Below are 45714 nucleotides of genomic sequence, written 5' to 3'. Positions count from 1 at the left end.
GGGTCGGGGGTCGGGGGTCGGGGGTCGCAGGTTCAGACTCTCATGCAGACCAAATAATAACTGAAAACCAGATCCTTACTACTGACTTTGTGTGACTTGATATACCTAGTTCATATTCGTGGCCTAGGACGATACTAATGACGCAGCACTACATACAAAAATCATCATAAGATGATGTTTTTATTAACCATTACTGACAACCAGCTTTTGGTTTTACGCCCAAATCATCATGCACAAACTTGCCGAAATCGCTATCGTTATTTCTAGTTTTGGGGAGAACATTTAGCCATTAATCCTATTTTTTACCTCAGTGTATTCAACATCCTATTGCTAGTGGAAAACCTCAATGGTAACTCTTTTGATACCGCTGAGGTCCGCTATGATCCAGGAGCAGACTTCGGCGTCAGCAGGATTACGTTAAGTTGGCAAAGCTATATGTTACATTTTTTCATAGTGGATAGATGGTTAAGTCGGTAGAGTAGTACTGAGTTTGCTTAATTAGTAAGAGTGAGACAGTAGATTGAAAACAAAACCATTAAAAATCCTTAAATCAATTTATAGGCCCATGCGTTGCGACGAGTTTGACCTCTGGGCAGACCTATCTTCAAATGACTATGTTGAAGACCTGATGACAAATCATCGGTACAGCCGTAAAAAAGCTCAAGTAGAGGCGTCGAAATCATTTAAAACAGCTTTGCCTGCGGGTATGCTTACTCCAAATAACCACTTTAGAACTTATGAACATGACAGTCAGGCTGTGGGATATCTGTGGTTCAGCCTGGAAGATAACTCAGCTTTTTTATCAGATATAATGCTTATTCCAGAATTTCAGGGGAAGGGAATGGGCAGGGATTTTATCCGTGCGTTCCTGAATGAGTTGGCTAGTCAGGGTGCGTTTGAGGTGGAGCTAAGAGTATCACCGGACAACCAAAGGGCTTTAAATTTATATAAAGAGTTTGGTTTTAGGATAACTGGTTTTGATATGAGTCTTTTGCTGGAGCCCGAGTTATCAGTAATCCGTTAATCATAATGTTCGGGAACAATGTTTTACTTCTGATTGCCTGCTCACATCGCCTGTTGGATTCAGGCAAAATGGCTATTAATACCGATTGCCTTACTGTGAATTTTTCTGCCGACTGATCATGGGTTGGTGCTAAAACGTTTGATGAAACACATATTGCCAAACCTCGCCTCCCACTTAATTTGACAATCCTTAAACGGCTATGGGACAAATTGTATACATCTATGCTAATGCCTGCAGAAAGCGCACATGGGTGAACAGGCGATGAACATCCTCATCCGTGGCGTGACAGCCGTCTATATGGCAGTAGCGCCTCACACTGATTAAATCGCCAGGTTATTCCCTCTCCCATTTATCTATACAATTTCAAAGCATAATAGACTGACGAGAAACCAGAATAGCGCCAGTAGCCATAACAACTAACAGGAAGTCACAGCCCATGAAAATAGGATATCTGTTCCCAGTTGCCATCATCGTTTCTGCTGTATTGCTACTGGCATGGTTTATCATCGGTGGTTATGCAATGCCGGTGCAGTGATACGCGCCCGCATGCAAGGCGTTAGAGTAAATAGAGGCCGCAGAAATGCGGCTTTTGTTAGCGAAGGGAAGAGACTCCAGTTCAATCAGTCAGTAATCCGATATGTAAGCGTCTCACATGCACTGTCTTGCGCTTAGTACTAACCGTCCGTGCCCCAAATCCCCTAACTCTGGCAGAGTGGCTGATGCCTGTTTCTGCTAATCGATCTCAGTGCTCCATTTATTTACTAAGATTAATCTAGGCGTGGATTAATCAACGGGGAGCAGGTCACCATACCCGGAGCTTTTGGTTGAGTAGAGTCTCCCTGAGCGCCTGGCTTTACTGGCCCATAGACATTTATGCAGCCACTTAGCAGCAGCACAACAGCAGGTATTAGCTTTCTCATAATGGTTATCGGTAATAAAGTGTCGTGCAGCCTGCCAGACTGATGCACAGGATAGCCAAAAGGAAAAATTTATATCTCATATGTAGGGCCATCAGGGGGCGCCATGAATAAGAAAACGTTCAACACCTGGTGGAATAAGGCAAAGAAAGCCGCAGCTTTAAAACTGGGCCACGCTGTGCCTGGAATATTCCACGACATTAAGGCCAAGGCTATTTCAGATTACGAAGGGAGCAGCAGAGACAAGCAACTCTTCTCAGGCCATAAAACGGAAAGTCAGGTTACGACGTATGACCGAAAAGTGAAAATTTCACCAACACTCGCAGCACCGGTACTGAGCAAAACAGAGAGAAAATGAGAGGGCTAAGAACAAGAATATACCAAGTGAATATACCAACACCCCAAAAACAAAAGGGGTCGCTTTTCGGCAACCCCTTCGAATGTTGGCGGAAGCGCAGAGATTCGAACTCTGGAACCCTTTCGGGTCGCCGGTTTTCAAGACCGGTGCCTTCAACCGCTCGGCCACACTTCCAACGAGGCGAACTATAAACATACCCATACTTCATGTAAAGCACGATTTTGTTCAATCGCCTGAAATTTCATCATATTTGTGTTATTTGCCTGAAACAGCAGCAACATGCTCAGTTTCAAGCCGCTTTTCTGCCCTCCGGAGAGGGCAGCGTCAGCATTAGTGCTTTTTGATGTAGAGATCCTGGGTTAAATATTTGCCCAGCGTGCTCGGTGCATAACCTCCTACGTAAGGTTTCACCAGTTGAACCTTCACATAGTGGTAGATAGGGATGGTCGGGACGTCTTTCGCAAGAATATCTTCGGCCTGCTGATAGTACTTCGCACGTTCTTCCTGGGTGGTGGCCTGTGAAGCCTTAGCGATGATCTCATCGTAGGCAGGATTGCTGTATTTGGAACTGTTCTGGCTATCGCCGGTACGGAAGTTATTCAGGTAGGTCGCCGCATCATCGTAGTCGGCAATCCAGCCGTAGCGCACCAGGTCATAATTGCCGGTACGTTTGGTATCCAGCATGGTTTTCCATTCCTGGTTTTGGAGCTTCGCCTCGACGCCGATGTTCTTCTTCCACATTGAACTGGCCGCAATGGCAATGCGCTGGTGAGATTCCGAGGTGTTATAAAGCAGGTTGAACTGCAGCGGATGAGAATCGTTAAAGCCCGCCTCTGCCAGCAATTTCTTCGCCTCAGCGACACGCTTATCGTGGCTCCAGCTACCGTACTCCGCAGGCTTAAGCGTTATCCCGCCAATTTTAGGTTGGCTCACCAGCCACGCAGGCTTTTGCCCCTGCCCTAACACCTTACCGGCGATGATATCTTTATCCAGCGCCAGGTTTAATGCCAGACGAACGCGTGGATCGTTAAACGGCGCTTTGGTGGTATTGAATTCATAATAGTAAGTGGACAGATAAGGCGTGATATGGACCTGGTCCGGAATCGATTTTTTCAGTGAGGCAAAGAGCGTTTCCGGCACGGTATAGGTGATGTCGATCTCACCCGCTTTATAGCGGTTTATATCTGCTGTACCGGAAGTCACAGGCAGATAAGTCACCTTATTAATCACCGTATGAGCATCGTCCCAGTACTGCTTATTACGCTCGCCGACGACTTTCTCGTTCACCACCCACTGCGACAGCTTATACGGACCGCTGCTCACGAAGTTGGCCGGCTGGGTCCATTTATCCCCAAATTTTTCTACCGCAGCTTCGCTCACCGGTACCATAGACGTATGGCCAAGCATCAGCAGGAAGGCCGACGTTGGCTGGTCCAGCGTCACCTGAACGGTGTTGGCATCCAGCGCCTTCACACCCAGGCTATCGACCGGCTTTTTGCCTTCGGCAATGTCATTGGCATTTTCGATATGCATCGTGCCGGGATAAGTTGCGTAAGGGGAGCCCGTTTTAGGATCGACTAAACGCTTCCAGCTCCAGACCACGTCCTGCGCAGTGATAGGTTCACCGTTGGACCACTTAATCCCCGGACGCAGATGGAATGTCCAGACTTTGTTGTCCTGGTTATCCCATTTTTCGGCGAGATGAGGTTCGATAGAACCATCGTTTTTGACGCGAATCAGGCCGTCAAAAAAGTCGCCGATAATATTACTTTCAACGTCGCTCTCCACTTTGTGGGGATCCAGCGACGCCGGTTCACTGCCGTTGTTACGTACCAGCTCCTGTTTGGCTGCAAGCTCGGTTCCTGGCGGAACGTCTGCTGCCCATGCGCTGGAAATAGCGCTGAGCAGACCCAGAGCAACCAATGATTTTGAGAATGTGTTGTTGTTTGCTTTCATGACCCACGCCTTATTAATGTTATTTAACGACGGTACGGCTAACACTCTTAGTCGGCTTTAGGAAATAAAGCAATATTTTTCAGCCACCTATAAGTGGGTGTTATGGCATTAATTTTTTACAATGTGATAAACTGCACGAGGTAAAGATGGGTAAAAAGGCTTTTGTCTAATAAAGGCGGGCATTATGCTCATGACCATAAAACACCTGTAAAAGAGAGAGTTTAGAATGGATCGCATTATTACCTCCTCGCGTGACCGTTCGTCACTGCTCAGCACCCACAAGGTGCTACGTAATACCTATTTCCTGCTGAGTTTAACGCTGGCATTTTCCGCGTTGACGGCAACCGCCAGCACCGTACTGATGCTGCCTTCTCCAGGGCTGATTCTGACGCTGGTCGGTATGTACGGCCTGATGTTCCTGACCTACAAAACTGCGGATAAACCAGTGGGCATTTTGTCTGCATTCGCCTTTACCGGCTTCCTGGGCTATATCCTGGGGCCAATGCTGAATGCGTATCTGTCCGCAGGCATGGGTGATGTTATTGGCCTGGCGCTGGGTGGTACCGCACTGGTCTTCTTTAGCTGCTCTGCTTATGTGCTGTCAACCCGTAAAGACATGTCCTTCCTCGGCGGCATGCTGATGGCGGGCGTGGTGGTTGTGCTGATTGGTATGGTGGCAAACATCTTCCTGCAGCTCCCGGCTCTGCACCTGGCGATTAGCGCGGTGTTTATCCTGATCTCTTCTGGCGCCATCCTGTTTGAGACCAGCAACATTATCCGCGGCGGTGAAACAAACTACATCCGCGCGACCGTAAGCCTGTATGTTTCTCTTTACAACATCTTCGTTAGCCTGCTGAGCATCCTTGGTTTTGCCAGCCGCGACTAACTGATGCCGTAATCCCTAAAAGAGAATGCCTTGTGCATTCTCTTTTTTTTGCCCTCAATCCTGCCGCATTCCGCCCTTAAGCCCACAGAGAAAATTTGCTACACTTCGCCCGATTTGACGTAAATAGCGGATAACTATGTTGACCTTTGAAGGCAGAGAAATAGAGACAGATGCCGATGGCTACCTGAAAAATAGCCAGGAGTGGAGCGAGCCGCTGGCGGAAGAGATTGCCGCCAAAGAAGGCATTACCCTGGCGGTAGAGCACTGGGAAGTGGTTCGCTTCGTACGCGAGTTTTATCTGGAGTTTAATACCTCCCCGGCCATTCGCATGCTGGTTAAGGCTATGGCGAACAAGTTCGGCGAAGAGAAAGGCAACAGCCGTTATCTTTATCGCCTGTTCCCGAAAGGCCCCGCCAAACAGGCCACAAAAATCGCTGGCCTGCCAAAACCGGTGAAGTGTATCTAGTAGCGGATACCAAAGTTGATCCATTCGCGTTCGGGTTGATACGGTTCAGTCAGAACTTTATCAACCCTGGCGCTACGTGGCCCGCCGGCTTTTAGCCACGCCAGCAGCTTTTCAACCTGCTCCGCCTCTCCGCAGGCCACCACCTCCACGCTGCCATCATCCAGGTTACGGGCATAGCCGGTTAAGCCAAGCTTTTCCCCCTCACGCTGAGTGCTGTAACGAAAGCCCACGCCCTGAACCATGCCGTGTACCCAACACTTCACGCACTGCTTGTCTGAACTCATCATTGCCTCCGCCTGAACGCTCAAAACAGTTCTAAGTCTAACAAACTCCGTGTTTTTTTCTTTGGCAGTAACCCACTCTGTGAGGCTTTCACGTGAATAAATTGCAATTAGCGGCCCTAAACCGGAAAATGGCGCCCATTTCTTAGCGAAGCAGCAAATAAATTATGAGCGTACGTTTAGTGTTAGCCAAAGGGCGTGAGAAGTCATTATTGCGCCGTCATCCATGGGTTTTCTCTGGGGCTGTTGCACGCCTGGAAGGCAAGGCCAGTCTCGGTGAAACGGTTGATGTGGTGGACAGCCAGGGCAAATGGCTAGCCCGAGCGGCATATTCCCCTGAATCGCAAATCCGCGCCCGCGTCTGGACCTTTGATCAGGCTGAAAGTATCGATATCGCCTTCTTTACTCGCCGCCTGCAGCAGGCCCAGCAGTGGAGAGACTGGCTGGCTAAGCGTGATGGGCTGGACAGCTACCGACTGATCGCCGGTGAATCTGACGGTTTACCGGGCGTGACTATCGATCGTTTTGGCAACTTCCTGGTGCTGCAGCTGTTGTCTGCCGGCGCAGAATATCAGCGCCCGGCCCTCGTTGCCGCCCTGCAGTCTCTCTACCCTGAATGCTCTGTTTACGATCGCTCCGATGTGACCGTACGTAAGAAAGAAGGCATGGCTTTGACTCAGGGGCCGGTCAGCGGTGAACTGCCTCCTGCCCTGCTGCCTATCGAAGAACACGGTATGAAGCTGCTGGTAGACATTCAGGGCGGGCATAAAACGGGCTATTACCTCGATCAGCGCGACAGCCGTTTCGCCACTCGCCGCTACGTTGATAATAAACGCGTCCTGAACTGCTTCTCCTACACCGGTGGTTTTGCCGTTTCCGCGTTGATGGGTAACTGCAGCCAGGTGGTAAGCGTGGATACCTCTCAGGACGCGCTGGATATCGCCAGAAAAAACGTAGAGCTGAACAAGCTTGATCTCAGCAAAGCCGAGTTTCTTCGTGACGATGTGTTCAAACTGCTGCGCAAATATCGCGACCAGGGCGAGAAATTCGACGTCATCGTCATGGACCCGCCTAAATTTGTTGAAAACAAAAACCAGTTGGCGGGCGCCTGCCGGGGCTATAAAGACATCAATATGTTAGCGATTCAGTTACTGAACCCTGGCGGCATTCTGATGACTTTCTCCTGCTCCGGGCTGATGACCACAGATTTATTCCAGAAAATCATCGCCGATGCCGCCGTAGATGCCGGGCGTGATGTACAATTTATAGAACAGTTCCGCCAGGCGGCCGATCACCCGGTGATCGCAACCTACCCGGAAGGGCTGTATCTGAAAGGGTTTGCCTGTCGAGTCATGTAGCTTGAAAAGGCGGAAATTGCCCGCATATTCGTATGCAGAGTAATGTTCCCGGGAGGTGACTATGATTGCCAGCAAATTCGGTATTGGCCAGCAGGTTCGCCATTCTTTACTGGGCTATCTGGGCGTAGTGGTCGACATTGACCCCGAGTATTCGCTCGATGAGCCGCAGGAAGACGATCTGGCCGACAATAGCGCACTCCGCGCGGCGCCGTGGTACCACGTTGTCATGGAAGATGAGGATGGCCAGGCGATTCATACCTATCTCGCCGAAGCTCAGCTCAGTTCTGAAGATGACGACGAGCACCCTGAACAGCCGTCAATGGACGAACTGGCTGCCTCGATACGCCAACAGCTTCAGGCCCCACGCCTGCGTAACTGATTAAAAACCCCGCCGATGCGGGGTTTTTCTTATTTCGCCAGCCCAAGGCGAGGGATTTCAATCGCCGGGCATTTATCCATCACAACGCTTAATCCCGCATTCTGTGCCAGCACCGCAGCCTGCTCATTAATCACGCCAAGCTGCATCCATAGCGTTTTCGCTCCCACGGCGATGGCATCCTGCGCTACGCCCCAGGCGGCCTCAGAATTACGGAACACATCGACCATATCAATTTTCTTCGGTACGTCCGCAAGCGTGGCATAGCCCTGCTGCCCTAACAGCGTTTTACCCGCGACCTTCGGCGACACAGGAATAACCTCATAACCTTGTTTGAGCAGGTAATCCATCACCCGATAACTCGGACGATCGGGCTTGTCGCTGGCCCCCACCAGCGCAATGGTACGGGTGGTTTTCAGGATATTTTCGATATCACTTTGTTTCATAGCGCCCCCTAAGATGTTGTCTGAAGTGTATGCCAAACCCCGTCACCCAGCCATCTTTCTACTGGATACTCAGGCGCGCAATTTCTGAAAATATGTCTATATGTTAATAAACAGGTCTCAGGAAAAACTTTGAAATATCCACTCAGCATGTTCACCAGGGAGAGTGAAATGAGAGCAGGTCTGCCACTTGCAGGGCTAATATTGATGCTGCCAACCCTGGTATGGGGAACCACGCTGCGCCTTTCCGCCGATGTGGATTTACTGGTTCTGGATGGTAAAAGAGTTTCCAGCTCGCTCCTTAAAGGGGCGGACAGCATCGAAATAGATAATGGGCCTCATCAGTTGGTTCTGCGCGTTGAAAAAAAAATAAACAACGCACGCAGCCGATCTTCTGGGGTTTCCCCCCCGACGGTGATCAGTTTTGACACCAAAGAGATAGATCAGGTCAATATTGTTCTACCGCTAAAAGATCCCAATCATTCTGGAGCCGTCTTTCAAATTAAGCTGCAGGACGGACAGGGGCATTCCATTCCCATCCGAACCGATATTTTGGAGATCAAATCCGATCCAACCGGAACGGATTATGAAGAAGAGACACAGCGCTATAACAAATCAGAAAAAAAAGCGTCAATGCCCGGATTCGCAAACCGCATGGCCAACGAAGGTATTCTGCAATTTGCCCAGGCTAATCCAGATCTTCCACCGGCGCAGTCTGAAGTGCTAACAGAGCAACGGCTGAGATACTGGTTCAGTCAGGCCGATAATCCGACACGGGCGCGTTTTCTACGCTGGGCAAATGAGACCCACAACCCATAGCAATGCCTCGAGATACCTCGCTTTTTTGACGTTCTGCTCTTGCAGCCCCGGGCGCTTTTAGTAATCTGTTAGCAGCCTAAAACTACCCAGGAAAAGAGAATGGAACTAACAACCCGCACCCTTGCGGTAAAAAAACATATCGCACTGGTTGCCCACGATCACTGTAAGGACGCGCTTTTGAAGTGGGTACAGCGCCATAAAGCAACGCTTGCCAACCACACTCTCTATGCCACCGGGACAACGGGTAATTTAATTCAGCGAGCAACAGGGCTTGAAGTCAACGCCATGCTCAGTGGCCCAATGGGGGGCGACCAACAGGTAGGCGCGTTAATTTCCGAAGGTAAAATTGATGTCCTGATTTTCTTCTGGGACCCGCTCAATGCCGTTCCTCACGATCCCGACGTTAAAGCCCTGCTGCGCCTGGCGACCGTCTGGAATATCCCGGTCGCCACCAACCTTTCTACCGCAGACTTTATTATTCACTCTCCGGGCTTCAATGAGAGCGTGGATATTCTTATTCCGGATTACCAACGCTATCTGAATGAACGCCTGAAATAATCACGGGCGATTAGCCGCGGGCACGCCCAGCCGCTTAAGTGCCTCAACAAAGACAGAAGGTTCCTGCTTGTTGAACATAAGCCAGACCCGATGACGTGCTCGCGTCAGCGCGACATAAAGTAAACGCCGCTCCTCTGCGTCCGGAAAATCCTCCGGCTGTGGCAGGAGCGCCTGCTCCATGATTGACTCCCGCGCGGGTGCCGGAAAACCTTCTTTTCCTTCCTGCAAACCAAGAATGATCACATAGTCCGCCTGCTGCCCTTTGCTGGCGTGGATAGTCATAAAATCGATGTTGAGCTTAGGCCATCGCGTGGAGGCTTTTTCCAGACTTTCCGGACGCAAATAGTGATACCGCGCGAGCACCAAAATTCGCTGTTCGGGCAAGGCGTACCCACTAAGCTTGTCCAGCAAATCATCGAGCCTGTCATCGGCAAGCAGAGTTACCGCTTTTTTGTCCCCTTTAGAGAGGCTATTGAGCGGCTTACGCAGTTGATACGGATTTTGCTGTACAAAACCGTTAGCAATCTCGCCGATTCGGTCGTTAAAACGATACGTAGTATCCAGAGCGCAGCTGTCACCCTCCCCAAAATGGTGGCTAAATGCCGTGGTGAGCGTCATTTCTGCTCCGCTAAATCGATAGATTGCCTGCCAGTCATCTCCCACGGCATAAAGCGAAGTATGGGAATTCTGCCGTCTTAAAGCAGCGAGTAAGGCGGCCCGCTGGGGGGAAATGTCCTGAAACTCGTCGACAAGGATATGCTTCCACGGGCTGATAAAACGCCCCTTTTCGAGCACATTAATTGCCTGATGAATCAGCCCGGAGAAATCTACCGCCTCTTCGGCTTTCAGGGCGGCTTTCCAGCTTTTTAACAATGGCGCCATCAGCTTAATACGTTTAGTGAAGAGTTCTCTGACCTCTTCTGGCGCGCTGTCTATCATTTCAGCCTGTGAACCTCCGTGCATCCGCATCAGGCCGAGCCAGCGGTCGAGCCGGCTGGCAAGCCGCTTCGCCAGGCGTTTGTCCTGCCAGTATTCACCTTCTGGAACATCCCACTCAAGCTCTTCGCTAAGCCATTGCCGCCAGCCTTTGGCCATCGCCTTCTTTTCCCGGCATTGCTGCTGCCAGCTGTCGATCAGCAACTGATGGCGAGCCGCTGTGTCGCTCTCAAGTTCACTGACTCGAGGGGCTTTTTTGCTCCCCTGTTGAATAATGTGTAGCGCCAGTGAATGGAAAGTTCTGGCAGAAATCGCTTCGGTATTAAGGCGGCTGGCTATACGCTCATCCATTTCCTGCGCGGCCTGACGGCCAAAGGCTAACAGCAGGATTTGCTCCTCTGTTGCTTCACCGCGCTGTAACAACCATCCGGCACGCGCCACAAGAACGGAGGTTTTGCCGCTACCGGCCCCAGCCAGCACCAGGAGCGAATCTTCTCCATTCACTACGGCCCTGGCCTGAGACGGATTCAGCGGCGAACTTTCAACCTGCTCAAAGAAAGCGGCATATTTTTCCAGCATCCGTTCGGTATAAGCGCTATTACGCTGGTGTCGGCGCTCTTCACCCTGTTCAAGCCAGGCTTTACATATGGCCCACGTTTCCCGGCAATTTTCGAACTCACCAAGTCGGGCATGCGGTAGCGGGAGGGCTGAAATAGCTGCGCGGAGGTTATCCTGTAACGCCTGCATATCACTTCTCCGGAACCACACCTCCTTGCGAGTGCGCTGCGCAATCTCCTCTCGCTGAGCGGTTAATACTTCGGCAGCAACTTCACTCATCTCCGTGCTCCAGTTGAGCCAGAGCGAACTCAGATGATGGAAAAAGCGCTGGGTCTCCGCCCATTCGGTACCGTGCAGGCGAACCACTTTGTCATCTGGAAGAACGAATTCAAGCTCTCCCCAAACCAGGCCACGCTTACAGTTAATCGCGATTAACTGATTGAATGGAATAAGATATTCGTGGCGATCGCCTTTAACCTCAACGCCGGCAGGCAGCAGTTTGACCCGGTTATAAGGGTGCTGAGCCAAATGCTTGCCAAGAGAAGTTGCTTTGAGTTCCATTACGTTGCCCGATCCAATGTAAGAGTTATGGCTCAAGTTTAACTGCCGATGGAATGACGCTCCAGAGTAAAAACGCGTTATAATTTCTGCGGTTAATCACTCTTTATTTTTCTGTCAGGGAAGCGTCACTATGCGTACCGTACTTAATGTTCTGAACTTCGTGCTGGGTGGCTTCTTGACCACCCTCTCCTGGCTATTTGCCACGCTGGTGAGTATTGTGCTGATTTTCACCCTGCCACTGACTCGCTCCTGCTGGGAAATCACCAAGCTTTCCTTTGTGCCCTACGGCAATGAAGCCATTCATGTGGATGAGCTTAATCCACAGGGTAAAAATACGCTGCTAAATACGGGGGGGACCCTGTTGAATGTTCTCTGGCTGATCTTCTTCGGCTGGTGGCTGTGCATTATGCATATCATGGCGGGCATTGCGCAGTGTATTACCGTAATTGGGATCCCTGTAGGAATTGCGAACTTCAAGATTGCTGCCATTGCGTTATGGCCCGTTGGCCGCCGGGTTGTTCCAGTCGAAGTGGCAAGAGCAGCACGCGAATCCAATGCACGTCGCCGTTTCCAGTAAGGAGCCGTTGTGCTGACCCTAAGTCCACTGGTACGTCGTTACACCTGGAACAGCGCCTGGCTTTACAACTTGCGCATATTTATTGCCCTTGCAGGCACTGCGGCACTGCCGTGGTGGCTCGGTGAAGTCAAGCTGACGATCCCCCTCACGCTTGGCGTTGTGGCTGCCGCCCTGGCCGATCTCGACGACCGGGTAAGTGGTAGGCTACGAAATTTACTGATCACTTTAGTCAGCTTTTTCATTGCTTCAGCGTCTGTTGAGCTGCTGTTTCCCTGGCCGTGGCTGTTTGCAGTGGGCTTAACGGTCTCCACCAGCGGATTTATCCTCCTTGGAGGGCTGGGCCAACGCTATGCCACCATTGCCTTTGGTGCATTGCTGATTGCTATCTACACGATGCTCGGTATTTCCCTCTACGAGCACTGGTATCAGCAACCACTGTTCCTTTTAGCCGGCGCCGTCTGGTATAACCTGCTGACCTTAGCAGGCCATTTAATTTTCCCGATTCGGCCCCTGCAGGACAACCTGGCACGCTGTTATGAAAGCCTCGCTAGCTTTCTGGAAATTAAAGCCGCACTGTTTGATCCTGATATCGAAGAAGAAAGCCAGGCTCCAATGCTCCAGTTGGCCATGGCTAACAGCCAGTTAGTCACCACGCTAAACCAGACGAAAAGCTCATTACTGACTCGCCTCCGCGGCGATCGGGGGCAGAGAGGGACTCGTCGAACACTTCACTATTATTTCGTAGCCCAGGATATTCACGAGCGGGCGAGCTCGTCTCATATTCAGTACCAGGCCTTACGCGATAAGTTTCGCTATAGCGACGTGATGTTCCGCTTTCAGCGTCTGCTAACGATGCAATCTCATGCCTGCCAGCAGCTCTCTCGATCAATCCTGCTGCGAGTCCCTTATCAGCACGACCCACGGTTTGAACGCGCATTTACTCATCTGGACTCCGCTCTGGACCGAATTCGTGCCAGCCATGCAACCACGTCTGAGATAAAAGCGTTGGGCTTTCTGATTACAAACTTGAGGGCAATTGATGCGCAACTGGCAAACATTGAATCAGAACAGGCGATTGCTGAGCCGCAGAACGATCCCGAGAATCGTCTGGCCGACGACAAGCTGACCGGCTTCGATGATATCTGGCAGCGGTTGAAGCTTAACCTCACGCCTGAATCCGCACTCTTTCGTCACGCGGTGCGGATGTCCCTGGTGCTTTGTGTGGGCTATGCGTTTATTCAGTTTACGGGTTTGCAGCATGGTTACTGGATACTTCTGACCAGCTTGTTTGTCTGCCAGCCCAACTACAGTGCAACCCGGCGACGCTTAGCGCTGCGTATCATCGGCACGCTGGTTGGGGTGGCCGTTGGCCTGCCTTTACTTTGGCTTGTCCCGTCTCTCGAAGGCCAGTTGATACTGATCGTCATTACTGGCGTGCTGTTCTTCGCTTTCCGCAATGTGCAATACGCCCATGCCACCATGTTTATTACTCTGCTGGTATTACTGTGTTTTAATCTGCTAGGAGAAGGTTTTGAAGTCGCTCTCCCGCGCGTGATTGATACCCTCTTAGGCTGCGCAATAGCCTGGGCGGCGGTGAGTTTCATCTGGCCTGACTGGCGATTCCGCCGGCTTTCACGGGTCGTTGAACGTGCGTTCAACGCCAATTGTCGCTATCTGGATGCGATTCTTGAGCAGTACCATCAGGGACGTGATAACCGCCTGGAATATCGCATTGCCCGGCGGGATGCCCATAACAGAGACGCCGAGCTGGCCTCCGTGGTTTCAAATATGTCTTCCGAGCCTCGAGTCTCCGCTGAGATGCGGGAAGCGGCGTTCCGTCTGCTTTGCCTGAACCACTCGTTTAACAGCTATATCTCTGCATTAGGTGCGCACAGGGAAAAACTCAACCACGGCGATACGTTAATGTTGCTTGATGACGCCGTCTGCTACGTTGATGACGCACTGCATCACTTGCCTGTCGATGAAGGACGCGTTCAGGCTGCCCTTACAGGGCTCTCCGCCCGCATCTCGCAGCTTGAGACTCGGGCAGACACAAAAGAACCCCTGGTGCTGCAACAAATTGGGTTATTAATTGCGCTTCTGCCAGAGATCTCTCGTCTTCAGCAACAAATCTCTCAGTGCTCAGAATAAGGCTGGCGCCGCTGCTCATAGCGGCGCCACCAGTCCGTCAATTCTTTGCGAACATCAGCAGGCAGTACAGCCTCATGAACACCACGAATAGCGCCTGCAAGCGCGAGCAGTACTTTAATACCTACCGTTTTCCGGGTACTGCGTAATTTTAGCCATGACCGTTTTGCCCCAAAGAGTTGAAGCGTTTGTGGATCATTAATGCCCACCTCACGAAGCATAACTTCAATATTCAGGGAAAGATTGGGGAGATCCTTAAGGCGGCGAGAACGTATCTTAATTTGTGTCTTCTCCCGTTGGGCGCTTCGTAAAGCCAGGGAAGAGAGCTGGACGAGTTTATCGGGATTTTCCCAAAGCTCTTCATCGACACGATAGTAATTCAGTGCGACTGGGAGCCCCCGTTTACTGTACATCAGCGGTGGGGCCGATTTTTGGATGAAATATTCCGCGCACTGTTCACAAGCTCGCAGGTAAAGCTCACCTTCCGCCACCATAGCAAAAACCACACCGTCGACGGTCAGACTATAGCCGCCAAATAACGGTCTGTAGCCGATTTTACCCAGTGACGAAAGATATTTCCGTGATTTATGAATTCTAAGAAATGTCACCTTTTTCATAATATGTCCTTATATATCAACTGGTAAATAGCTTCTTTAGTTACTCATCCTCTTAATCCCTGAAAATAAGTAAGGTTAAAGCTAATGGCAACGACAATTTCATCGGTGTCGCTTTTGCGTACGGAAAATGCGAGACACTTTCCGAAATTCCGGTTGATCTTTGTTCGCACAGACATTACTGTATATGTATACAGTAACCCATTAGGCGGGACTCACTATGCACTCACATAACGCTCAAACTCACTTTCGTCATGTTGCAGTTACTGCGCACACCCCGGCGCAGTCTCTCTCTGATAACAGCGTACAGGGGTTAATCAGTGAAGTGGTCTACAGCGAAGAGAGCCCATGGGTTACGCAGTTTATTCTGCTACCTTTATTACAGCAGTTGGGACAACAATCCCGCTGGCAGCTATGGCTAACGCCGCAGCAAAAACTCAGCCGTACATGGCTGCAGGCGGCTGGGCTGCCGCTGGCAAAAGTGATGCAGGCAAATCAGTTAGATCCTCTCTGCACCGTTGATGCCATGGTGAAAGCTTTGCAGACGGGAAATTACAGCGTAGTCATCGGCTGGCTTACGGAAGAATTAACAGATGAAGAACATTTACGGCTAACAATAGCAGCCGAAGCTGGCAATGCGATGGGCTTTATTATGCGTCCAACCAGCACAGGAACATCCGGTTCAAGACCACGAAATGGCCTAAAAATTCATTCTAGTTTGTATCATTAAGTAAATTTAGGAGAAATCCTGGAATTTTTTACGTATGCCATATAATCCGCTGTCATGATTCAAAAAGTCCCGTCATATGGCGGTTTGACGGGGTTTATTGGATAGGTGCGCCGCTCAAAAAATAGTCCATTCTGTAAAAAAATATGTATGCAAGTCGTTTTTTTTCATATGCCTGACGGACTTCACACTTGTAACTTTCCAACTACGTTGTAGACTTTACCTCGCCAGGGTTGCTCTTCATAACACCGATATATCGGTAGAGTAACAATTGAGCGTAAACCCGGGCGAAGGATTTAACCCTGGGCTTTAAATTGGTTTAGAGCTCATGGCCTTTTGGATGATAATGAGGCGCAAAAAATGAAAAAGACAGCTATCGCGATTGCAGTGGCACTGGCTGGCTTCGCTACCGTAGCGCAGGCCGCACCGAAAGATAACACCTGGTATGCAGGTGGTAAACTGGGCTGGTCTCAGTTCCACGATACCGGCTGGTATAACAAGGACCTGCAAAACAACGGTAACACCCACGAAAGCCAGCTGGGCGCTGGTGCCTTCGGTGGTTATCAGGTTAACCCGTACGTTGGTTTTGAAATGGGTTACGACTGGCTTGGCCGTATGCCTTACAAAGGCAGCGTAACTAGCGGTGCCTTCAAAGCTCAGGGCGTACAGCTGACCACTAAACTGGGTTACCCAATCACTGACGACCTGGACATCTACACCCGTCTGGGCGGCATGGTATGGCGTGCAGACTCTACAAACACCATCGCTGGTAAAAACCACGACACCGGTGTTTCCCCAGTATTCGCTGGTGGTGTTGAGTGGGCAGTTACCCGTGACATCGCTACCCGTCTGGAATACCAGTGGGTTAACAACATCGGTGATGCACAGACCGTTGGCGTTCGTCCTGACAACGGCATGCTGAGCGTAGGTGTTTCCTACCGCTTTGGCCAGCAGGAAGAAGCTGCACCAGTTGTAGCTCCGGCTCCAGCTCCAGCTCCTGAAGTACAGACCAAACACTTCACTCTGAAGTCTGACGTCCTGTTCAACTTCAACAAAGCAACCCTGAAACCAGAAGGTCAGCAGGCACTGGATCAGCTGTACACCCAGCTGAGCAACCTGGATCCTAAAGATGGTTCCGTTGTTGTTCTGGGCTACACCGACCGTATCGGTTCCGAGCAGTACAACCTGAAACTGTCTGAAAAACGTGCACAGAGCGTTGTTGATTACCTGATCTCTAAAGGTATCCCAGCGAACAAAATCTCTCCACGTGGCATGGGCAAAGCTAACCCAGTTACCGGCAACACCTGTGACAAAGTAGCGCCTAAAGCTAAACTGATCGACTGCCTGGCTCCAGATCGTCGCGTTGAGATCGAAGTTAAAGGTATCAAAGAAGTTGTAACTCAGCCTGCGGCATAAGTTACCCTTCCTTGAACAAAAACCCCGCCATGGCGGGGTTTTTTATTGTCTGAGACTTCGCGATGGCGAGGTCGTGCACGCTTTCAGTGCTTTATTTTTTACCGAGCATAGCCTGCAGATCCTGCTTAAGCGTCGACATCTTGCTTTCCACCTTCTCTTTGCGCTCCGCATCTTCAATCAGCTGAACAACCGTTTCCGAAAGCGTATTGCCGCGACGTTGAGCAAGCCCGGCCAGACGTTGCCAGACAAGATATTCCAGATCGATGGATTTCTTGCGGGTATGCTGGTGCTCAGCGTTAAAATGCCTTTTACGCCGTGCACGAATCGTTTGCTTCATGCGGTTATGCAGCGCCGGGTTCATATGCTGATCAATCCAGCTCTGAACCAGAACCGGCACATTCTCCAGCGTCAGGAGCTGCTCTACCGCCTCTTGGGCTGCACTGGCCTCAATGTATCGCGTGATTAATTCCCCTTCGCGATGCTTCTTAACCAGATACTTCCACTTCCAGCCGCTCTCGAGATTTTCCAACTGTTGATATTTCATTGTGATCTCAGTGTGACCGTGTAACTTAGTTCAGAATAACAGTTTTTCCGCCATTCGCTGAACTGAAAATCAAAGCTGTGAGAGGGATAAAACTGTGTTACTGCTTTATCCGTGTGCTACCCGAGCGATTCTTGTATAATCGCGCCTTTGACATCTCATTAAAAAATATAGCGACTTTGACGACTAATCGACTTGACTGGCGTGCCCTGGTGCCTGATACCGAAAGCTATCAGGAAATTTTTGCACAGCCTTATGATACCGACTCCGCCCCTCTTTCTGCGGTTCAACCTCGTTTAGTTTACGGGATTGAGCAACTTAACCTTTCCGTTTCTTCCGTCGATCTAATGCTGATAAAAGCCCCGGAAGAACAAGAGTATCTGGATCTTATCGCCGCGGCCGTTGAAGCATCCCATGATGAAGCCGAAGAAATCATCGGCGGACATTATCTCATTGAAGGTAATCGGGTCACCCTGAGCCCGGCCGGGAACGCTGACGATAACTTTGCGTCCAGCGGAGAAGTTATTGCCGCTGACTGGGTTGAACCGGAGCAACTGTTCGGCTGCGTGCGGCAGTTTGCGGGCGAGGTGTCGTTGGAGCCCGGCCTGATCCATCGCGTGAACGGCGGCGTCCTGGTGCTGTCGATGCGTAGCGTCCTTGCCCAGCCGCTGCTGTGGCTACGCCTGAAACAAATCATGACCCAGGGGCGTTTCGACTGGATTTCACCTGACGAAACTCGTCCGCTGCCGGTAAAAATTCCGTCATTAGCGTTGGATTTCAAACTGGTCCTGGTTGGCGAGCGCGACTCGCTGGCCGATTTCCAGGAAATGGAGATGGATCTGGCTGCAGCCGCTATCTACAGTGAATTTGAAGACAATCTGCAAATTGCTTCTGCCGATGAAATGGCGCTTTGGTGTCAGTGGATCTATGCCATCGCCGCTGAGAAGTCATTGCCAGCACCTGCAGCCGATGCCTGGCAACCGCTGATTCGTGAGGCCGTCCGCTACACGGGCGATCAGGAAATGCTGCCACTCTGCCCTTCCTGGATTTCACGCCAGCTGCGTGAAGTCGCGCCGTTTACCGAAGCAGACAGCTTTAACGCCGAACAACTCCAACAAATGCTCGAACAGCGTGAATGGCGCGAAGGTTTCCTGGCCGAGCGCATGCAGGATGAAATCCTGATGGAGCAAATCCTGATTGAAACCGAAGGCGAAATGATCGGCCAGATTAACGCGCTGTCGGTCATTGAATTCCCGGGTCATCCACGGGCGTTTGGTGAACCTTCCCGTATCAGTTGCGTGGTTCACGTCGGTGATGGGGAGTTTACGGACGTAGAGCGCAAGGCAGAACTCGGCGGTAACATTCACGCCAAAGGGATGATGATCATGCAGGCATTTCTGATGTCAGAGCTGCAGCTTGACCAGCAAATCCCGTTTTCGGCGTCCCTTACCTTCGAGCAATCCTACAGCGAAGTTGACGGCGACAGCGCCTCCATGGCTGAGCTTTGCGCCCTGATAAGTGCCCTGGCTAACGTCCCTATTTATCAGCACATTGCGATCACCGGCTCTGTGGATCAGTTCGGCCGTGTACAGCCCGTTGGCGGGCTGAATGAAAAAGTGGAAGGTTTCTTCCGCATTTGTCAGCAGCGTGAGTTTAGCGGTGCCCAGGGTGTTATTATTCCTCTGGCGAACGTACGTCACCTGTCGCTGCATAAAGATGTACTGGAGGCCGTCGAGCAAAATAAATTCTCGATTTGGGCAATTGACGACGTGGCTGATGCCCTGCCGTTATTGACCAATCTCCCGTGGGATGGCGAAGGGCAAAACACCCTGATGCGTGCGGTGCAGGAGCGTATTGCTCAGGCCTCGGCGCCGGATGTTCGCCAGCGCTTTCCGTGGCCGCTACGCTGGCTCAACTGGTTCAACCACAACTGATCGGACTTGTTGAGCGTACACGTGTTAGCTAACCTGCGTGCTTCATTATAAAAAGGCTTACTGTAGACATGGTAGATAAACGCGAATCCTATACGAAAGAAGATCTTCTTGCCTCAGGGCGTGGCGAACTGTTTGGGGCTGAAGGCCCGCAGCTGCCTGCACCTTCCATGCTGATGATGGACCGCGTAGTCAAGATGACCGAGGACGGCGGTAACTTTGATAAAGGTTACGTGGAAGCCGAGCTGGATATTAACCCTGACCTGTGGTTCTTTGGTTGCCACTTTATTGGTGACCCGGTGATGCCTGGCTGTCTGGGGCTTGATGCCATGTGGCAGCTGGTTGGTTTCTACCTCGGCTGGCTCGGTGGCGAAGGCAAAGGCCGCGCGCTGGGCGTGGGCGAAGTGAAATTTACCGGTCAGGTTCTCCCTACCGCGAAGAAAGTTACCTACCGCATTCACTTCAAACGCGTTGTGAATCGCCGCCTGATCATGGGCCTGGCTGACGGTGAAGTACTGGTTGATGGCCGTGTGATCTACACCGCAACCGACCTGAAAGTGGGTCTTTTCAAAGACACGTCTGCTTTCTAATACCGTTTCATCTGGCTTTACCTCGAAAGCATCCATTGCTCGCAGTGGGTGCTTTTTTGTTTCTATCGCCCGCCTGAATGACGCTTTCTTGCCGTGGTTTTTATGGCGTTAATTGCTTAAACAACGTTCGAAATCACAAATCGTGAAGATAAAAAACGCCCCCTCTTGCCTGGAAAACGTTATGCGTTATGTTGATTTTTAGTTTCTCAAATGTAACTAGAGGTTAACAATAATGTCGAATAAGTTACGTATATCTTGCCTTGCTTCTGCCGTGCTGCTCTCTACCTCTGCATTTTCTGCTGTGCCTCAGGGCTATCCGGCGGATTATCAAAAAATCATCGATGCCGCGACCAAAGAAGGCAAAGTGGTGCTCTATTCCACCACCGACACTAAAACCGCGGCCCCGCTTATTCAGGGCTTTGAGGCCGCATATCCGGGCATCAAAGTAGAATATAACGACATGAACAGCACCGAGCTGTACAACCGTTATATCAGCGAACAGGCCGCCGGCGGTACCAGCGGTGACGTGGTCTGGAGTTCTTCTATGGACACGGCATTAAAGCTCGCCACCGACTATGCCCAGGAATACAAATCCCCGGAGCAAGGCCAGTTGCCGAAGTGGGCAGTCTGGAAAGACAAGGCCTACGGTACCACCTATGAGCCGGTCATTTTTATCTATAACAAACGCCTGATCCCAGCCAATGAAGTGCCTGACAGCCATGCAGCGTTGGCCAAACTTATCGCCAGCCAGCCCGAAAAATTCAGCAAAAAAGTCACCACTTACGATATTGAAAAATCCGGTCTCGGTTTTATGCTTTCGATACAGGATCACAAGGCCGATCCAAATTACTTCCAAACGCTCGCCGATGTAGCCAAAGGCGGCCTTTCGGTTCAGTCCTCAACCGGCACCATGATGGAGCGAGTCTCCTCGGGTGAAAACCTGATTGGCTTCAACATTCTGGGCTCTTACGCCGAAGCCCGTGCCAAAACGGACACCTCCCTCGGTATCGCTTATCCGAAGGACTACACCCTGGTGCTGTCACGCGTCTCCTTTATCAGCAATGAAGCGAAAAACAGCAACGCGGCGAAGCTGTGGATTGACTACGTGCTGTCTGAAAAAGGGCAAAACATCCTCGCTAATCAGGCGGATATTCCTTCCATCCGCAATGATATCGACGGTGACAACGACATCGACGGCATGACCAAAAAACTCGGCAACGCCCTGAAGCCGATTCCGGTGGATGAAACCCTGCTGGAATACCTGCAGCAGAAAAAACGCCTGGAATACATCAAGCAGTGGCGCGAAGCCGCCGCGAAATAATCCTCTGATGAGGCGTGCCGTCCGGCTGCGCCTCGCTTAACCCGAACACATTAGGCTATTCAGGCTAACTGACCTGAGGGATCGTTACATGGATGCATTACGCAGAAAGTGGCAAAGCCTGCCGCGCGGCATTGTGGTGCTGATAACTGCGCTGGTTATCTATATTCCGCTGTCGTTTATCGTTATACAGAGTTTTCTCTCGGCCCCCTTCTTCTCCCCGTCGAAAGAGTGGAGCCTCGAATCTTTTGAATTTATCTTCACCGACTCCGATTTTTACCTGGCGCTGAAGAGCGGCTTTATTCTGGCCTTTGGCCTGGTGGTGATTGCCATCCCGCTGGGCGGCATTCTGGCTTTCCTGATGGTGCGTACTGACCTGCCGGGCAGACGCATCATCGAGCCGCTGATTCTGGTGCCAATTTTTGTGTCGCCGATGGTATTGGGATTTGGCTATGTGGTGGCCGCAGGCCCGGTTGGCTTCTTCTCCCTGTGGGCGCAGTCGCTGCTTGGTTTCGTGCCGTGGAATATCTACGACATGTCGAGCATCGTGGTGATCGCAGGCCTGACGCATGTGCCCCACGCCTATCTCTACATCTCCTCAGCCCTGCGCAGCGTAGGTTCCGACGTAGAGGAAGCGGCTCGCACCGCAGGTGCAACGCCGCTTCAGGTGATGACAGCCGTCAGCCTGCCGATGGTGCGTCCGGCAATGCTATATGCCACCGTGCTGCTGTTCTTCCTCGGGCTGGAAGTTTTCGGTCTGATGCTCGTCCTGGGCGACCCGGAAGGCAACATGGTGCTGGCAACGTATCTCTACAAGCTCACCAATAAGCTCGGGACGCCGTCCTATCATCTGATGGCTGCCGTCGCTGTCGTGCTGATTTGTATCACTATCCCGCTGGTCATGCTGCAGCGCCGACTGATGCGCACGGCAAACCGCTTTGTCACCGTCAAAGGCAAAGCCTCTCAGGCGCGAGCCCTGCCGCTGGGTAAATGGCGCTGGGTCGCAGGCGCCGTCGTGGCGTTCTGGCTGACCGTTACCATCGGGGTGCCGCTGATTGGCGTTATCCTGCGATCCTTTATCTCCAACTGGGGCGTGGGCGTTTCACTGTGGGATGAACTGTCGCTTAATACCTTCCGCACTATCTGGGAACAGCCCAACCTGCTGCGGGCCATTGTCAACTCAATGGCGATAGGGGTCATCGGCGGCGCGCTGGCGGTGGTTTGCTACCTGTTTATCGGCATCGCCATGCACAGAAAACCAGACAACGTGACCCGCTTCCTGGACTACAGCGTGCTGGTACCTCGTGCCGTGCCTGGCCTGCTGGCCGGTCTGGCCTTCCTGTGGGTGTTTTTATTCCTGCCGATGTGGCTGGATAACGCGCTGAAGTCCGGCTGGCTTTCCGGTATGCCGTGGTCCCAGTGGCTGCGGGATAACCTTATCGTCTGGCTACGCTCGCTGCGCAGCACAATATTCAGCGTCTGGCTGGCCTATACCGTCGTGTGGATGGCCTATGGCCTGCGCCTTATCTCGTCTACCCTGCTGCAGGTTGGGCCGGAACTGGAAGAGGCCGCCCGCAGCACCGGGGCAAGCCGTGGGCAAATTACCCGCCACGTCACCATCCCGCTGTCGCGCTACGGCCTGATTGGCTCCTGGCTGCTGATGTTCCTGATCTTTGAGCGTGAATATTCTACCGGCGTCTACCTGCTTTCCCCCGGTACGGAAACCATCGGTTCCATGCTGGTTTCGCTGTGGGCCGCGGGCGCCATCGATATTGTCGCCGCACTTTCCTTTATTAATATTCTGTTCGTGGTGTTAGGGCTCGGCATTGCCCTTCGTTTTGGAGTGAAATTACATGATTGAGTTATCGGTCGAGAACCTGCACTTAACCTACTGCGACAACCCCGTGCTGAAAGGCGTTTCCATGGAGCTGAAGCGCGGCGAAGTCGTGTCTTTGCTTGGCCCTTCCGGCAGCGGCAAAACAACGCTGCTGCGCGCCGTCGCCGGGCTGGAAAAACCCACCCAGGGCACAATTGTTATCGGCAAAAGCAACGTTTACGACGGCGCATCCCGCAAAGAGATCCCGGCCGAAGAACGTAATCTTGGCCTGGTCTTCCAGTCTTATGCCCTGTGGCCGCATAAAACCGTCTTTGAAAACGTCGCTTACCCGCTCAAGCTGCGTAAAGTGGCGACGGCGGAAATCAACCAGCGTGTACAGGCCGTTTTGGATCAGTTGGGGCTTGGGCACCTCGGCCAGCGCCACCCTTATCAGCTATCCGGTGGGCAGCAGCAGCGCGTCGCGATTGGCCGGGCGCTGGTTTATAACCCGCCGGTGATTTTACTTGATGAACCGCTTTCCAACCTGGATGCGAAGCTGCGCGAAGAAGCCCGCGTCTTCCTGAGAGAACTGATTATCAAACTAGGGCTGTCGGCGTTAATGGTTACCCACGATCAGAACGAAGCGATGGCCATTTCTGACCGTATTCTGCTGCTGAATAACGGCAAAATTGAGCAACAGGGCACCCCGCAAGAGATGTATGGCTCACCGCAAACGCTGTTCACCGCCGAGTTTATGGGCAGCAATAACCGCCTGAACGGTAAAGTGACTGAGGTTCGCGACGGTAAAGCACGCATTGAGGGCAGCGGCTGGGCGCTCTGGGGCAAAGCTGGGGCTGGCGTCGTGGCCGGGCAGGAAGGGACGGCGGTGATTCGCGTGGAGCGCGTACGGATTGCCGATCTGCCGGGGGAAAACGGCATGACGCTGCCGCTGTTAACCAGCATGTACCTTGGCGATCGCTGGGAATATCTCTTCCGAACCTCTGGAGATGATTTCGTGATTCGCGCCTACGGCAATGATATGCGTGATGCTCAGCCGCATCATCTCCAGTTGCCAGAGCAGCACGTCTGGATTTTCCCTAAACCCTGATCGATGTTACACACGTCCAAAAAGGCGAAACCTCCGCGATGCGGAGGTTTCTTTTTCTAAAGAGACAGTGATTACGCAGTAACCGCCCTGTCTTCCATGGCTTCTCGCCAGCCTCCCATCCAGTAGGACCTCTGATTCAGAGTCTGATATGGACAAATCTCTTTTGAGCGTCCGGCGATACCTGCCTGATAACCACGTTGATGTGCCCGTTCCAGGCGATCTCGTTTTTGTCTCTTCATGCCTCGTTTCCCTCATTACATTGTCTGGTGGAAAAGAAAACAGTGATTACAAAATGTGCAACCACGGATAAGCAATAACGCGAAATTCAGTGAGCGTCAATGCGCAAAATTCACGCCAATGTCACATTTCCGCGATATTATGGTTATCTTTTCGACAAAAACTGAGGCGCGCCTGTCGCTAACCGGTTCAGCAAAAAAGAAAAGCTGCGACCACCCGAAGGTGAAAATCGCAGCTTTTTTGTACCAATCATTTTACCTATCAATTAAGGCGTGTGAGCGCCGAAGCAATACTCTTCGCTTCCTGCTGCCAGCCCTGAGCCAGGGTTTTCACCATGGCATCGTAGCCGTCATCCTGTTGCTTCAGTTCGATATGGAACGGGCGCTTAATAATTTCGCCCTGACGCTTCAGGAGCCACTCTCCGCTGACAATGACCTTGCCATCATAGCGGCCGTGAAAACCGGTCACATTCACGCTGAGCGCATCCTGATCGTGGCCTAGCGGCTGGGAGGCAACCACCCAGCCAGGCAATGCGCTGCTGAGATTGCTGACCAGCGCATTGCGCAGCTGCTGGTCAAGCGGGCTGGCCCAAAGGTTGCTGGTGGCGATGACATACTGCACATCGGTCGTCTGGTAAACCACCCCTGTGCCGGCGAGGAAATCAGGCACGGTGACCTGATCGACCCACAGCAAGTGGCTTCCAGGCTGGCTCACGGCCTGCATAGCAGGCTGTGAAGTTTGCGGCAGCTGATAGTACGTTTTGCCATTGTCGCTCCCGCTACAGGCGGAAAGCGCTAAGACGGCGGCTAGCGTGAGCCACTTTTTCATGGTTGTGCCCTCTTCGGCTGCGGATCCTTTTTATCCTTCGCTTCAAATATCAGCGAGTTGCTCTTGTCGTTCAGCGTACGCAATACCGGCTGCAGCTCGCGCAGCACCTGATCAAGACGCTGCATATCCGCCACCATCTTGTTATAGGCCGCCGAGCCCGGCTGGAAGCCCTGCATACTGCGGTTCAGCTCGCGAAGCGTTTTCTGCATATCTTCCGGTAGCTGCTGCATCGACTGACTGGAAGTAATCTTGTTCAGATTGTCCAGCGTCTGCTGCAGGTGGCGCATGGTTTTCTGGCTTTCAGCCAGCGTATTCGTGGCCTGTTCCAGCATCGGGTTAATCGGCAGGTTGTTGATTTTATCCAGCGTCTCCAGCAGTTTTTGCTGAATTTGCGCCAGGCCACCGCTCACCGTTGGAATAAGCGGGTAGCCCGCGATTTGAGGCAGATCGCCCAGCGCTTTCTCTTTCGGATAGAAATCGAGATCGATAAACAGCGCTCCGGTCACCAGGCTCCCGGTTTTCATCGAGGCACGCAGTCCGCGCTTGATCAATACCTGCAGGTTGGTCGAGATATCCGCGCCATCTTCGAGCATATTTTTCAAACGTTCTGGCTCGATGCGGATCAGCACCGGAATGCGGAAATCGTCATTCAGGCTTTGGCGCATTTTTTCGTTGAAGAACGGAACCTGTGCCACCGTCCCCAGGCGAATGCCGCGGAATTCCACCGGCGCACCTGGCTGCAGACCACGAACAGAATCTTTGAAGAACATCAGGTAATCGATATGGTTGGTATACAGCGAATCCTGAATGCTTTTCTGATCGTCAAACAGCTGGAAGTCAGCGCCCGTTTCAACCGGCTTGCCCCACTCCCAGCCTTCAGGCACGTCGAAGCTGACGCCCCCACTAAACAGCGTGGTTAACGACCCCATCTCCACGCGCATCCCCTGGGCGGACATATCCACGGCGATGCCGCTGTCTTTCCAGAAACGGACGTTGCTGGTAATCAGCCTGTCGTTTGGCGCCGCAATAAACAGCTGGTAGCTAATCGCTCGCTTATTGGTATCAAAGGTGCTGGTTTCCACCGAGCCTACGCGGTAGCCGCGGAACAGCACCGGATCCCCAGGGGTAAGCTGGCCCGCTTTTTTGCTGTCGAGCGTAATGCGAATGCCTTTGGCATCAGGTGGCGCCAGCGGCGGCGCATCCAGCAGAGCATAGTTCTCGGGCTGCTCGCCTTTGGTCCCCGGCTGCAGCTCAATATAGGCGCCGGACAGCAGCGTGCCGAGCCCGGAGATCCCTTCGCGCCCCACCTGCGGTTTTACCACCCAGAACACGGAATCTTTGTGCAGCAGCTTCTCCATCCCGGAATTTAGCCGCGCCTTAATTTCTACATGGTGTAGATCGTCCGTTAGCTGTGCACTCTCCACTACCCCAACGTCTACGCTGCGGCTTTTGATGGTGGTTTTACCGCCCTCAATCCCTTCTGCGTTGGCAGTGATCAGGGTCACTTCCGGCCCCTGATGGCTGTAGTGATAAAACAGGATCCAGGCGCCAATCAGCGCCGTTACGATGGGAAAGATCCAAACCGGCGACCAGTTTTTTACCTTCTGCACTTTCGCCTCGCCGTGCTTATTTTCCATGTTCGGAAGACTCCTCATCAGTTACATCGTCAGCGCGATCCCATGACAAGCGAGGGTCAAAGGTCATCGCAGCAAACATCGTCAAAATCACTACACAGGCAAACATTAACGCCCCCATAGCCGGGTAGATATTCATCAGCCCGCCCATGCGCACCAGCGCGGAGAGAACGGCAATCACAAATACGTCGATCATCGACCAGCGGCCGACAAACTCAACAACTTCATAAATCAGGTGCATTCGCTCGCTGTCACGCCTGCCGTGCCCTTTTGCATCCCAGCACAGCCAGGCGATGGCGATCATTTTTAGCGTAGGCACCATGATACTGGCGATAAAAATCACCATTGCCACCGGATAAGATCCCTCACTCCAGAGCAGGATCACCCCGGCCAAAATGGTGGAAGGATATTTGCTGCCCAGCATTTCGGTGACCATGATCGGCAAAATGTTTGCCGGCAGATAAAGCATAATGGAGGTGATCAGCAGCGCCAGCGTCCACTGCAGGCTGTGCCTGCGGCGAACGTGGCCGTGTGTCCCGCAGCGTGGGCAGACCAGCGTATCCGCCTCAACGATAGCCGTGCAGCAGGAACAGGAGCGCAGCCCCTGCTTAATCCCCGACACACCAACTTTTAACGGATGGTGCACTGGCGGCATGGGCGCAATATCATCCCAAAGCCAGCGCCGGTCCACGCACTGGAAGGCTCGAAGCTGCAAAATGCAGAACAGGCACCAGGGAATAAAGCTGCTGCCCACGCCAATGTCACCATAGGCCATCAGCTTCACGAAGCTAACCAATACCCCGGCGAGGAAGATTTCCGCCATGCCCCAGCTTTTCAACTGGAACAGCACTCGCGCCAGCCAGCGTTTAAGCCCAAAAGGCAATTTTGCCTGGTTGACCAACAGCAGGATGGTTATCAGGCAAAAAGCCGGCACCGCCTGAACAAAAAGCAGAAAGAAGGTGCCGAGGCTGGCGTAATCCTCGGAAAACATCACGCCAGGAATTTGCATCAGCGTGACTTCGCTACTGATCCCGGCCACCTTCATATTGATGAAAGGAAACAGGTTAGCCAGCAGCAGCATAAACAGCCCCGCCAAAGCGTAAGCCGTTGGCCGCTGACGCGGTAAAAACCACTGCGTGACTAACGGAGTGCCACAGCGCGGGCAGGAGGCTTTGTGGCCATCCTGCAGGGCGGGCAGCGCCACCAGCAAATCACATTGTCGACACAAAATATGCGAGCGATGGTGGTGCGTGGCACACATCGTAACTCTCCTTAGATTACGAGCCGTTTTTCAGCGCTTCCAGGTACTCCCAGCGTTCAAATGCTTCTTCCAGAGCCTGTTCCGCCGCGGCCATTTCCGCCAGGACTTTTTGGGTCACATCGTGCGGCTGGTTGAAGAAATCAGCATCGGCGACCTTCGCCTGCAGCGTGCCTAAATCGGCTTCAAGCTGCTCAAGCCGTTGAGGCAACTGCTCTAATTCGCGCTGCAGGTTATAGCTTAGTTTGCTATTGGCACGTTTAACAGGTTCTGCTTTTTGCGATTCGACCTTCTCGGATTTAGCCGCAGCAGCCTGACGCAGCGGCTGAGCGGAACCCTGCTGGCCTTTGGCATCATGGTAGCCACCGACATAGCGACCAATTTTGCCCTGGCCTTCGAAGATCCAGCACTCGGTCACGGTATTGTCGACAAACTGACGATCGTGGCTGACCAGCATCACGGTGCCCTGGTAACCATCAATCAGCTCTTCCAGCAGCTCCAGGGTTTCGACGTCCAGATCGTTGGTTGGTTCATCGAGGATCAGCAGGTTGCTAGGTTTTAAGAACAAACGCGCCAGCAGCAGACGGTTGCGTTCCCCACCGGAAAGCGCACGCACCGGCGTCATCGCGCGTTTGGGATGGAACAGGAAGTCCTGCAGGTAACCCAGCACATGGCGCGGCTTGCCGTTCACCATCACTTCCTGCTTACCTTCCGCCAGGTTATCCATCACGGTACGGTCAGGATCCAGCTCGGCACGGTGCTGATCGAAGTAGGCCACTTCCAGTTTGGTACCGCAGTGTACGCGGCCGCTGTCGGCCTGAAGCTGGCTCAGCATCAGCTTCAGCAGCGTGGTTTTGCCACAGCCGTTCGGCCCTACCAGCGCGATTTTATCGCCACGCAGCACCTGCGCGGAAAAATCACGCACCAGCGTTTTACCGGCAACCTGATAGTTAACGTCTTCCATCTCGAAGACAATTTTGCCTGAGCGACTCGCTTCTTCCACCTGCATCTTCGCGCTGCCCATCACTTCACGACGCTCACCGCGTTCACGGCGCATCGCTTTCAGGGCACGAACGCGCCCTTCGTTACGGGTGCGACGCGCTTTGATGCCCTGGCGGATCCACACTTCTTCCTGCGCCAGCTTGCGGTCAAACTCGGCGTTCTGTAACTCTTCCACGCGCAGGGCTTCTTCTTTCGCCAGCAGATACTGATCGTAATCGCCAGGGTAAGACACCAGCTTGCCGCGATCGAGATCGACAATGCGGGTGGCCATATTGCGGATAAACGAACGGTCGTGGGAGATAAAGATAATGCTGCCCTGGAACTCTTTCAGGAAGCCTTCCAGCCAGTCGATGGTTTCGATATCGAGGTGGTTAGTCGGTTCGTCCAGCAGCAATACGCGCGGAGAGCTGACCAGCGCACGCCCCAGCGCGGCTTTACGCAGCCAGCCGCCGGACAGCGCAGACAGCTCGGTATCAGCTTCAAGACCAAGCTGCTCCAGCACTTCGTTAATACGGCTATCAAGCTGCCACAGGCCCTGATGATCGAGGATCTCCTGAATGCGAGCCATCTCGTTGAGGTTCTTCTCGCTCGGATCGCTCATTACTTTGTGGGAGATATCATGGTAGGCCTTCAGGTATTCCGCCTGCTCTTCCACCCCTTCCGCTACAAAGTCATACACCGTACCCGCAACGTTACGCGGCGGGTCCTGCTGCAGGCGAGCGACGATCAGATCCTGCTCATAAACCATGCGGCCATCGTCCAGCGGGACTTCGCGGTTGAGGATCTTCATCAGCGTTGATTTGCCCGCGCCGTTACGGCCGACCAGACAGACGCGTTCGTTTTCTTCGATGTGTAATTCGGTGTTATCTAACAGCGGTGCGTCGCTAAACGACAGCCAGGCACCGTGCATACTAATTAATGACATGACTATTAATCCCGGGATTCGTGAGTGACTAACCAGCAGTTATGGATCTGGCGGTTGCGCGCAAAGTCCTGCGACTGCGTTTTTTGTGTAATTTCCTGTGCAACCAGGCCCAGCTCCGCCAGGCCGGCGAAGTCCATTTTGAAGCCACGTTTATTGTTGGAGAACATAATGGTACCGCCGCGACGCAGCAGGCGCTTCAGATCTTTCATCAGCGCAAGGTGGTCACGCTGCACGTCGAAAGAGTCTTCCATACGCTTGGAGTTAGAGAACGTCGGCGGGTCAATAAAGATCAGGTCGAACTGTTCGTCGCTGTCGCGCAGCCAGCCCAGGCAATCCGCCTGCACCAGCCGATGGGCGCGGCCGGTCAAGCCGTTCAGGCGCAGGTTGCGCTCTGCCCATTCAAGATAGGTACGGGACATATCTACCGTAGTAGTGCTTTTCGCCCCACCCAGCCCCGCGTGTACCGTTGCAGTACCGGTATAAGCAAAAAGGTTCAGGAAGTCTTTGCCTTTGCTCATCTGCCCCAGCATGCGGCGGGCAATGCGGTGGTCGAGGAACAGGCCGGTATCCAGATAGTCGGTCAAGTTGACCCACAGGCGAGCGTCATATTCGCTCACTTCCATGAAATCACCCTTTTCACCCATCTTCTGGTACTGGCTTTTCCCTTTCTGACGTTCGCGAGTTTTTAACACCAACTTGTTCGTCGGCAGCTCAAGCACAGCAAGCGTTGCCGCGATGACGTCAAACAGACGCTGGCGGGCTTTGTTTGGATCGATGGTTTTCGGGGGCGCGTACTCCTGCACCACAACCCAGTCGCCGTAACGGTCAACCGCCACGTTGTAATCAGGCAGATCGCCATCGTACAGGCGATAGCATTCGATGCCTTCCTGACGCGCCCACTTGTCGAGCTTCTTGACGTTTTTACGCAGGCGGTTGGCGTAATCTTCGGCAATCTGGCCGCTGGCCGCGGCAACGCCGGCAGGATTTGCCGCCAGCTGATAGTTTTTCTGTACGCAATCCAACGGGCCGTTTTTGGCTTTAAACTGGCGGTCAGCGCGCAGCTGCAGGCAGCTCAGCAGTTCAGGGGAGGCGCTGAACAGCGACAGATGCCAACCGCCAAACTGGTTTTTCAGGTGGCGACCCAGGAGGCTGTGCAGGGCAATCAGCGCCGGCTCGCTTTCCAGACGTTCGCCGTATGGCGGGTTGCTGATAACCGTCCCCGCCGGGCCTTCCGGCAGCGGATTGACCAGGTTCGCCACATCCTTAACGTCGAAGCCGATCACGTCAGCCAGACCCGCACGGCGGGCGTTGGCACGGGCGCGTTCAATCACGCGACTGTCGTTATCAGAACCATAGAAGCGAGACTGATATTCAGTCAGGCCGCGACGGGCGCGAACCTGGGCTTCGGTTACCACCTCTTTCCAGATATCGGTATCATGCTTCGCCCAGTTCAGGAAGCCCCAATGCTTACGGTGCAGACCCGGCGCACGATCGGTGGCGATCATCGCCCCTTCAATCAGCAAGGTTCCGGAGCCGCACATCGGATCCAACAGCGGCGTGCCGTGCTGCCAGCCGGAGCGCATCACGATAGCCGCTGCCAGCGTCTCTTTAATAGGGGCCGCGCCGGTTGCATCGCGGTAGCCGCGCTGGTGCAGGCCTTCGCCGCTGAGATCCAGGGCGATGCTGGCGGTATCTTTATTCAGCCAGACGTTAATGCGCAGATCCGGCTGCTCGCGATCGACATCCGGACGCGGCAGGTTTTTACGTGTAAAGGAGTCAACGATCGCATCCTTTACCTTCAGCGCCCCGTACTGGCTGTTGCGAATGGTTTCGTTCAGGCCGCTAAAATGCACGGCAAAGGTTGCGCCCGGCCCGAACAGCGCCGGCCAGTCGATCGCCATCACGCCGAGATAAAGATCAAGATCGCTGTAGACTTTACATTCGCTGAGCGGCAGCAAAATGCGCGAAGCCAGGCGGCTCCACATCAGGCTTTGATAGAGTAGACGAGTATCCCCCTGGAAATGTACGCCGCCCTGAACCACCTGGCAGCCCTGGGCCCCCAGGTTTTCTAGTTCAGTTTTTAACAGCTCTTCAAGCCCACGCGCCGTACTGGCAAACAGAGAATTCATATCGTCACTTATCAGGTAAAAAGAAAATTGTGGCGCATTATAGCTAATCCGCAACGCATGTCATAAAGTTGCCCTCTTATATTTACTTCCCACGGAGGGCGCCGTGATTACTTTGTCTCAACTCTTTATTCACCCGGTAAAATCTATGCGCGGCCTGGCGCTCTCCCACGCGCAGGCAACCACCAGCGGCCTGGCCTTTGATCGCATCTTTATGATTACCGAGCTGGATGGCACCTTTATTACCGCCCGCCAGCATCCGCAGATGGTGCTGTTCACTCCCGCATTCGTGCATGACGGCCTTTATTTATCCGCCCCGGACGGCAGCTCGGCCAGCATTCGCTTTGCTGATTTCGCCGCAACGCCTGAGCCGACAGAAGTCTGGGGCACGCACTTTACCGCGCTCATTGCGCCCGATGAAATTAATCAGTGGCTGAGCGGGTTCTTCTCTCGCCCGGTGCAGCTGCGCTGGGTTGGTGAGCAGCCCACCCGCCGGGTGAAACGCCACGAAGAAGTGCCGCTCTCTTTTGCCGACGGTTTCCCTTATTTGCTGACCAACGAAGCTTCGCTGCGCGACCTGCAAAACCGCTGCCCCGCCAGCGTTAAAATGACCCAGTTTCGCCCGAATATCGTGGTGACCGGTGCCTCTGCGTGGGCGGAGGATACCTGGAAAGTCGTGCGTATTGGCGGGGTCACTTTCGACGTGGCTAAACCCTGCAGCCGCTGTATTTTTACGACGGTTAGCCCGGAACGCGGCCTGAAACATCCGAGTGGAGAACCGCTCAAAACGCTGCAGGGGTTCCGCACCGCGCAGGATAATAGCGGCGCAGTCGATTTTGGTCAGAATTTGATTGCCCGTAACAGCGGAGTTATTCGCGTGGGCGACGAGCTGGAGGTGCTGGCCCACAGGCCGGCGAATGTTTATGGCCCCGGCGAAGTGGTGGAAAGCCTCGAACCTCAGAGCCAGCCTGAAAGCAGCGTCAGCATCGACTGGGAAGGCACGACGTTCCGGGGCAATAACCAACAGATTCTTTTGGAACAGCTGGAAAACAAAGGGATTCGCGTCCCCTATTCCTGCCGGGCCGGGATATGCGGAAGCTGTCGGGTTAGGTTGCTGGATGGCGAAGTGAAAGCACTGAAGAAAGGCGCCATTGGCGCGGACGGCACCATTTTATGCTGCAGCTGCGTGCCTACAGGGAATGTGAGCGTGGCGGCGCGCTAAACGGCCTGATCGAGACTGAGGCCGCTGCTTAAAGGCTGCGGTTTCAGCCGGTCATTCATCACTTTAATGGCATCCCCAAGCTGCATCGTGCGGCCAGCTAACGTGAGCCCCTGCTGAGCAAGCAGGCAAAGTGCGGCATTGTCGCCGGTTTCCACCACCAGCAGGTTCACCTGCTGCATATTCTCGCTTAGCCACACGCAGGCCCCTTCCCCTACTTCTGGCTGCCAGCCGTCGCCGTGGGAGACAAAATGCCAGCTTTTTGGCATCTGCGGTTTGAGGAAGCGAATCGCTACCAGGGCGTTGAGCACCAGCTCGGCGCGCTGCTCTTTCCCTAACGGTAAATCACGGCATTTTTCTTCAAAAGAGAAATAAAGCGCCGCATCATCAACACAAAAACCTGAATTTTCAAAGGCATCCGGGGTTAGCATTTTACGGGGAAAGCGCGAACGGAAAAGCATACCATTGGCCAAATCGAGCATCATTCGATCGTGCTCTTCATCGAAATACCAACGCCAGTTATCGTCCGGTTTTATTCGCATAATGCTTACCCTTCATTTATCCCGCTGCTGAATTGCCACTCAAATTCTTACCATATTAATAAAAGACCAATATGTTTAAATAAGCAACAGTAGCGGAATATAAAACAACCAGGACCGAAAATAAAGCCCTGGTTGTCTGTAAAAGGTAAATGATCAGAGATGGGTAACGATTTCTTTAATCAGCGGTGGGCCTTTAAAAATGAAGCCTGAGTATATTTGAACCAACGAAGCGCCAGCCGCCATCTTCTCGCGAGCGGCAACCACGGAATCAATCCCTCCTACGCCAATAATCGGCAGGCGGCCATTTAATTCCTGAGACAGGCGGCGAATAATTTCCGTGCTTTTTAATTGTACAGGACGCCCGCTTAAGCCCCCGGTTTCATCGCAGTGTTTCATGCCCTGAACAAGGCTGCGGTCTAAAGTAGTATTGGTTGCAATGACCCCGTCAATATTATGGCGAACTAAACTGTCTGCCACCTGGATCAATTCTTCTTCAGAAAGATCCGGCGCGATCTTCACCGCCACGGGAACATATTTATGGTGGATCTCTTGCAGCGCTTGTTGCTTATTTTTAATGGCGCTTAAAAGATCGTCCAACGCTTCACCATATTGCAAAGTACGCAGCCCTGGCGTATTCGGTGATGAGATATTGATCGCAATATAGCCAGCATATGGATAAATTTTATCCATGCAGATCAGATAATCGTCTTTCCCCTTTTCAACGGGGGTATCTTTGTTCTTGCCGATATTAATCCCGAGCACGCCGTCGAAATGCGCTTTTTTTACGTTTTCGACCAGGTTATCCACCCCGAGATTATTAAACCCCATTCGGTTAATCAGCCCTTCGGCTTCCACCAAACGGAAGATACGTGGCTTGTCGTTCCCCGGCTGCGGACGCGGCGTCACGGTGCCAATCTCAATGGAGCCAAAGCCCATCGCACCGAAGGCATCGATACATTCCCCGTTTTTATCCAGGCCCGCGGCTAAGCCGAGCGGATTCTTGAACGTTAACCCCATGCAGGTCACAGGTTTTGACGGCACGTTCTGACGCACCAGCCACTCAAGCGGCGTTCCGGTGACAAAGCGTAATTGCTGAAAAGTTAACTCATGAGCGCGCTCTGGATCGAGCTGAAAAAGGGCTTTACGAACGAAGGGGTAGTACATGAACTCTCCTGGATTCCCGGTGTGCAGACCGGGGCGTTATTATTCACGATCCGGGGGATGATTGGAATTGACCTGTCGCAAAAAAGCCTGAATAGAGGCAAACGTTTTCTTTCCCGGCGCGCAATATGCGCTTTTTCGCAAATCTATCCCGGAAAAATCACTTAGCCACGGAAATCATCTCTGCGAGTATCACGCTAATTGTTATCAATGTTAGATAAAAGCAAACAATTAGTTATAAGGAGTCGTGATGCGTGTGATTACCCTGGCCGGAAGCCCTCGCTACCCGTCCCGTTCCAGCTCGCTGCTGGAGTATGCGCGGGAGAAGCTGAGCGCCCTTGATGTTGAAGTTTATCACTGGCACTTACAGAACTTCGCGCCTGAAGACTTGCTCTATGCAAGGTTCGACAGCCCGGCGCTGCTGGCGCTCACCGAACAACTCAGCACTGCCGATGGCCTGATTATCGCCACGCCGGTTTACAAAGCCTCGTTTTCAGGCGCGCTAAAAACGCTGCTCGATTTGCTCCCCGAACGCGCCTTAGAGAAGAAGGTTGTTCTGCCTCTCGCCACCGGCGGTACCGTGGCGCATATGCTCGCCGTGGACTATGCCCTTAAACCGGTACTGAATGCGCTCAAAGCACAGGAGATCCTGCACGGCGTTTTCGCCGACGACGGCCAGATAGCCGATTACCAGCACAAACCTCAGTTCACGCCTAACCTACAAAAACGTCTGGACGAAGCGCTGGAAACCTTCTGGCAGGCGCTCCACCGCCGTGACTTTGCGGTACCTTCGCCGTTTAACGCCCGAGGGGTGAGCCATGTTTAATTTGCTTAAACGCCGCTCTCCGTGGCTCGCTTTTGCCGGCCTGCTTGCTTTTTCAACCTATAGCAACGCCTCGGACAGCGGCCCGGAACAGCTGCGCATTGGTTACCAAAAAGGCTCCGTCAGTATGGTGTTAGCCAAAAGCCACCAGCTCCTGGAGAAGCAATACCCGAACACCAAAGTCTCGTGGATTGAGTTTCCCGCCGGGCCACAAATGCTGGAGGCACTGAACGTCGGCAGCATCGATTTGGGCAGCACGGGCGATATCCCGCCTATTTTCGCGCAGGCCGCCGGAGCGGATCTGCTGTATGTAGGTGCCGAGCCGCCCAAACCGAAAGCAGAGGTGATTCTGGTCCCCGAAAATAGCCCCCTGAAAACCGTGGCGGATTTAAAAGGCCATAAGATTGCCTTCCAGAAAGGCTCCAGCTCACACAACCTGGTGCTGCGCGCGTTGCAACAAGCCGGACTGAAGTTTTCCGATATTCAACCCGCTTACCTGACCCCCGCCGATGCCCGCGCGGCCTTTCAGCAGGGGAACGTCGATGCCTGGGCTATCTGGGATCCGTACTATTCGGCGGCACTGTTAAACGGCGGCGTTCGCGTCTTAACGGACGGCAGCGAGCTGAATCAAACCGGGTCGTTCTATTTAGCTTCCCGCCCTTATGCAGAAGCGAACGGCCCGTTTCTTCAACAGGTACTGAAAACCTTTAGCGACGCCGACGCGCTCACCCGCACACAGCGGGCAGCAAGCGTAGCGCTTCTCGCCAAAACGATGGGCCTGCCTGAAGCAGTCATCGCCACTTATTTTGACCATCGCCCTCCTTCAGAAATTACGCCGGTCAACGAAGCGACTGCCGCCAAACAGCAAAATACCGCCGACCTGTTTTATGAAAATCGCCTTGTTCCAAAGAAAGTCGATATCCGAACCCGCATCTGGCAACCCGCCGGCACGACACAAGGAGCTAAGTCATGAGTCTGAATCTGTTCTGGTTCTTACCTACCCACGGGGATGGGCACTATCTTGGCAGCGACACGGGAGCGCGTCCGGTCGACTATGGCTACCTGCAGCAAATAGCTCAGGCTGCAGACCGCATCGGCTTCACCGGCGTGCTGATCCCGACCGGGCGTTCCTGCGAGGATGCCTGGCTGGTGGCGGCCTCAATGATCCCGGTCACTCAGCGGCTTAAGTTCCTGGTCGCACTGCGCCCGAGCGTTGTCTCCCCTACTCTTGCCGCTCGCCAGGCCGCCACGCTGGATCGCCTTTCCAACGGGCGAGCATTGTTTAACCTGGTGACCGGGGGCGACGCTGAAGAACTGGCTGCGGAAGGCGTTTTTCTAAACCATGAAGAGCGCTATGAGGCCTCCGCAGAGTTTACGCACATCTGGCGACGCGTCCTCGAAGGCGAAACCGTCGACTATGACGGCAAACACATCCAGGTCAAAGGCGCGAAGCTGCTTTATCCCCCGGTACAGCAACCTCGCCCACCGCTTTATTTTGGCGGATCGTCCGATGCCGCTCAGGATCTTGCGGCCGAGCAGGTTGACCTTTACCTGACCTGGGGCGAACCTCCACATTTGGTAAAAGAAAAGATCGAGCAAGTTCGGGCGAAAGCTGAAGCGCGGGGGCGGCAAGTTCGCTTTGGTATTCGCCTGCACGTTATTGTGCGCGAAACCAACGAAGAAGCGTGGCAGGCGGCAAACCGGCTTATTTCTCACCTCGATGACATCACCATCGCCAAGGCACAGGCCGCTTTTGCCCGCAGCGACTCCGTCGGGCAACAGCGCATGGCCGCCCTGCACGGCGGTAAGCGAGACAAGCTGGAGATCAGCCCTAATCTTTGGGCCGGTGTCGGTCTGGTTCGCGGTGGGGCTGGCACCGCGCTGGTGGGCGATGGGCCAACCGTCGCGGCCCGCATAAACGAGTACGCCGACCTGGGCATCGACAGCTTTATTCTTTCCGGCTATCCGCATCTGGAAGAAGCCTACCGCGCGGGCGAACTGCTGTTCCCTCACCTTGACGTGGCGATCCCAGAAATTCCTCAGCCGCGACAGGTTCAGGAAAAAGGCGAAGTTATCGCCAACGATTTTATCCCGCGTAAAGTGGCGCAGAGCTAGGGAGGCACCATGCAAGCGTCCGTGCACAAAGTCTTGCTGCGCCTGGCCCCTTGGGCGCTGCCGGTGGCGATTGTGCTTCTCTGGCAATTAGCTTCGTCTGCAGGCTGGCTTTCCACCCGTATTTTGCCCTCTCCCGAGGGCGTCGTGCTGGCTTTCTGGAACCTCTCAGCCAGCGGTGAACTCTGGCAGCATCTGGCTATCAGCTCCTGGCGTGCCGTGATTGGTTTCAGCATCGGCGGATCGCTGGGCCTGATCTTAGGCCTGATTAGCGGCCTGTCGCGTTGGGGCGAACGCCTGCTGGACAGCTCTATTCAGATGCTGCGCAACGTTCCGCACCTGGCGCTGATCCCGCTGGTGATCCTGTGGTTTGGTATCGATGAGACGGCCAAGATCTTTCTGGTGGCGCTCGGGACGCTGTTTCCTATTTACATCAATACCTGGCACGGCATACGCAATATCGATCGTGGCCTGCTGGAAATGGCGCGCAGCTACGGCCTTTCCGGGTTTAGCCTGTTCGTGCACGTCATTCTGCCGGGTGCGTTGCCGTCCATTATGGTCGGCGTACGTTTTGCCTTAGGCCTGATGTGGCTGACGCTTATTGTCGCCGAAACGATCTCGGCAAATTCAGGGATTGGCTATCTGGCGATGAATGCCAGGGAGTTCCTGCAAACCGACGTGGTGGTGGTGGCCATCGTGCTGTATGCGCTGCTGGGCAAACTCGCCGATGTCAGCGCCCGCCTGCTGGAACGCGTCTGGTTACGCTGGCATCCGGCTTATCAATTAAAGGAGGAGACGGTATGACAACTGCTCGTCTGAACCAGGGCACGCCGCTGTGGCTCAACGGCGTCAGCAAACGCTACGGCGATAAAAGCATTCTCAATCAGCTTGAGCTGCGTATCCCCGCCGGGCAGTTCGTGGCGGTGGTCGGCCGCAGCGGCGGCGGCAAAAGTACCCTACTGCGCCTGCTTGCCGGGCTGGAAACGCCCAATCACGGCGCGCTATTCGCAGGCAGTGCACCGCTGCGGGACAGCCAGGATGATACGCGGCTGATGTTTCAGGACGACAGGCTGCTGCCGTGGAAAACGGTGATAGATAACGTCGGGCTCGGGCTGAAAAATAACTGGCGAGACGCAGCTCTTCAGGCGCTCACCGCCGTTGGGCTTGAAAATCGGGCCAATGAGTGGCCAGCGGCACTTTCCGGCGGGCAAAAGCAACGCGTGGCATTGGCAAGGGCGCTCATTCATCGTCCGCGCCTGCTGTTGCTCGACGAACCGCTGGGCGCGCTGGATGCCCTGACGCGTATTGAGATGCAGGAGCTGATTGTTTCTTTGTGGCAGGAACATGGCTTTACCGTGCTTTTGGTCACTCATGATGTCAGCGAAGCCGTCGCCATGGCCGACCGCATGTTGCTTATAGAAGAAGGGAAAATTGGCCTGGATCTGACGGTTGATTTACCGCGTCCGCGCCGCTTGGGATCGGTGAAGCTAGCGGAGCTGGAGGCTGAAGTGCTTGCCAGAGTGATGAAACGAGGTTCAGAGGAGCCGGCGCGCCAGGTGCGCACCGGCTGATTTAATACCCTATCCCTGAAAGGGATAGGGGCAAAGATTAGGCCAGCGCTTTGGCAATCTTCTCGAACAGATCCCCGGACAGGTTTTCCAACCCTTTCAACTGCTCCAGCGCGGCACGCATCTTAGCCTGACGTTCTGCGTCATAACGCTTCAGGCGAATCAGCGGCTCTACCAGACGAGAGGCAATTTGCGGGTTGCGGCTGTTCAGCTCGGTCAGCATCTCGACCATAAACTGGTAGCCACTGCCGTCTTTGGCGTGGAACGCGGCCGGGTTGGCTGAAGCAAACGCGCCAATCAGAGAACGTACGCGGTTCGGGTTGCCCAGGCTGAAAGAACGGTGGTTCAGCAGCTCGCGAACCTTCGCCAGCGTGTTGTTGCCCGGGCTGGTCGCCTGCAGCACAAACCACTTATCCATAACCAGGCCATCTTTGTGCCATTTCTCATCGTACTCAGCCAGCAGCGCTTCACGGCATGGCAGCTGCGCGGCCACCGCGGCGGACAGTGCGGCAATAGAATCGGTCATATTGTCCGCCTGCTGATACTGCTCGCGTACCAGTTGCTCAGCAAGTTCAACGTCACCAAACGCCAGATAGCGCAGGCAAGTGTTGCGCAGCGCGCGCTTGCCGATATCACCGTGATCCACGCGATAGCTGTCGAGCTTATTGGCGTTATAGATAGCCAGGAACTCGTCGGCCAGCTCTGCTGCGAGGGTGCGGGTCAGCGCCCCGTGAACTTCAGCAATGGCGATAGGATCGATGGTCTGGAACAGCTCGGCAATTTCATTCTGCGAAGGCAGCGTCAGGATCTCCGCGGCGAGCGCCGGATCGATCTTCTCATCCAGCAGAATGGCGCGGAATGCGTCAGCCACGTGCAGCGGCAGAGAAAGCGGCTGCCCTTGCTGGCTGCGGTTCACGTTGATCTTGATGTAGTTTGCCAGCAGGCTTTGCGCCGCATCCCAACGGGAGAAGTCGTTCCGCGCGTGGCGCATCAGGAACGTCAGCTGCTGGTCGCTCCATTTGTACTCGAGCTTCACCGGCGCAGAGAATTCGCGCAGCAAAGACGGCACCGGCTGGAAGTAGACATTGTCGAAAACAAAGGTCTGTTCGGCCTGGGTCACGTTCAGCACGTGGTGCACCGGGTGACCGTCCTTCTGCAGCGGAATGACCTTCCCTTCGTTATCGTAAAGCTCGATATCAAACGGGATATGCAGCGGGTGTTTTTCCTGCTGTTCAGCGGTCGGCGGCGTCATCTGGCTGATAGTCAGCGTGTAGTGCTCAGTTTCCGGGTTGTAGTCGTCACGCACGGTGACAACCGGCGTCCCGGCCTGGCTGTACCAGCGGCGGAAATGAGACAGGTCAACGTTGGACGCATCTTCCATCGCCTGCACGAAGTCATCGCAGGTCGCCGCGCTGCCGTCATGGCGTTCAAAGTAAAGCTGCATGCCCTTCTGGAAGTTTTCTTCGCCCAGCAGCGTGTGCAGCATACGAATCACTTCTGAGCCCTTCTCATACACCGTCAGGGTATAGAAGTTATTCATTTCGATAACTTTGTCCGGACGGATCGGGTGCGCCATCGGGCTGGCGTCTTCGGCGAACTGCATCGCGCGCATGGTACGCACGTTTTGAATACGGTTAACTGCGCGAGACCCCAGGTCGGAGCTGAACTCCTGGTCACGGAAGACGGTTAACCCCTCTTTCAGGCTCAGCTGGAACCAGTCGCGGCAGGTGACGCGGTTACCGGTCCAGTTGTGGAAATACTCGTGGCCGATGACGCGTTCAATGTCGAGGTAGTCTTTGTCAGTCGCAGTTTCGGCGCGGGCCAGGACATACTTCGAGTTGAAGATATTCAGCCCTTTGTTTTCCATCGCCCCCATATTGAAGAAGTCGACGGCGACGATCATATAGATGTCGAGGTCATACTCCAGGCCGAAACGGGTTTCATCCCACTTCATGGACGCCTTCAGCGAGGTCATCGCCCAGTCAGCGCGATCCAGATTCCCGCGGTCAACAAACAGCTCCAGCGCAACGTTACGGCCGGAACGGGTTTTGAAGCTGTCGCGCAGGACGTCAAAATCACCCGCCACCAGCGCAAACAGGTAGCAAGGTTTTGGGAACGGATCCTGCCACTGCACCCAGTGACGGCCATTTTCCAGCTCGCCTTCGGCAATGCGGTTGCCGTTAGCCAGCAGATACGGATATTTGTTTTTGTCGGCGATGACTTTGGTCGTGAAGCGCGCCAGGACGTCTGGGCGGTCCAGGTACCAGGTGATGTGGTGGAAGCCTTCAGCTTCACATTGGGTACATAACGCTTCCCCGGATTGATACAGCCCTTCAAGCGCGGTGTTGGTTGCCGGGCTAATTTCGTTCACAATCGTCAGCGTGAAGGCGTCAGGAACCTGCTCCAGAATGAGCGCGCCATCTTCCTGGCGATAGTGCGGCCAGGCGCTACCGTTTACGGCAATGGAAACCAGCGTGAGGTCTTCACCATCAAGATGCAGCGGAGCGCCCGCTTCGCCCTGACGGACAATTTTGCTGACTGCGGTGACCTGAGTTTTTGCGGCATCAAGGTCAAAGGTCAAATCGATATCGGTTATCGTATAATCCGCCGCGCGATAGTCGTGGCGATATTTGGCTTGTGGCTGTTGTGTCATAAAAAACCTTATACATCGTCCGTAAGATAACGAACTTCAGTCTATTCCTGTTGCCGGAATGTTGCTACGCAGAATCTTCATCTTTGGCGGCCGATAGCCCAAATTTTTTACCGCTTTATGCGGTATTACGCTTTCTCTCCTGCACCTTCCGGCACGGAACTCTTCCTTTTCCTACGCCACTCAATGCAGCCCCTTCCTCCTGAGAGAACTTAATATGCGTATTCCTCCTTCCGGCCCCATGGCTTTTCATCAGGCCGTTGCCCAAAACGATATTGCTACCATCCAGAAGCTAAGGCAGCAGGGTTATAAACCCGTCGCTCTGGACCAGCATGGAAACTCACCGCTGGATGCGCTGGCTAACCGCCGTGATATTGACGGCACTACGCGGGCGCGGCTTTACCACAGCCTTTTGGCTTCGCTGAATCCCAGTGCGCCGTCGGGCTATATCAAGCCGGAAGCTTTTCATGGCTCTCCCTGGGGCTTTGAAATATTGCGCAGCGGCGCGCTGAAAGGCGGCGTGAACGATCCTAAAGGCGGTTCACAGTCGCTGGAGGGAAAAGTGTTTTTCTCAGATCGAACTCGGGAGTCGAGCAACAAATTTGAAACGCGTGAGAACCTTCGCCAGAAACCGCGCGTGTACGCCAAAGGACTGGGCATCAAGCCCACCACGGTGGAGACGCGCTCGAACCTGTACGTGCTGAGCAAAGCCATTAATCATGCTTCTTCTGCCAGCCATTTCCCAGCCTCAACGCTGACGCTAAAAAGCAGCAATAATTTGGAAGAGGCGGTGTATGACAGCCTGGTGCGTCTTTTGTCGAATAACGGCTATCGCCTAAAAAAGGAAACGCCGGAGCAAATCCTGCAGCAAACCGGCGTCCCGGCGCATATCAAATTCGTGGATAACAGCCACCCGCCTTCCGGGGAACAAACGCGGAAACTGATCGGTAACGCCTTTAAGCGCATTGAAAATGAAATGATCGGCGGAAAATTACCGTTCCTGAATCTGCTCAACGATGGGCAAACCCTGCCGCTGGTGTTTGGCTTCAGTAAAGTGAACAACCTGAAAACCCATACCATCCATAATTCGTTGAGCAACACCGCCTCGATGTTTAACTACCAGGCTGAAAACCATCCCCTGAGCGGGACAGCTAACGGCGGCAAGCTCAAAGAAATTGAAGTGAAATCCCTGGCCGATCTTGCCACGCTCACGCTTGCCTGTAAGGTACAAAACGTCGCGTTACCGAAAGACGCGCTGATTCGTATCAACCCAACCCCGAATGAAAAAAAACAGCACGGGCTGAAGGCGCTGTATCTGGATGCATCCGCACTCGCCAGATTCAGTCACGCGCTGCTCGGGTCAGGCACAACGAATATGGGCAGGATGACGCTCGAGCAACTTCAATCGCTGAATCACACCCTGCGTGAAAAAGCGGAGAACGGCAGTCTTCGCATTCGTTAGCTGCCAGTAAACATCGGCGGCCATTCGCCGCCGGTGATTTCACCGAGAAAAGGATGTCGCACGTTTTGTTTAGTACTCTAAACACCATTTAATTCAATGTATTGAACTCTATTATAGCGCTAAACATTTCATAAACTGCCCCAGAGCCTGCCCGTCTAATGTTGTGATCCTGCTTCAATAAACAGATAATCAGGGTATACTCCCGCGTCTTAATTTGCCCGGACTGATGGAAACGCTCCTGTGAGAGGATGCTGAAACGCGCCATGACACGACACGCTTCCCCGATTTTGCAAACGCTTCTGGATACTGACGCCTATAAGCTTCATATGCAGCAAGCGGTTTATCACCGCTATTACGACGTAAATGTCGCAGCGGAATTCCGCTGCCGCGGCGACGACCTGCTGGGCATTCATGCCGAGGCTATTCGTGAGCAGGTCGCGGCTATGCAGCACCTGCGCCTCAGCGACGAAGAATTTCACTGGCTGAAAAGCCTGCCCTTTTTCAAAGCCGATTACCTCGACTGGCTGCGTGAATTCCGCTATGACCCTGCTCAGGTTCAGGTGACCAATAATCATGGTCACCTGGATATCCGCCTAAGTGGCCCCTGGCGGGAAGTCATCATGTGGGAAGTTCCCCTGCTGGCGGTAATCAGTGAAGTCGTTCACCAGCATCGCGCCCCCGGCGTGACGCCAAAAATGGCGCTGGATCACCTGGAAACTAAGCTGCAGGAATTTAACACACTGACCGCCGGGCTGGATCTTTCCCATTTCCGCCTGATGGACTTCGGCACCCGCCGCCGTTTCTCTCGGGAAGTGCAGCAGGCGATTGTCGAGCGCCTCAAGCAGGAGCCGTGGTTTATCGGCACCAGCAACTACGATCTGGCCCGCCGGCTTGATCTTACGCCGATGGGCACCCAGGCCCACGAGTGGTTCCAGGCGCATCAGCAGATAAGCCCGGACCTGGCTAACAGCCAACGTGCAGCGCTGCAGGCCTGGCTGGACGAATATCCCGACCAGCTAGGAATAGCCCTGACTGACTGCATCACCATGGATGCCTTCCTGCGTGATTTCGGCAAGGAGTTTGCCACGCGCTACCAGGGGCTACGCCACGATTCAGGTGACCCGGTTGAGTGGGGAGAAAAAGCCATTGCCCACTACCAGAAGCTGGGTATCGATCCGTTAAGCAAAGTGTTGGTATTTTCCGATAACCTGGATTTAAACAAAGCCGTGGAGCTGTACCGCCGCTTCTCATCCCGGGTTAACCTCAGCTTTGGTATCGGCACCCGCCTGACCTGCGACATTCCACAGGTTAAGCCGCTGAACATCGTGATTAAGCTCGTGGAGTGCAACGGTAAGCCGGTGGCTAAGCTTTCGGATAGCCCGGGAAAAACCATCTGCCACGACAAAGCCTTTGTTCGGGCACTGCGCAAAGCCTTTGACCTTCCGCTGGTTAAAAAAGCCAGCTGATTCAGCGATAATCGGTGAATAGCCGCTTCGCTATTCACCGCCCTTCTCTCATTCCTTTATTTCTTCATCAGCAACGCGAATTCTGCTTGTCTGATGGCGCGCGACAGGTAACATAGATAACCCCCATCTGTGGGTTACTATTTTTTTTGTCATTGACCATTTAATAGAGAGAAAACTATGAGCGTTGTGCCTGTAGCCGACGTACTCCAGGGCCGTGCCGCCGTTGACAGCGAAGTCACCGTGCGCGGGTGGGTACGTACTCGAAGAGATTCAAAAGCTGGTATCTCCTTCCTCGCCGTCTACGACGGTTCCTGCTTTGATCCTGTACAGGCCGTCATTAATAATTCTCTGCCCAATTACAATGAAGACGTGCTGCGCCTGACCACCGGCTGCTCCGTGATTGTGACCGGCAAGGTGG

General features: G+C 53.6%; 41 protein-coding genes, 1 tRNA gene and 1 pseudogene (1 of these 43 running past the window's edge). 27 read left to right on the top strand and 16 right to left on the bottom strand.

Going from position 1 to position 45714, the window contains the following annotated elements; translation table 11 throughout:
- The first annotated feature begins 520 nt into the window (after positions 1-520).
- The 3 genes and pseudogenes from A936_RS20775 to A936_RS20765 all read left to right on the top strand — a co-directional run.
- On the top strand, positions 521-1024 hold the full coding sequence (locus tag A936_RS20775; protein ID WP_034810064.1) for a GNAT family N-acetyltransferase: 504 nt from the start codon (positions 521-523) through the stop codon (positions 1022-1024).
- A gap of 436 nt (positions 1025-1460) precedes the next feature.
- Complete coding sequence (locus A936_RS23545) at positions 1461-1559, top strand: YoaK family small membrane protein (RefSeq protein WP_034810062.1); 99 nt, start codon at positions 1461-1463, stop codon at positions 1557-1559.
- A gap of 479 nt (positions 1560-2038) precedes the next feature.
- Positions 2039-2299 (top strand): annotated as a pseudogene (locus A936_RS20765) (site-specific integrase); the annotation flags it as partial.
- Between the two features lie 86 nt (positions 2300-2385).
- Here A936_RS20765 and A936_RS20760 read toward each other — a convergent pair.
- Together A936_RS20760 and A936_RS20755 are read right to left on the bottom strand one after the other, a co-directional pair.
- Positions 2386-2473 (bottom strand) — tRNA-Ser (locus A936_RS20760).
- Between the two features lie 156 nt (positions 2474-2629).
- Complete coding sequence (locus A936_RS20755; protein WP_008461274.1) at positions 2630-4255, bottom strand: ABC transporter substrate-binding protein; 1626 nt, start codon at positions 4253-4255, stop codon at positions 2630-2632.
- A 226-nt stretch (positions 4256-4481) separates the two neighbouring features.
- On the opposite strand from A936_RS20755, the gene yccA reads away from it, so the two are divergent.
- Entirely contained in the window at positions 4482-5141 is a 660-nt protein-coding gene (yccA, locus tag A936_RS20750) for an FtsH protease modulator YccA (protein ID WP_008461272.1), read from the top strand.
- A gap of 136 nt (positions 5142-5277) precedes the next feature.
- On the top strand, positions 5278-5607 hold the full coding sequence (gene tusE / locus A936_RS20745; protein ID WP_008461270.1) for a sulfurtransferase TusE: 330 nt from the start codon (positions 5278-5280) through the stop codon (positions 5605-5607).
- On the opposite strand, the gene yccX is transcribed toward tusE, so the two are convergent.
- Positions 5604-5894 carry an acylphosphatase gene (gene yccX, locus A936_RS20740; protein ID WP_008461269.1) on the bottom strand — a complete coding sequence of 97 codons (291 nt, stop codon included), beginning with the start codon at positions 5892-5894 and terminating at the stop codon, positions 5604-5606. The genes tusE and yccX overlap by 4 nt on opposite strands.
- A 161-nt stretch (positions 5895-6055) precedes the next feature.
- Between yccX and rlmI the strand changes: the two genes are divergently transcribed.
- Together rlmI and hspQ are read left to right on the top strand one after the other, a co-directional pair.
- The gene (gene rlmI / locus A936_RS20735) at positions 6056-7246 is read left to right on the top strand and encodes a 23S rRNA (cytosine(1962)-C(5))-methyltransferase RlmI (RefSeq protein ID WP_008461267.1); all 1191 of its coding nucleotides are present in this window, start codon (positions 6056-6058) and stop codon (positions 7244-7246) included.
- 61 nt (positions 7247-7307) lie between these two features.
- Positions 7308-7625 (top strand): heat shock protein HspQ, encoded by a 318-nt coding sequence (hspQ, locus tag A936_RS20730; RefSeq protein ID WP_008461265.1) that lies wholly within the window; start codon positions 7308-7310, stop codon positions 7623-7625.
- A 29-nt stretch (positions 7626-7654) separates the two neighbouring features.
- On the opposite strand, the gene A936_RS20725 is transcribed toward hspQ, so the two are convergent.
- On the bottom strand, positions 7655-8068 hold the full coding sequence (locus A936_RS20725; RefSeq protein ID WP_008461263.1) for a CoA-binding protein: 414 nt from the start codon (positions 8066-8068) through the stop codon (positions 7655-7657).
- Positions 8069-8236: 168 nt separating this feature from the next.
- Between A936_RS20725 and csgI the strand changes: the two genes are divergently transcribed.
- The gene (gene csgI / locus A936_RS20720) at positions 8237-8884 is read left to right on the top strand and encodes a curli synthesis inhibitor (RefSeq protein WP_034810053.1); all 648 of its coding nucleotides are present in this window, start codon (positions 8237-8239) and stop codon (positions 8882-8884) included.
- 99 nt (positions 8885-8983) lie between these two features.
- The gene (gene mgsA / locus A936_RS20715; protein ID WP_008461260.1) at positions 8984-9442 is read left to right on the top strand and encodes a methylglyoxal synthase; all 459 of its coding nucleotides are present in this window, start codon (positions 8984-8986) and stop codon (positions 9440-9442) included.
- Here mgsA and helD read toward each other — a convergent pair whose 3' ends face one another.
- Positions 9443-11497 (bottom strand): DNA helicase IV, encoded by a 2055-nt coding sequence (gene helD, locus A936_RS20710; RefSeq protein WP_008461257.1) that lies wholly within the window; start codon positions 11495-11497, stop codon positions 9443-9445.
- Between the two features lie 130 nt (positions 11498-11627).
- Here helD and A936_RS20705 point away from each other — a divergent pair, with 130 nt between their 5' ends.
- Together A936_RS20705 and yccS are read left to right on the top strand one after the other, a co-directional pair.
- Positions 11628-12074: a YccF domain-containing protein gene (locus A936_RS20705; protein WP_008461256.1), complete on the top strand. Its 447-nt coding sequence runs from the start codon at positions 11628-11630 to the stop codon at positions 12072-12074.
- A gap of 12 nt (positions 12075-12086) precedes the next feature.
- A complete protein-coding gene (gene yccS / locus A936_RS20700; protein WP_085938927.1) occupies positions 12087-14225 on the top strand; it encodes a YccS family putative transporter in 2139 nt (712 codons plus the stop codon).
- On the opposite strand, the gene A936_RS20695 is transcribed toward yccS, so the two are convergent.
- Positions 14210-14839: a TfoX/Sxy family DNA transformation protein gene (locus tag A936_RS20695; protein ID WP_008461254.1), complete on the bottom strand. Its 630-nt coding sequence runs from the start codon at positions 14837-14839 to the stop codon at positions 14210-14212. The genes yccS and A936_RS20695 overlap by 16 nt on opposite strands.
- A gap of 217 nt (positions 14840-15056) precedes the next feature.
- Here A936_RS20695 and sulA point away from each other — a divergent pair, with 217 nt between their 5' ends.
- Complete coding sequence (gene sulA, locus A936_RS20690) at positions 15057-15566, top strand: SOS-induced cell division inhibitor SulA (protein ID WP_008461253.1); 510 nt, start codon at positions 15057-15059, stop codon at positions 15564-15566.
- A 357-nt stretch (positions 15567-15923) separates the two neighbouring features.
- Entirely contained in the window at positions 15924-16979 is a 1056-nt protein-coding gene (gene ompA / locus A936_RS20685; RefSeq protein ID WP_008461252.1) for a porin OmpA, read from the top strand.
- Between the two features lie 91 nt (positions 16980-17070).
- Here the strand turns inward: ompA and matP are convergent, their stop codons facing one another.
- Positions 17071-17523: a macrodomain Ter protein MatP gene (matP, locus tag A936_RS20680; protein ID WP_008461251.1), complete on the bottom strand. Its 453-nt coding sequence runs from the start codon at positions 17521-17523 to the stop codon at positions 17071-17073.
- Between the two features lie 176 nt (positions 17524-17699).
- Here matP and A936_RS20675 point away from each other — a divergent pair, with 176 nt between their 5' ends.
- The 5 genes from A936_RS20675 (at position 17700) to A936_RS20655 (ending at position 24283) form a co-directional block, all read left to right on the top strand.
- Entirely contained in the window at positions 17700-19454 is a 1755-nt protein-coding gene (locus tag A936_RS20675; protein ID WP_008461250.1) for an AAA family ATPase, read from the top strand.
- A 68-nt stretch (positions 19455-19522) separates the two neighbouring features.
- On the top strand, positions 19523-20041 hold the full coding sequence (gene fabA, locus A936_RS20670) for a bifunctional 3-hydroxydecanoyl-ACP dehydratase/trans-2-decenoyl-ACP isomerase (RefSeq protein ID WP_008461248.1): 519 nt from the start codon (positions 19523-19525) through the stop codon (positions 20039-20041).
- A 232-nt stretch (positions 20042-20273) separates the two neighbouring features.
- On the top strand, positions 20274-21362 hold the full coding sequence (locus A936_RS20665) for an ABC transporter substrate-binding protein (protein ID WP_008461247.1): 1089 nt from the start codon (positions 20274-20276) through the stop codon (positions 21360-21362).
- Between the two features lie 88 nt (positions 21363-21450).
- Complete coding sequence (locus A936_RS20660) at positions 21451-23220, top strand: ABC transporter permease (protein WP_008461246.1); 1770 nt, start codon at positions 21451-21453, stop codon at positions 23218-23220.
- A complete protein-coding gene (locus A936_RS20655; RefSeq protein WP_008461245.1) occupies positions 23213-24283 on the top strand; it encodes an ABC transporter ATP-binding protein in 1071 nt (356 codons plus the stop codon). The genes A936_RS20660 and A936_RS20655 overlap by 8 nt, the downstream gene beginning before the upstream one ends.
- A 71-nt stretch (positions 24284-24354) precedes the next feature.
- On the opposite strand, the gene rmf is transcribed toward A936_RS20655, so the two are convergent.
- The 6 genes from rmf to rlmKL all read right to left on the bottom strand — a co-directional run bounded on the left by rmf (position 24355) and on the right by rlmKL (position 32296).
- Positions 24355-24522 carry a ribosome modulation factor gene (gene rmf, locus A936_RS23090; protein WP_008461244.1) on the bottom strand — a complete coding sequence of 56 codons (168 nt, stop codon included), beginning with the start codon at positions 24520-24522 and terminating at the stop codon, positions 24355-24357.
- 259 nt (positions 24523-24781) lie between these two features.
- Positions 24782-25348, bottom strand: coding sequence for a membrane integrity-associated transporter subunit PqiC (gene pqiC, locus A936_RS20650; RefSeq protein WP_008461243.1), 567 nt, complete (start codon positions 25346-25348; stop codon positions 24782-24784).
- Positions 25345-26985, bottom strand: coding sequence for an intermembrane transport protein PqiB (pqiB, locus tag A936_RS20645; protein ID WP_008461242.1), 1641 nt, complete (start codon positions 26983-26985; stop codon positions 25345-25347). Before pqiB ends, pqiC begins: the two co-directional genes overlap by 4 nt.
- Entirely contained in the window at positions 26975-28243 is a 1269-nt protein-coding gene (gene pqiA, locus A936_RS20640) for a membrane integrity-associated transporter subunit PqiA (protein WP_008461241.1), read from the bottom strand. The genes pqiB and pqiA overlap by 11 nt, the downstream gene beginning before the upstream one ends.
- 16 nt (positions 28244-28259) lie before the next feature.
- Complete coding sequence (locus tag A936_RS20635) at positions 28260-30167, bottom strand: ABC transporter ATP-binding protein (protein WP_008461239.1); 1908 nt, start codon at positions 30165-30167, stop codon at positions 28260-28262.
- 5 nt (positions 30168-30172) lie between these two features.
- Positions 30173-32296 (bottom strand): bifunctional 23S rRNA (guanine(2069)-N(7))-methyltransferase RlmK/23S rRNA (guanine(2445)-N(2))-methyltransferase RlmL, encoded by a 2124-nt coding sequence (gene rlmKL, locus A936_RS20630; protein ID WP_008461235.1) that lies wholly within the window; start codon positions 32294-32296, stop codon positions 30173-30175.
- 103 nt (positions 32297-32399) lie between these two features.
- On the opposite strand from rlmKL, the gene A936_RS20625 reads away from it, so the two are divergent.
- Complete coding sequence (locus A936_RS20625) at positions 32400-33515, top strand: YcbX family protein (RefSeq protein ID WP_008461234.1); 1116 nt, start codon at positions 32400-32402, stop codon at positions 33513-33515.
- Here the strand turns inward: A936_RS20625 and zapC are convergent.
- Together zapC and pyrD are read right to left on the bottom strand one after the other, a co-directional pair.
- Complete coding sequence (zapC, locus tag A936_RS20620) at positions 33512-34054, bottom strand: cell division protein ZapC (RefSeq protein WP_008461231.1); 543 nt, start codon at positions 34052-34054, stop codon at positions 33512-33514. The genes A936_RS20625 and zapC overlap by 4 nt on opposite strands.
- 153 nt (positions 34055-34207) lie before the next feature.
- Positions 34208-35218 carry a quinone-dependent dihydroorotate dehydrogenase gene (gene pyrD, locus A936_RS20615; protein ID WP_008461229.1) on the bottom strand — a complete coding sequence of 337 codons (1011 nt, stop codon included), beginning with the start codon at positions 35216-35218 and terminating at the stop codon, positions 34208-34210.
- Positions 35219-35465: 247 nt separating this feature from the next.
- On the opposite strand from pyrD, the gene ssuE reads away from it, so the two are divergent.
- From ssuE to ssuB, 5 genes are read left to right on the top strand one after another with little or no spacing between them, the layout of a single operon-like run.
- On the top strand, positions 35466-36041 hold the full coding sequence (gene ssuE, locus A936_RS20610; RefSeq protein ID WP_008461226.1) for an NADPH-dependent FMN reductase: 576 nt from the start codon (positions 35466-35468) through the stop codon (positions 36039-36041).
- Positions 36034-37011, top strand: coding sequence for a sulfonate ABC transporter substrate-binding protein (locus A936_RS20605; RefSeq protein ID WP_008461224.1), 978 nt, complete (start codon positions 36034-36036; stop codon positions 37009-37011). Before ssuE ends, A936_RS20605 begins: the two co-directional genes overlap by 8 nt.
- A complete protein-coding gene (ssuD, locus tag A936_RS20600) occupies positions 37008-38153 on the top strand; it encodes an FMNH2-dependent alkanesulfonate monooxygenase (protein WP_008461223.1) in 1146 nt (381 codons plus the stop codon). The genes A936_RS20605 and ssuD overlap by 4 nt, the downstream gene beginning before the upstream one ends.
- Before the next feature lie 9 nt (positions 38154-38162).
- On the top strand, positions 38163-38954 hold the full coding sequence (ssuC, locus tag A936_RS20595) for an aliphatic sulfonate ABC transporter permease SsuC (RefSeq protein WP_008461221.1): 792 nt from the start codon (positions 38163-38165) through the stop codon (positions 38952-38954).
- Positions 38951-39721 (top strand): aliphatic sulfonates ABC transporter ATP-binding protein, encoded by a 771-nt coding sequence (gene ssuB / locus A936_RS20590; protein ID WP_008461220.1) that lies wholly within the window; start codon positions 38951-38953, stop codon positions 39719-39721. Before ssuC ends, ssuB begins: the two co-directional genes overlap by 4 nt.
- Positions 39722-39758: 37 nt before the next feature.
- Here the strand turns inward: ssuB and pepN are convergent, their stop codons facing one another.
- Positions 39759-42371: an aminopeptidase N gene (pepN, locus tag A936_RS20585; RefSeq protein ID WP_008461218.1), complete on the bottom strand. Its 2613-nt coding sequence runs from the start codon at positions 42369-42371 to the stop codon at positions 39759-39761.
- 214 nt (positions 42372-42585) lie between these two features.
- Between pepN and A936_RS20580 the strand changes: the two genes are divergently transcribed.
- The 3 genes from A936_RS20580 to asnS form a co-directional block, all read left to right on the top strand.
- Positions 42586-43830, top strand: a complete 1245-nt coding sequence (locus A936_RS20580) for a hypothetical protein (RefSeq protein WP_008461216.1) — start codon at positions 42586-42588, stop codon at positions 43828-43830.
- A 263-nt stretch (positions 43831-44093) separates the two neighbouring features.
- Positions 44094-45296 (top strand): nicotinate phosphoribosyltransferase, encoded by a 1203-nt coding sequence (gene pncB / locus A936_RS20575; protein WP_008461214.1) that lies wholly within the window; start codon positions 44094-44096, stop codon positions 45294-45296.
- A 177-nt stretch (positions 45297-45473) separates the two neighbouring features.
- On the top strand, positions 45474-45714 hold the 5' portion of the coding sequence (asnS, locus tag A936_RS20570; RefSeq protein WP_008461212.1) for an asparagine--tRNA ligase. It continues 1160 nt past the right edge of the window; 241 of the gene's 1401 nt are visible here — the first part of the coding sequence; the start codon lies at positions 45474-45476; its stop codon lies beyond the right edge, outside the window.

It is taken from the genome of Enterobacter sp. Ag1 (assembly GCA_000277545.1).
Classification (GTDB): Bacteria; Pseudomonadota; Gammaproteobacteria; order Enterobacterales; family Enterobacteriaceae; genus Cedecea.
Note: the sequence above shows the minus strand (reverse complement) of the source record. Positions and strands in the feature narration are given on the sequence as shown.

What these genes read in the sequence shown, in the direction of transcription:
- hspQ (WP_008461265.1), top strand. Translation starts at nt 7,308, where the DNA reads ATGATTGCCAGCAAATTCGGTATTGGCCAGCAGGTTCGCCATTCTTTA.
- rlmI (WP_008461267.1), top strand. Translation starts at nt 6,056, where the DNA reads ATGAGCGTACGTTTAGTGTTAGCCAAAGGGCGTGAGAAGTCATTATTG.
- pncB (WP_008461214.1), top strand. Translation starts at nt 44,094, where the DNA reads ATGACACGACACGCTTCCCCGATTTTGCAAACGCTTCTGGATACTGAC.
- A936_RS23545 (WP_034810062.1), top strand. Translation starts at nt 1,461, where the DNA reads ATGAAAATAGGATATCTGTTCCCAGTTGCCATCATCGTTTCTGCTGTA.
- rmf (WP_008461244.1), bottom strand. Translation starts at nt 24,522, where the DNA reads ATGAAGAGACAAAAACGAGATCGCCTGGAACGGGCACATCAACGTGGT.
- A936_RS20605 (WP_008461224.1), top strand. Translation starts at nt 36,034, where the DNA reads ATGTTTAATTTGCTTAAACGCCGCTCTCCGTGGCTCGCTTTTGCCGGC.
- sulA (WP_008461253.1), top strand. Translation starts at nt 15,057, where the DNA reads ATGCACTCACATAACGCTCAAACTCACTTTCGTCATGTTGCAGTTACT.
- zapC (WP_008461231.1), bottom strand. Translation starts at nt 34,054, where the DNA reads ATGCGAATAAAACCGGACGATAACTGGCGTTGGTATTTCGATGAAGAG.
- ompA (WP_008461252.1), top strand. Translation starts at nt 15,924, where the DNA reads ATGAAAAAGACAGCTATCGCGATTGCAGTGGCACTGGCTGGCTTCGCT.
- A936_RS20665 (WP_008461247.1), top strand. Translation starts at nt 20,274, where the DNA reads ATGTCGAATAAGTTACGTATATCTTGCCTTGCTTCTGCCGTGCTGCTC.
- pepN (WP_008461218.1), bottom strand. Translation starts at nt 42,371, where the DNA reads ATGACACAACAGCCACAAGCCAAATATCGCCACGACTATCGCGCGGCG.
- A936_RS20695 (WP_008461254.1), bottom strand. Translation starts at nt 14,839, where the DNA reads ATGAAAAAGGTGACATTTCTTAGAATTCATAAATCACGGAAATATCTT.
- helD (WP_008461257.1), bottom strand. Translation starts at nt 11,497, where the DNA reads ATGGAACTCAAAGCAACTTCTCTTGGCAAGCATTTGGCTCAGCACCCT.
- ssuC (WP_008461221.1), top strand. Translation starts at nt 38,163, where the DNA reads ATGCAAGCGTCCGTGCACAAAGTCTTGCTGCGCCTGGCCCCTTGGGCG.
- matP (WP_008461251.1), bottom strand. Translation starts at nt 17,523, where the DNA reads ATGAAATATCAACAGTTGGAAAATCTCGAGAGCGGCTGGAAGTGGAAG.
- A936_RS20660 (WP_008461246.1), top strand. Translation starts at nt 21,451, where the DNA reads ATGGATGCATTACGCAGAAAGTGGCAAAGCCTGCCGCGCGGCATTGTG.
- pqiA (WP_008461241.1), bottom strand. Translation starts at nt 28,243, where the DNA reads ATGTGTGCCACGCACCACCATCGCTCGCATATTTTGTGTCGACAATGT.
- mgsA (WP_008461260.1), top strand. Translation starts at nt 8,984, where the DNA reads ATGGAACTAACAACCCGCACCCTTGCGGTAAAAAAACATATCGCACTG.
- A936_RS20635 (WP_008461239.1), bottom strand. Translation starts at nt 30,167, where the DNA reads ATGTCATTAATTAGTATGCACGGTGCCTGGCTGTCGTTTAGCGACGCA.
- tusE (WP_008461270.1), top strand. Translation starts at nt 5,278, where the DNA reads ATGTTGACCTTTGAAGGCAGAGAAATAGAGACAGATGCCGATGGCTAC.
- fabA (WP_008461248.1), top strand. Translation starts at nt 19,523, where the DNA reads ATGGTAGATAAACGCGAATCCTATACGAAAGAAGATCTTCTTGCCTCA.
- A936_RS20725 (WP_008461263.1), bottom strand. Translation starts at nt 8,068, where the DNA reads ATGAAACAAAGTGATATCGAAAATATCCTGAAAACCACCCGTACCATT.
- A936_RS20655 (WP_008461245.1), top strand. Translation starts at nt 23,213, where the DNA reads ATGATTGAGTTATCGGTCGAGAACCTGCACTTAACCTACTGCGACAAC.
- A936_RS20705 (WP_008461256.1), top strand. Translation starts at nt 11,628, where the DNA reads ATGCGTACCGTACTTAATGTTCTGAACTTCGTGCTGGGTGGCTTCTTG.
- ssuD (WP_008461223.1), top strand. Translation starts at nt 37,008, where the DNA reads ATGAGTCTGAATCTGTTCTGGTTCTTACCTACCCACGGGGATGGGCAC.
- csgI (WP_034810053.1), top strand. Translation starts at nt 8,237, where the DNA reads ATGAGAGCAGGTCTGCCACTTGCAGGGCTAATATTGATGCTGCCAACC.
- rlmKL (WP_008461235.1), bottom strand. Translation starts at nt 32,296, where the DNA reads ATGAATTCTCTGTTTGCCAGTACGGCGCGTGGGCTTGAAGAGCTGTTA.
- pyrD (WP_008461229.1), bottom strand. Translation starts at nt 35,218, where the DNA reads ATGTACTACCCCTTCGTTCGTAAAGCCCTTTTTCAGCTCGATCCAGAG.
- ssuB (WP_008461220.1), top strand. Translation starts at nt 38,951, where the DNA reads ATGACAACTGCTCGTCTGAACCAGGGCACGCCGCTGTGGCTCAACGGC.
- A936_RS20755 (WP_008461274.1), bottom strand. Translation starts at nt 4,255, where the DNA reads ATGAAAGCAAACAACAACACATTCTCAAAATCATTGGTTGCTCTGGGT.
- ssuE (WP_008461226.1), top strand. Translation starts at nt 35,466, where the DNA reads ATGCGTGTGATTACCCTGGCCGGAAGCCCTCGCTACCCGTCCCGTTCC.
- pqiC (WP_008461243.1), bottom strand. Translation starts at nt 25,348, where the DNA reads ATGAAAAAGTGGCTCACGCTAGCCGCCGTCTTAGCGCTTTCCGCCTGT.
- pqiB (WP_008461242.1), bottom strand. Translation starts at nt 26,985, where the DNA reads ATGGAAAATAAGCACGGCGAGGCGAAAGTGCAGAAGGTAAAAAACTGG.
- A936_RS20580 (WP_008461216.1), top strand. Translation starts at nt 42,586, where the DNA reads ATGCGTATTCCTCCTTCCGGCCCCATGGCTTTTCATCAGGCCGTTGCC.
- yccX (WP_008461269.1), bottom strand. Translation starts at nt 5,894, where the DNA reads ATGATGAGTTCAGACAAGCAGTGCGTGAAGTGTTGGGTACACGGCATG.
- yccA (WP_008461272.1), top strand. Translation starts at nt 4,482, where the DNA reads ATGGATCGCATTATTACCTCCTCGCGTGACCGTTCGTCACTGCTCAGC.